Raw genomic sequence first — 57671 nt, 5'->3', positions numbered from 1 at the left:
TGGGTAACTGTAAAATCAATCTCACAAGGAGCGATATCCAGCAGGATTTCTTTAATTCTTTCGTTATTCAATTCAAAAACCTCTCTCCCATTTTAACTGTCTTTTAAAGATTGGGAAAGAGGTTTATTTACTTAGAACTGATATTTAGCTGAAATACAAGCAAAACTGTTCTTTTCCCAAGCCTTGAACTCGCTGTGGTCATCGCCGCAGTTGATAATCATACCGCTTGCAGCAAGGGTAAGATTCTGATCTGCCTTGTAAGAAAGTTTTGGCATTACAACCAAATCCTTATTTTCAATTCCGTACATTACTGTTACTTCTGGAGCAATCTTATCGTTCATGAAAGAAGTTGTAAGATTTGCGGCAATCTTGTTGTTGCTGTAGCCGTTTTCGCCGTAATCAACATCAAGCGCATTCTTGTCACACTCTTCTCCCTTCAAAACATAAGTTCCGATTTCCTGAACGTTCAAGTTTGCATTGGCAAATGGAAGGTCGATATCAAAGCCACCAAGCCAGCCAATTGAGTTGTTGTGTACCCATGGATCTGTTCCATCAATATCATCTGTAAGATTATAGGCAAATTCACCGCGCAGGTTGAAGTGCCAGAGAATTGTAGAAGCCTCAAGGCCGAAGGTCTGTTTCTTGTCATAAGCGAGGAACTTGTCTTCTTCTGTGATTGTCTCACCTGCAAGATATTTATTGATAAACGGAATCATCTTTTCTGCATTTACAGAAGGCTGCTTGTACCATCCGTTGTAGTAGCTGATTCCCATATCAAGCTGACCAAGTGTCCAGGTAGCACGTCCACCAAACTGACCGTACTTAAGTGTCCACATTTCAGGATAGATAACTGTAGGATCTGCAGAAAGTGCATTGGCATTTTCGAGCATGTACATATAGATTGTTCCGGCAGCTTTTACTTCGTCGGCAATGTTGTCAGCAGTAAATCCTGTTTCTGTACAGGCTGCGGAATATTTTCCTGCGGCTACCTGGAGGTTATCAATAAAGTATCCGTATCCGTCAGTTCTCAAACCATCTTCGAGAGTTGTCTTGTGTGCGACAATAAAGTCTTCTTTCTGCTCATCTGTCATACTTCCCCAGGCAGCTCCTGCTGCGCTCTGTGCTGCATTCATCATTGCCTTGTTATAAGCAGTCTGAGCAGCCTGATAATCTGCATTAAGAGCATTCAATGTTCCGGCTGTTGCAGTTGCTGTTGTGTATCTTGTAAAGGCTTGTGCAACATCTTCTTTTGCAACGCCTATGAGTTTTGTTGTCAAACCGGTAACCTGAGCTGGTGTCCAGCGGCCTGTTGTTGCAAAGCGGTCTGTTGGAAGAAGCGGAGTATACACACCTTCAACATTAAAGTTTGCAACCGGCAGACTGATTACTGCGCGGAGCATTGGTGTGCTCACACGACGGTCTATATAATCAGGGATTATAAAGTTTGAATAATCATCTGCATTAAAATTGTCGAGCACGTGAAGCTTATCACCTTTGCCCCAGACAATCTTCATTTTACCAGCTTCTACTGTAAAGTAGTCTCCAAGACGTCCGCGAAGTACAAGCTCATCAATAATATCTTCAGGATTATTTTTGATTTTGTCTTCATCCATACAAAGCGAAAGTGTAAGGTCAGAATTATTTCCATTGTAGCTCAAAGAAAGATTTCCAGCAGGCTTAGCCTCAACCTCAATCTTATCACTGTCATCAACATCTACATAAGCACGGATGTCTGTAGAAACAGTTCCGCTAACTTCTATTGCACTGCCAGAGTTTCCGGAAGCCTCGTCATCGAATCCACCGAAATCTCCAAAATCCTCAGCAAAAGCTGCAGTTCCCATTAAGAGAGCTGATGTCATAAGAATATATTTACTAAGTTTCATAATTACCTCTCAATGACGATTTTTTATTTTCCAGTTGTAAGGAAGTTCTGTGTGAAGTAACGTGCAGGAATCTCCTGATCGAGCGCTACAACCTTAGCAATCTTCAAAGTTGTGCTGTGACCGGTCTGGACATTTGTCAGTTTATTTTCCATTGGCATGTCGTAGCCCTGTACCTTCTGGATGTCGAGAACTTCAAGTACCTTAATCAGCTTGTCATTCTTGTCATACATTTCTGTGTGGATCGGATACATAGTTTCCTTATCAACCCAAACCATGCGGTAGTTGTACTGAGTTCCCTTCTTATCGATAGGAATCTCTTTGATTTTGTAGCAGTCATATTCTTTGCCGCTTTCAACCTTCATTTTTTCTTCACCAATATACTGGTGCTCATCTTCAGAAACATCACGTGTTGTCAAATCATCATAAGTTGCATCAGAACCCATGAAAGCCTTAGAACCTTCACTTGAGTTTACACGACGAACAGACTTGAGGGCTGGAAGGTAAATATGTTTTTCATCAGGACCATTGTCGTCTGTAATCTGAAGGAAGCGGGTTCCCTTGTTAGTACCTGTCTTAAAATCCATTACGATATAAGTCTTGCTGCCGTCTTCCTTTCCGTACTCGCGGAAACCATTCGAATCCTGAGTTCCCTTCTTGTCAGTAAGAATCATGTAAACATCAGTAACCGAGTAAGCAGGCTTTTTGAAGTCTGCAACTTTATTCATAATTTCGTTTCCTTTTTCATCAGCGAAAGCGAAGCCGTTTAATACTGCAAGCACTGCAGCGACCATTGTAATTTTAGTTGTTCTTTTCATAACCTATATCTCCTTATATGGTGGTTTCGATACGGCCTTCGGCCTACTCAACCACCGTTGTAACTTCTCCGGTGGTTGAGCTTGTCGAAACCACATTTTTATTTGTTTTCTTTATTTTTCTTGCTGATAAATTTCGGTGCATACATATTCAAGAAGCCCGGAATAACTGTCATGGCAAGGAAGCTTGAAGTAAACATTACGATAGCAACCAGGATTCCGATGTATCTCAAAACTACGAACTTTGAGAAACACAATACCAGGAAGCCGAAGCCTACTGCGATTGCGTTTGTTACAATTCCGTGACCACTCTTGCGGAAGGTCATACGTGTAACAGTTTCAAGATCGTCAGTTTTTGCACGCTCTTCTTTGTAAGTTGTAAGGAAGTGGATTGTGTAGTCGATTCCTACTCCTACTGCAACCGATGCAATAATACTTGTTACGAGGTCCAGGTTGATTCCTGCAAAGCCCATAACCATGTAGTTCAAAATGATAGCCAGAGCAAGAGGAACAGCACCAAGCAGTCCGGCCCAGCCGCTCTTGAAAGCAAGAGCAATGATGATGAATACACACAAGAGTGAAATCACAAGGCTTGTAAGCTGACTTGATACAATCATCTTTGTCATTGTGTATTCCATTTCTGCAGTACCGGTTGCTTCAAGTGTGTAGCCTTCAGGGAAGTGTGTTTCTGCATACTTCTGGGCTGCAGCAATAATGTCGCCTGTTGTCTGTGTTGAATGGTTTCTAAGCTGAACTGTAATTCTCATAATCTGAGGATTCATGTCATCATCAACGAAGCGGTCCAGCGAACCGGAAAGCAATGTGAGGTATCCCTGAACAACACCAGCCAGTTCCTCGCGGCTTGCAACCGGATACTTTGCTGCATCATAAGGAATCTCATAATAAGCAGTACCGTTGTAGTTCACAGATTTCTGAAGCTCGGTTACGATATCTTCAAGGCTTGCAGTTTTTCCGCCGGCAGCAACATAAGCCTTATTAATCATTCCAATCACATCTTCAACTGTTACCTGCTGTTCAAGGGCAGCAGCATAAGCTGTGTTAGGATCATCCCAGTTTGAAGCATCGAAAGTAGTTGTTTCTGTTTCTGCAAACTCGCTGTCGCCGAAATCTCCAAAGGTGTCACTTCCAAAACTGTCGTCTCCAAATGAATCATCACCAAACTCGTCAAATCCACCGAAGTCTCCAAAATCATCAAAGCCATCAGTATTAGCTGTATTTGCTTCAATCATCGCAGCAGCATCACTGCCACCCTCACCGGCCATAGCACCATCAGTTGCAGGCACATGCCATACCTGATTAATTCTCTTAATGAACTCAGTGAAAGAAACAACCTTACCGATATCAGGATATTCTTCTTCAAGATATTCCTGCATATCATCAACAGCCTTTAAGATTTCTGGATTTGTAAGAGAGCCCTTCTCCGGTCCCTTTACATTCAGATACAAACTGTTGGTTCCAGCAAACTGTTTATCGATGTAGTTGATATCCTGGCGCATATCACAGCTCTCAGGGAAGTAATTTACCAGTGCGGTATCGATATGGAGTAAACGTAAACCAACAACTGACAAACCAACCATCACGATAATTGAAAGATAAAGGCGAGGCTTTGAACCACAGAAGAAGTGATAAATCTGATAGAGTGTATCTCCCTGCGCTTCATCTGCTGACTTACCACCGCGGAGTCTTCTTGCATGCTCAAGCTTTGCGGCAAGCTTTTCGCTGAGGTTATGTTTCTTGTTACGGCTTGCCATAACTTTCTGCGGATTCTTAAGAAGAAGAATTGCAGGAATAAAGGTGATTGCAAGCAGGAGCGAAATTGTTACACCAACAGCTGTGAAAACCGCAAAGCTGTGAAGTGGTGCAATCGGGCTTGAAATCAAAGAAATGAATCCGATTACTGTTGTAATACCTGCGAGCAGTACAGCGCCCATAACTTCATGAAGTCCGTTGAAAACTGCCTCTGTATATTTCTCTTTAGTAAGCTCACCTTCTGTCATATCAAGGGCAACATAATAATGTGTCAGAACGTGAATACCGTAAGCAGAACCAACCGCAATCAGCGCAACCGGAATTACACTTGAAACCAGAGTAAAGGTTACCTTGCACAAAGCCATAAGTCCCATTGTCCAGGTGGTTGCCATAACTACAGTAATCAGAGGAAGCAAGGTTCCGTCCATTGTCTTAAAGCTGAAGTAAAGTGAAAGAAGAACTACGACAATTACCAGAGGAATAAGGCGGGTAAGATCTGCAAGCATGAACACACGAGAGTTCTGCATTACAACAGGGTTACCATAAATCTTTACGTCTACATTGTGGCCGGCAGTTTCTTCGTTTACGATTGCAGTAATTGCATTGAGGACATCCTCCTCCTCTTCTGCTTCTGAACGAATCTTTTTTGTTCCGAGTGCTGCGGCACGCTCAACTTCCGCTTCTCTGCTGTACGGTGCCAAAGTAACCTGAAGCTGAGTTCCAGTCATATCGTCATTTACGATTACGCGGTTATACATTGACTCCCATTCAATAAGGCGTCCTTCAAGCTGATCGATATCTTCTGCAGAGCCTGTGTAAGAATCAGGAATCAACTGGCTTGCAGAAATTGCTCCATCTGATTCGCAGACATAATCAATATGAGTAAGAGAATCAACATCTGATACTCCCTCTGCTTCAAGTGCGCGGTCTGTAATATGGCGCACAACATCAATATATTCTGGAGTAAGAATTGTGCCATTGCGGGCTTCCATACTTACACCAATAACCATCATGCTTCCAAACTGCTCTTCTGTTTCTGAAAGGCGTGTGTAAGAAGCATCTTTTTGAGGAAGGAACTGGCGGATTGAGTTATCAATCTGTAAGTCCTTAATAAAAAATCCAAGAACACCAGTGATGATTACACAAAGCGCAATTATCAGCTGAGGTCTCTTGAAAATAGCTCTTGTAGCTTTCATTACTATTCTCCTTCATTGCTATTTGTTCGTCCGTTTAATTTCTTAAACACTTAAACGCTATAACCAAGAAGATAATAACAAAAAGTTTTAAAGTCAATAAATTTTTGATTAAATGTTTAATTTTTTAATCATTTAATCATATTGACAACGTAAAATTTTAGATTTATGATTTAAATATGATAGACAAGGCCGAAATCAGAAAGACTCTTAAAACCTTCAACTTATGTGTTCCGTTTTTCATTGCGATGAGTGATGAATACCGCCAGCAGTTGATTATGGATATTGCCGAAGCAGGATCAGAAGGAATTAACGTTTCCAACCTCTCAGCAAAATCAAAGCTTTCACGCCCTGCAATCTCACATCATCTTAAAGTACTGAAGGAAGCGGGTCTTATTGTACCGCTTAAGATAGGCACTCAGATTTTCTATCAGTTAAACCTCAAGGAAAACTTCAAGACAATTTCTGAGCTTATTAAATCAATGGAAAAAATTCTTGAGACTATTGATGATAAGAAAAAGGAATCTAAATAATCCCAAGGCCAGATAGTATAATCGCTCCGGCTACAGTAGCTGCTGTCTCTGTACGCATAATACGCTCACCCATACCACAGCGGATATAACCAGTTTCTTCAAGAAGACGGCGCTCTCTTTCTGTCCAGCCACGTTCACTACCAATTGCAGCAATAGCTTTCTTACACTCTTTTTCACTAAGAGCATCAGAAAGTCTCATGGCAGGGTTCACATTATCCAGAGCAAAACGGCAGATACCACCTTTACCCGAAAGTTCTTCTTCAATTGACTTAAGGCATTCATCCAGAGTTTTATAAAGAAAGAGTTCCGGTACATGGGTACTTCCCGCCTGAACAGTTCCGTCTAAAAGCATTTTATATGCCGAGCCCTTTTCTACAAGAGTACTCTGCATATAGGATTTTTCACCAAGATCAGTTCCGGTAAGATAAACCCGCCCTACTCCAAGAGCCGCAATATCGCGCAAAAGACGCTTAAGCTGAATAGGACGAGGAAAACCGATAATCATATCAAGAGGAGCAAGGGGTTTACCGCTGCCGCCCGCGGTGAATTCAAAGGAAATGCCGGAATCGTCAATGGCGGTTATCCGCGCCACTCCACTTTCCCCGCCAATAATGCCGGCAGTAAAAGTGTCGCCGGCTTTTTTGTGAAGAACTTTGATTATGTGCTCTGCCCTTTCATCTTTACGTGGCAGAGGCTTTGAAATTTCGTCGTTTGAAAATAAACAGATATTCATTATTATACTCCGGTGGTTGAGCCTGTCGAAACCACCTTATTAAAGTCATTTCGACAGGCTCAATGACCGGTAGGTATTACGAGAACATATTGATTCTCTTCAGAATCTTAACAAGTTCGTCTTTTTCGATTAAATCTACAGGTCGGCCGTCAATGTATTTGTGTGCACTGTCTGAGAATCCACCAATAGAAACACAAACACCGTTATCACACTTAGTGTCGCGGAGTTTGCTATGAAAGTCGCGCACATTGATATCACCAATTACATTCTGAGTTCTGTAGAAACGGAACATCTGCTTTGCTTCCCATTTTGAAGTTTCAATTTCGCAGATAATTTCTACACTTTCAGAAGCAACCTGAACATCTTCAACCTTAACAAAAGAATCCTTGTAGTAAGTTGAAATAAATTTACGGCACAAAGCAACAAAGTCGCTGGTTCCAGACATAAGATAAGTCTGAAGGTTTTTATTCTGATTCAATTCTGAATAGCGGGCAACAAGTGCATCAACATCTTTATACCCCTGCTTTGCAGCCTGAATCTGACGCAGATAAGTAAGCGCCTTTGAAATATCATTCATTGCAATACAGGTATTTGCAAGACGATATTTTATCTGAAGCATAATCTGATCTGGAACAGAAGGAAGTCTCATTGAGATTTCGTAGTCTTTAATGGCAGCGGCATAATCTTTTACACGTTCATGCATTTTTCCCGCTTCAAGACAAGCCTGTGGTCCAAACTCAGGATCCGGTCTAAGATGCATAAACACCTTAAGAGCCTTATCACCCATACCACATTCAGTCATTGCAACTGCCATATCAAAAAGAACTTCTTTGTTACCAGGATTTTCATCAAGAACCCTTTTAAGGAATGGAAGACAGTCTCTATACTTCTGAGACTTAAACAATGCAGTTCCCAGAAGCATATTAACTTCATTATTTTCCGGCTGAAGAACCTTGGCTTTCTTAAAACAGTAAACAGCCTTATCAAAGGTGTTTGCTTTCATAAGAGCCTTACCAAGGAACAGGTTACAGTCGAAGTTATTAGGATCCTTTTTTATACAAAGCATAAGGGCACTAACTGCATCATCATTCTTATCAAGACTAAATGCGGCCATACCCATTCTAAGAGCACATTTAACAATATCAATCTCTGGATGCGCTGTTGAAATATCATAGAGAGTTTTATAAACGCTCCATACTCTTTCCCAGTTTTTCTCGCTGAAATAAATATCACCAATTGTCTCCAGTGAAGGAACATTGTGCGGATCATGCGCAAGCTTCTTTTCTGCTTCCTTCAGGATTGCAGATTTTCCCTTCTTCTGAATCTTCTGTGATACATCCTTCTTCTCTTCTTTTCGCTTAATGCTTTTAATACCAACAATAATCGACACAAGAAGAAGTGCTACTATTACAGCTATTAAGATTGAAATAATCATTAACTCTTTCCTTTATTCCTTATTATTTGCCGGTGTGTTCCTTTACCAGGCTGGCAAGGCGCTCCATGGCAATTTTTATTTTGTTAATATCTGTAGCATAACAACAGCGGATAAATCCTTCACCGCCATCTCCAAAACAGGTTCCTGGTACAACAGCAACACTGTGCTTTTCAATAGCTTCAGTTGCAAACTCCTCAGAAGTCAAACCTGTAGGACGGATATCCGGGAACATGTAGAAGGCACCTTCCGGTTCTACACAAGGAAGTCCCATATCAATAAATGCCTTATGCATGATATTGCGGCGCTGCTGATAGCTTACGCGCATCTTTTCAACTTCATCCCATCCATGACGCAAACCTTCTGCTGCAGCATACTGGCTGAAGATTGGTGGACAGATTGAAGAGTAAGCATGAAGCTTGCAGCACTGAACCAAAAGATCATGCGGAGCGGCAATATAACCGATACGCCATCCTGTCATAGCGAAAGACTTTGAAAAGCCATTAAAAATTATAGCATAGTCTTTCATTCCAGGAAACTCGCCGATTGAAATATGTTTGCGGCCATCGTAAAGCAGCTCGCAGTAAATCTCATCGCTCAAACACCAGATCTGATGCTTCTTTACAACCTCGGCAATCTTCTTTAACTCGTCTGCCGGAATAATGCGGCCGGTCGGGTTACTTGGTGAACAGAACATAACAGCCTTTGTTTTTTCTGTACATGCAGCTTCAATCTGTTCTGCTGTTGGATAAAAGCCGTTCACACTTGTATCAAGGTGAATTACCTTTGCATCACAAAGGGTTGCCAGCGGCTGGTAAGAAACATAACAAGGCTCGCAGACAATAATCTCATCACCAGGATTCAAAATTGAACGAAGTACGAGATCCAGACCTTCACTCGCACCAATAGTTGGCAAAATCTCAGTTTTTGGATCGTAGTAAAGCTTATAGCGTTCGAGGTATTTTGCAATTTCCTCGCGAAGCTCAATCAAACCCCAGTTAGAAGTATAAGAAGTGTGGCCCTTTTCCAGATGGTAAAAAGCCTCTTCCCTCATAATCCATGGAGTCGGAAAATCTGGTTCGCCGACACCAAGTGAAATTATATCATCATGCCCAATACAAAGTTCAAAAAATTTACGGATTCCAGAAGGTGGGATTTCCATCATCTTGCTGGAAAATTTATCTGTTCGTGTATTCATTAATATTGTCCTCGTTTACGACTGTACGCTCTCTCTTCTATCGCGTTCGTCCTCAACGTAAACAATGTCGTTTTCTTTATATGTCTTCAAAACAAAGTTGGTCTTAGTTGAGCGAACACCTTCGAGTGTCGAAAGCTTTTCACTTACAAACAGAGCAACATCTTTGAGATTGTCGCCCTCAATCAAAACCTTAAGGTCATATCCGCCGCTCATCAAATAAAGCGACTTAACCTGTGGGAAGCGGTAGATTCTGTCTGCAATTGCATCAAAACCATGCTCGCGCTGTGGCTGTACCTGAATCTGAATCTCCGCGACAACTTTGTCCTTCGCGACTTTATCTTTTTCCGGATTCACAATGGCGGCGTACTTGAGAATAACTCCGTCGTCTTCAAGCTTTTTAATAATCTGCTTTACCTCGTCCGTAGTTTTCTTTGTCATAGCGGCAATGTCTTCAACAGAAAGACGTGCGTTCTGACGCAGCAAATCAAGTATCTCATCCATAGTAAGAACCCCCAATGTGTAAAAATGAATATAATATTTTACTACAGAAACCCCTTTAATTCAACAATGAGATTTTTCGTCAAAACGCTGTTTTTTTTCTTGCATTATCCCAATCCTGTGGTAATATAAAGATGTAGTCAGGAACGAGATGAGGACGTACCACCGGCTGCTTGAATGGGAGGCAATATGCAATTTCCGACAAAGAGAGATCACCTGGTCGAGGTTGTATAATACGTAGACATTCTTAAAGCGCCAACGGCTTACTGTTGGGACATTTATAGTGCCAGTCCTTAGGTTGACTGAGAGCACATTACAGGCCGGCTGATACGCCGGCTTTTTTTTTGCCTTTTTTTCTGATAAGATTTTCAATATGAAACGCAATATATTAATTTTTCTAGTTCTTCTATTTACATCAGCATTGTTTTCACAAAACTTCTACAAGGCGCTTGAGCCAGGGAAGGAACAGATGGCCGTATATGTCGGTTCTTATGACTGGGGGCCATGTGTTAATAAAATCGTAATCAATACAAATCAGCTTCAAAAGCCGGAAACTCTCAAGGTTAGTGATTTTGAAATTGAGCGCTCCCTTTATCAGAATGGAGTTATGTCTAAGGGCGAACTCACAATCACAGATGTTTTCTGTTCTGATTCAAAAGGAAATAAAACTGATAAAGAAAGCATCTATATAACTATTCTTACAGACGTATATCCGGAGGCCGAGAACGCTTCTCCATTCCCGGACTTTATTTCCAGCGGAGTTTTTAATAATTACTTCCATTATAAAGTTACAAATGATGAACTTGATATGGAATTCTCAAAGTGCCAGGGCTTTGTAAATGAGGGAGTCTCTAAGTTCACAAAGAGCTCCTACAACTACAAAATCGAAACTGAAATTGCCACTGCTTCGGGAACTCTGTCTTATATGTTCTATCTGCCACCGGAAAAATCTGATAACACAAAGATTCCTCTTATTCTCTGGTTCCACACAATCGGAGAAAGCGGAAATAATCCGTACCTTGTTCTGCTTGGAACAAAGGCAACAAATCTTGCAGATGATACAATCCAGCATTATTTTAAGGACGGAGTTGCGATCCTTGCTCCTCAGTGCCCTACCGGCTGGCTCGAAACTACAGAACAGAGCACTCTCGGCGTTCACTACTGGGCTCCGGTAGATTTTGACGGCCCGGTAAATAAAATCACAAAGCCTTTGAGCAGATTTTTCAACAGCATTACAGGCAGACCAGAAAAAGAGGAAGTAGAAACTACTCCTTTTGCGGCCGTTTCTTATTACACCGCGCCGGTTACTGCCCTTCTTAAAGATTTTCTTGATAAGCACCCGGAAATTGACCGCAACAGAGTTTATGTTGGCGGTGCTTCTGCCGGCGGCTATATGACAATGAATATGATGATTCAGCATCCAGATCTTTTTGCAGCAGCATTCCCAACCTGCGAATATTATCTGGACAGCAAAATCTCTAAATCTCAGATTAAAATGCTTGCAGAAAAGCCAATGTGGTTTACCTATGCAGAAAATGATGAAACTGTAAAACCTTCTAATAACTGTGTTCCTACAATCAAACGTCTTAAGGAAGAAGGTGCAAGAAATCTTAAGGTTTCAAAGTTTTCGGGAGTTTTTGATTTGAGCGGAACGGTTCTAAAAGACCGCAACGCAAAAGAAGGCGACAGACATTACGGCGAGCCTTATGAGTATGAAGGCCACGCAAGCTGGATTTACGTTTTGAACGATCAGTGTAAAGACGAAAACGGGCTTTCACTTTTTGACTGGCTCAGCCGGCAGAGGTTGAAATAAACGCCACTGAGTTGTATTCTTACAGTGCATAATTTTATAGATAAAGAGGATAAATATGAATTTCGTTGAAGACTTGCTTAACAAAGCTAAGGCTGCAAACAAAACAATCGTACTTTGCGAAGGCGAAGATAAACGTGTTGTAGAAGCAGCTTCTAAAATCGTAAAAGATGGAATCGCAAAAATCATTTTGATTGGTAGCGACGAGGATATTAAGGCAAGCGGAAGCAATGCTGACCTTTCAGGAGTTACAATTGTTGACCCTGCTAAAGACGCAAATGCAGACAAGTACGCTGAACTTCTTTTCAAGGCACGCGAAGGAAAAATCAATAAGAAGACTGGAGCTCCAGAATATGCTGATGTAGCTGCTGCAAAAGCTGCAATTCTTAAGGACCACACAATGTACGGTGCCCTTATTCTTAAGGCCGGAGATGCAGACGGTTTCGTTTCTGGTGCATGCCACTCAACAGCTAACACTCTCCGCCCAGGTCTTCAGGTTATCAAGACTGCTCCTGGTTTCAAGACAGTTTCATCATGTTTTATCATGGTTGCTCCAGAGGGTGGAAATCCTTACGTTCCAGAAGGAGTTGCAGTATTCGGTGACTGCGCTATCAACATTGAACCAACAGCAGAAGAACTTGCAGACATTGCAGTTGCTTCAGCAGATACAGCAAAGAAGATTGCAGGAATTGACCCACGCGTAGCAATGCTTTCATTCTCTACAAAGGGTTCTGGAAACGATGCTAAGTTCTATGACACTGTAACAAAGGTACAGAAGGCTACAGAGCTTGCTAAGGCAGCTGCTCCTGATCTCGCTCTTGATGGTGAGTTCCAGTTCGACGCTGCAGTTGCTCCAGAAGTTGGAGAACTCAAGGCTCCAGGAAGCAAGGTTGCAGGACACGCAAACACATTCATCTTCCCTAACATCAACGCTGGTAACATCGGTTACAAGATCTGCCAGAGAATGGGTGGCTGGATGGCAATTGGTCCTATCTGCCAGGGCTTCGCAAAGCCTCTCAACGACTTGAGCCGCGGCTGTAACGTTGATGATATCGTTGCGACTGTTGCTGTAACAGCTCTTCAGGCATAAGTGCGTACTGCGGTGGTTTCGACAAGCTCAACCACCGTATTTCATGCCCGTGTTTTAAGCACGGGCATAATTTTTTAACATATCTTCAATATTACTAAAGTTATTTATTGACACTGTATTATACTTTACATATACTGAAAATAATTAGGTATATTAAAGATGGCGCCTTCAGATGCTATAAAACAGATACTGCCGGCTTTTGAGCAGTATTACACCGTAAAGAAAGAAAACATTACCCCACCCTTCTGCGCTGAAGCAGAATTCCGTTCACATAATGAACAGTATTTTCTTGTTCGTTCTGCACATATTGCAGATATAGACTCTAATGAATTCGTTTACTTTGCTTGCCCTGATGAGTTGAACAGCGAAAAGCTTGAAAAACTCGTAAAAGCAGCATGGGATGCAGGACTTGCAAAAGTCCGCCCATATAACGGGCACCGCAATTCTGATGTTTCTCTTTTGATTTTTACTAAATCGATTAACCCCGAAACAATTAACGCAATCAAAAAAACTAAGCTTTATAAATCCTATAAATTCAGCTTTCATGGCTGGAGTCACTTTAAGCTCGCAGTTTGTAACACATCAGATATGCAAGTGTACACCAACCGTCAGGGAAAGGATTACGCAAAGCTGATTAAAAAGAATATAAAAAGTTCGTCGTAACTCTCTCGACGGAGATTTTATAAAAAAACTTCATACGAATTTACGAGGAGGTAGATTCAAATGACAGCATTACTCATAATTATTGCTGCAATCGTTTTGCTCCTGGCCGGCTATATCTTCTATGGCTCTTGGCTTGCAAAACAGTGGGGAATTGACCCTACAAGAAAGACACCGGCTCACGAAAAGGCTGACGGTGTAGATTACGTTCCGGCAAAGCCTGCCGTTTTGATGGGACATCACTTCTCATCTATCGCAGGTGCAGGTCCAATTAACGGCCCTATTCAGGCTGCTGTATTTGGATGGGTGCCAGTATTCCTTTGGTGTGTTGTCGGAGGTATCTTCTTCGGCGGACTTCAGGATTTTGGATCACTCTTTGCATCCCTCCGCAACGACGGAAAATCAGTTGGTGAAATCATTAAGACTTCTATGGGCTCTAAAGCTAAGAAGCTCTTCATCATCTTTGCACTTCTTGTACTTATCCTTGTAATTGCTTCTTTCGTAAACGTTGTTGCAGGAACTTTCCTTACTGCCGCTGATGCAGCAGGAAAAGTTGCTTTCGGATTTGTAAAGAATCCTACAGGAAACCAGACAACAGCTATGATTTCGCTTCTCTTTATTGTACTTGCTATTGTTTACGGTATCCTTACAAATAAATGTGGTCTTAAGACTCTTCCAGCAACCCTCATTGGTCTTGCAGGTATTGTTCTTATTACAATTCTTGGTTTGAATGTTGGTTTTGCTATGAGCCGCACTGCATGGATTGTTTTCATTGGTATTTATATCGCAGTTGCTTCACTTGTACCAGTTTGGATTTTGCTTCAGCCACGTGACTATCTTTCATCATTCCTTCTTTATGCTATGATTGCTCTAGCTCTTGTTGGAATCGTAAGTTCTCCAATTACAGAAAGCGCTACATTCACAATTCCTGCTTTCACAGGCTGGAAAACTGGTATTGGAACTATGTTCCCTGCCTTGTTCATCACAGTTGCTTGTGGTGCATGTTCAGGTTTCCACTCATTGATTTCTACAGGTACTTCTTCTAAACAGCTGGACAGCGAAAAGAATGCAAAGGCTATTGGTTACGGTTCAATGCTTATTGAATCTGCTCTTGGTATTATTTCCCTTGTTGCTGTTGGTATGGTATTCGACAAGTATAAGAACGGCGGATTTGGATCTCCATCTGCTGCATTTGGTGCTGGTCTTGCAACTTTGTTCGGAAAAGAAGGTTCAAGTGCTTACAATACTATCTACGCTTTGCTTACTCTTGCAGTTTCTGTATTCGCACTTACATCTCTTGATACTGGTACTCGTCTCAGCCGCTTTATGTTCTCTGAACTCTTCCTTAAGGAAGGAGAGGCTACATGGAAAGACGCAAAGGGAATCCGCAAGCTGCTTGCTAACCCATTCTTCGGTACAAGCCTTATGGTATTGATTGGTTGTATTCTTGGTGGTCTCAAGCTTTCTGCAATCTGGGGACTCTTTGGTGCTGCCAACCAGCTTCTTGCAGGTATTGCTTTAATGGCAGTTGCTGCTTGGCTTGGTCAGGCTGGAAAGAACAACAAGATGTTCTTTATCCCAATGATCTTCATGCTTGCCGCTACTTTGACACAGCTTGTTCTTACAATCATTGGAAAACTCAAGCCAATGTTTGCAGGTACTAAGGGAGCCTTCTTCTGGGGCAACTGGTTCCAGTTATGTTTTGCTACTGCTATGGCAGTGCTTGCTGTTATCCTCGTTGTTGAAGGTGTACAGACATTCGCTAAGCAGAAGAAAAACGCTTAAGCGCGCTTAAGAATAATAACTGATATATCATCCTTATGAGGAGAGCCGGCACAGAATGTGTCTACTCTCTTCATAAGAAGTTCCATAATTTCTTTCGAAGATTTATTTCCATTATTACGTAAAGTTTCAATTACTGCCTGCAAACCAAACTGCTGCTGTGCTTCGTTTGCAATTTCTGTAAGGCCGTCTGTATAAAGCAGCACAATATCACCTGAATGCAGTTCTGTTTCAACCTGAGAATAAGTAATATCAAAACCGCGTAAACCAACAGGACCAGAGAAAGGACTTCCTACATCAGGAAGAATTTCTTCTACAGTCTGATTTGCGGCACTATATAACAGTGGATACGGATGTCCCGCATTTGAAAGAGTCATCAGACAGCTTCCATCTTCATTTTCTTTTGTGCTCAAAAGAATACCGGTAAGGTAATTATCAATACCCTCTTTTGCAGTAATGAATCGGCTGTTGATAACACTCAGTGTATCTGCAAGATTTGCTCCAGACTCAAGAGACTCTCTATAAGTCTGCTGAATAATATTTTCCGCAAGCATTGTTACTAGGCTGGCTGCAACACCATGACCCGAAGCATCAAAGAGAGAAATACCGTTGAGTACAGGTCCTTCATGATAGAAATTGAAAAGGTCTCCAGAAACGATTGAACGAGGCTTATAGATAACAGAGAAATCCCAGTTATTAAGCTCATGATCAGGCGCATGAAAGAACTTCTTTTGAACGATAGCCGCCATCTCCATATCCTGCTGGGCAGCCTTCTGATCATTTTCAAGTTTTTTATTTACATCAACAAGTTTTTCAGTCTGAGCCTTAATTTCAAACTCGAGCTTTTTATTAAGATATTCAAGACGTCCTGCAATGCCGTTGTATTTTACACTGAAGTAGATGAACAGAATGATAATAAAGAGCATCCATCCGATTGCAGAGTAATACATGTGCTTAATATCCATTGCAAAAGTCTTAAGCGCAAAATCAATGAAGATTGTTATAAGGAGTGGAAGCAAAGACAAACCAAGGAAGCGTGCTTCTTTCCAAACCGGAGACTTTTTTCTGCAGTGAATTGCAGTAATCACAATTGGAGAAATAAAGTTATAAGCGGCAATTACAAGTACCGGGTAAGTAAGTCTCATAAGTGTATGATAGTCCGGAGCAAGAATTACTACCGCAGAGTTTACAATAAAGGTTGCCGCACGGATAATTGTATCAATAAGATTTGCCTTAACATGCAGATAGTCCAGAACAAACAGCGCAAACTCTGCCTCGAGTGCAAAGAAACAGATACATTTTGCAAACTTAAAGAACAATACGAATGGGAAACCTCCGTGGAAACCAACCCACGGAACATCATTTACAAAGAAGTTTGAGAAGAAGATGATGGAAAGAATATTAAGGATAGCAAAACGCAGATAGCTTCTTTCGCGCTTAAATGCAAAGTAAAGCATGAGGAAGAAGATTCCACAGATGAGCATACCACCTTCAAAGAAGACGTAAACACGGGTACGATAGAAGGTCTGATTATCAGAAGTCTTCCAGCAGTCCTGGCGTTTTCCAACGAACACGCCGTCTGTAATAGAAGCCGCACCGAGTGCAAAAATCTTAATGTGAATTACGTTTACCCCATCCTGATTCAAGAAGGATTCCGGGAAATCAAAAAGATGAGCACCATAACCAGCTTCCTGAATTCCAGGACTGTCCGGACCTTCGCCCATTACACCATAATCATCTATATAATATCCATTAAGATAAAGCTCTTCTGCAAAGTGAAGATATGGAACAACCATTGAAAGGTCATCATTTTTAAGTTCTTCCGGTAAAGTAAACTCAGCCTTTACCCAGACGTAGTCTCCATGAGTACCGGCTACCTGCGAAATATTTTTATAGCCCATACGCTCAAGCTTTTTATAAGGAAGATTCTGCGCGTCTTCTATAGTATCTTCATAATTTCCGGGAGCCCAGCTGAAATAATCATCAATATAAAGTCGGGGTTCATTATCCGGATTATCGTTACAGGATGTCAGAGAAAAACAAATTAAAATAGTTATGGCTGCAGAAACTGCAGCGATGATGCGTCTGAGACTTCTTTTCATGATACTATTTATTGTATCAGATTATAGAGAATAAGCAAGAAAAGACTATTTAAAACCGAAATCTGTCACTCAGGCAAAAGTTGAAGCAACATCCTTCAAAAGATCAATAATCTTGAGCTGCTGTGGACAATGTCCCTGACAGTTTCCGCATTCTACACATTCTGCAGGATTTCCTGTCTTTTTAAGCTCTTCATTGTAGTTCCACTTGTAAGAAGCAACACCGTAGCGCTTACTTTCGTTGTAAAGCTCGAACATACGCGGAATATTAATCTTCATAGGACAACCACCGTTTGTTTCATCAACACAATAGCGGCAGCCTGTACAAGGAATTGCAATTGTAGATTTAATGAGCTCAGTAGCTTTCTTTACGCATTCCTGTTCTTCTGCATTAAATGGAACAAAGTCTTTCATATAAGACATATTGTCTTTAAGCTGTTCCATATTGCTCATACCACTGAGAACAACAAGAATATTATCCATGCTTGCACAATAGCGTACGGCCCAGCTTGCCATACTTGCTTTTGGATCATAGTCCGTAAAGATTTTCTTTGCATCGTCCATGATGTTTGCAAGGCTTCCACCCTTAATTGGTTCCATAATAGAAACCGGGATTCCGTAGCGCTTACAGATTTCATAGCACTTGCGACTCTGAACATTGTCGCTTTCCCAGTCGATATAGTTAATCTGGAGCTGAACAAGTTCTACTTCCGGGTGTTTAGAGAGCATCATTTCAAGAGCTTCTGCACTGTCGTGGAAAGAGAAACCTGGATGCTTAATCTTTCCTTCTGCCTTCATTTTCTGCATCCATTCAAAAGCACCAAGCTTTTCTGCAGTTTCAAAAACGTCACGGTTCAAGGCATGAAGGAAGTAATAATCAAAATATTCAACACCACATTTTTTAAGCTGTTCATCAAAGGTTTTCTGAAGGTCTGCAGGATCTGTTTTACCCCACAAAGGCATTTTAGAAGTAACCTGGAATTTTTCACGAGGATAGCGTTTTGCAACGAGCTCGCCGAAAACTCTTTCTGAGAATCCGCCATGATATACCCAGGCTGTATCAAAATATGAAAAACCTTCTGCCATGTAGGCATCAATCATTTCGCGTGTTTTTTCAAGGTCAATATTTCCCCAGGTTTTATCTTCCGAGTAAGGAAGTCTCATTAATCCAAAGCCGAGTTTTTTCATAGCGGTTTTCTCCTTTCGTAATTTTAATCATTATAACCTAAAAATCTCAATCTATGTTGTAAAAATCGAGGCTTAAATTGTAAAAAAAATCTTCGGTTAAAATAACCATGGTTATTTTTTTTACCCAATTTAGGAATTTGCCCCTATGGTGAATAAAAAAATCCGGGTCTATCATAAAACTCTAATTCATGAATTTTTCACAAATTGTTGTGAGTTATACACAGTGTTTTTTTGTTGTGTTTTTGTAAATTAGAGTTATAATAGAGTTAAAAGTATTTAAGGTTAAAGTTATGAAAGTACAAGATAAGGTTATTAGCGAGAAAGACATCTCAACCATAAAGGAAGCCGTGCAAAAACGGAAGCCTGTAGATTTCTTTTGCTATACACTGACCCCAGAACAGAAAGACAGATTCCTCTCAGTACTCCGTATATTTCTGGATGAATGTAACCAGTCTTATCTTTTTAATTATCTTTCATACTGTCTGTTCGAACTTCTTGATAACGCAAGTAAAGCCAACGCAAAACGCATTTATTTTAGAGAACATCATCTGAATATTAATGATGAAAATGACTATAAAAATGGTATGAAGGATTTTAAGGAAACCCTTAACGAAAACACCCTTCACTATCAGGAAGAGCTTGAAGAAGGACACCTTCAGGTTCACATGCAGCTTTCAACTGATGATGTTATTTCCATCACTGTATCAAACAATACAAAAATTACAGACCACGAATACCTTCGCATTAAAGATAAAATCGAAAAGACAAAGGTTTACAACACCATGGCCGATGCCATTAACGATATTGACCAGACAGAAGGTTCAGGACTTGGAATTATTACTGTATTGATTATGCTTAAGAAACTTGGTCTTGCTTCTGATCATCTGAAATTCAAAACTACAGATACAGAAACCATTGCGTCTATTGAAATTCCTAAAGACACAATGGAAGAAATTTAAGGTCCCTTCGACTCCGCTCAGGGACCGTGTTACGCGCTCAGGAACCGCGTGACGCACTCAGGGAGTGCGATTTTATTTCATCAATTGGGCGAGCGTTACGCTGTCTAAATATCCCTCTACAAGTTCATCGAGTTTTGTCCACATTGGAAGTGTTCTGCATTCTGCTTTGCGAGGACACTCTTCTGCACCCTTTTCAAGACATGCAACTGGAGAAAGGCTTCCTTCTGTAAGACGGAGAATGTCACCAACTCTATATTCTTCCGGCTTTTTATTCAGACGATATCCACCGCCCTTTCCGTGAACGGCATCAACAAATCCATTCTTTGAAAGAAGTGTCATTATTGCTTCGATATATTTCTGGGAAATCTGCTGGCGTTCAGCAATCTCCTTAAGAGGAACTCTGTCGTGTGTATTTTGTTCAGCTAAATCTATCATTACGCGGAGCGCATAGCGTCCCTTTGTAGAAACTATCATTTTATCCTACCATCCTTGTATATAAGTAGATTATAGCACAAAACGATAGAGCATGCTAGGGCGTCCGCCGGTCTCGTAATTGATTTCGCCATTAACTTCGCCCTTTTCCACAAGATAGCTCATGTAATGACGAACTGTAACAGAGGAAAGTCCTACATCTTCGGAAATCTGATCACCAGAAACCCAGCCTTTTTTTTCTTTAAGATAATCTGTAAGCAGGTCCAGAGTTTTTTTCTGAATTCCTTTAGGAAGCTCGTTGTTCTGTAAATGAAGCTGTCCACCATTCGAAATAAGACTGTCTACATAATTCTGATCTATAGTCTGCTGGGCACCCCGGAAAGCCTGGTCATTGGCAATAAATTTTTCCAGCGCAACCTGAAAGCGTTCATAAGCAAAAGGTTTAATCAGAAAATCAATTACTCCAAGGTGCATAGTTTCTTCTAGGGTGGCCGGATCGTTTGCGGCAGTTACCATAATAACTTCGCAGTCCAGTTTTTTTTCGCGGATTTTCTTGAGGGTTTCAACACCGTTCATCAGCGGCATAAAAACGTCCATAATTACAAGATCAATTGAAGAGTCTTTCGAACCTGTGCCGTTTGTCTCTTCAAGATATTCAAGAGCTTCCTGGCCGTTACGGCAGGTTTTCTGTACACAGAAGTCTTTGTTTTTGCATACATACTGCTCGTTGATCATTGCAACCATCGGGTCGTCTTCTACAATCAGAACCTTATACATAACTACCCTTTAATTCTACCATAAAAGATGTTCCAATGTCTTTCTCAGACTCGAAACTGATTGTTCCGCCAAGACTTTCTACCAGCTGCTTTGTGTGGTACATACCTACGCCGCGGCCAGTTCCCTTTGTGGAAAAGCCTTTTTCAAAAATGCGGTCGCGGATTTCTTCTGGAATACCGCAGCCTGTATCGCGTACGGTAATAAGAAGCTCGCCGGGCTTTGTAAAAACTCCGAACTCAAGTTCACGCTGACGACTCATATCAGAAAGTTGCATGTTCATTGCATCCAGAGCGTTGTCTATAAGGTTTCCGGCAATTGTTACAAGAGCTTCGGAAGGTACTGCAACCTCTGAACTCTTAAAGCGGATTCCTTCCTTCAAAACAAAACGTACGTTGCATTCAGAAGCACGGGCAATTTTTCCAATAAGAAGAGCCGCAAAAGAAGAGTTATCAACTGCATTCATTACAGTACTCAAAGTCTGACGCTGGATGATGGAAATATTTTCGATATAAGAAACCGCTTTATCATATTCGCCAATCTGAATCAGACCAAGAATTACATGAAGCTTATTTGTAAAGTCATGGTTGTTTGCACGCATTGAATCAACAAGATACTTTGTTCCCGAAAGTTCTTCCATAAGTTTTGTGTATTCGGTGCGGTCATGAAGAAGCGCTACGGCTCCGCTGATTATTCCGTCTTCTTTTACAGGAACACAGTCAATTAAAAGTGCGGTTCCGTTTTCTGTTTCCTGCTGAATACCAAATTCTGCGTTGCCGGTTTTTAAGACCTCGGAAAGGAACTTTTCTGCAAAAACGTTCTGTTTGATTAAGTTGAGTTTTTCGGGATCAGCTGTTTCCCCGCCTTCCGCTTCACAGGAAGCCTCACCGCAGCCAAGCATTTTATTTGCAGCCTTATTTGCAAACTGAACATTATTCTCACTGTCTACGGCAATAATTCCATCATAAGTTGATTCAAGAATATTTTCACGAATGCGGAACATTGAAGTAAAGGTGTCTGGCTCATAACCAAGAAGGCGGCGCTTAAGCTTACGGGAAAAAGCGCGGCATATTGCGATTTCAATAATGATTGCGGCTACTGTTACGCTCAAAAACAAAAGAACAATTTTATAGGTAATGGAACGCATACTGGCTTTGAGCATAATTGCCATGATAAAGCCAATGTAATTTCCATCATCATCATAAATTGCAGAATAGGTACGGCGCTGCGGACCAGAAGGACCAATATCGCTTTCTGTATAAAAGCCTTTTATGTGAGTTGTAAAATCCGGATGGGTTCCGTCGTACTGGGTTCCAATAAGATTATGATTTGTATGATAGATTCGCTCGTTGTCTGTGTTTACGATAGAAATAACGTCTACGTCTGTAAGATCTGCGGCAATTGCATCCATACAGGTGCATAATTCCTCACGTGAAGACTCTTTCATAAAGCCGTAGATTTTTGTAATAAGCTCCGCCGTATCCTGCAGATTCTGGTCTACAGCATTTTCATTTGCATTTACGTTTATTACCGCTCCACCCACACTCATCAAAATGGTTGTAACAATAATCAAAATCAACTGGATGCGCTGTATCTCATGGCGGATGTCGGTGAGATTATTCTTTCCCATATATAAATAATAGCATAAAAAGTCCCTTTTTAAAACGTTTTGAAAGTAAAAAAAATCTGGAGCTGAAAAAGTATTTTTCTTTCTTTCGAAAAATTGTTTTTTTTCTGAGGAGGATTATGATGAAGTCATAAAAAGTTGAAGGAGAACTTTTATGGAAATTGGACATCTTTTTGAAGCATTGATGCTTGTTTGTTTTGGTTTTTCATGGCCATTGAACGTAATTAAAGCCTATAAGGCAAGAAGTGCAAAAGGTACAAGCCTTGCATTTATCATCCTGATTATTACAGGATATGTAGCTGGAATTATGGCAAAGTTCATTAATCATCAGTTGAACTATGTTCTGGTTGTTTACTTTTTGAACCTTGCAATTGTAATGTCAAACCTTGTTGTTTATTTCAGAAATGTGGCTCTCGATAAGAAACGTGAGAACAACATTAAGAATGTAGAAGTTATTAGAACACCAGTTGGTGCATAAAAACATAAAATAATAAAAGAGGAGATGCAATATGTTTTATTATGATGGTTATAATCTTGCTAAATCAGAAAAGAATGCGGTAATCGTATTCGGTGGAAGTCTGGATAACTCTATCCCTGTAAAAACTCTTGCAGATGCATTTGATTTTAATTTCCAGATTTTGAACAAGAGTATTGCAGATCTTTCTGTAAAAAATGCAAAGGATGTTTTCTGCACTTATGTTCAGCCACTTCATCCGGAAGGAATTATCATTCACCTTGGTGAAAATGATTTGAATATGTTCAAAGCTAACAGTACAGAATTTGATTCTGCTTACCTTAAGCTTATTGAAGCTGTAAAAGCTGCTAACTCAAAGTGCAGAATTGCCCTGATTTCACATTACAACGAAAATGCAGATCAGACTGTTGCAGAAATGAACCGTCATATTAAAGCTATTGCAGATTCTGAAAAATGCGACTTTGTAAACGTTGACAACGCCCGCTTGTGGAACCCAGCCGCTTCTAAAGCAGCTATCCGCTTTGCTCAGAACATGGGCTTGAACGTTCGTAAGCCATTACGCGACGTTGCAGAAATCCTTTACAGCTACGCTTACAAAGTACTCCTTAAGAATAATACAGTAACAGGCCTTGCAGGCTAATTGCTGATTAGTTTTGTTATACCTTGCTGCCGGTCTATGTCATAGGCCGGCAGTTTTTTTTATGTCTTTCTGGGGTTAAAAAAAACAAGGTTCCCAGACAGTAACACTAAAAGGGAACCTTGCCGTCCAGCGTTGCTGGACATCGGAGAGAGTTTATCAGCTTATTTACAAGCTGTTTATAATATAGCAAAAAGTAATTTTCTTGTCAAATTTTTCAAACAAAATTTTGCACAATTTTGTTAAAAATTCATCATTTTTGATGATTTTTTTCACTCTTTTCACTTTGTTTTTCCAGCATCAATTCCACGAAATCTTTTCCCCAATATTCGCAGAGGAGTTCTTTTGCGGCTGGCTGGAGGTCTGGAAGAACAGCTTCCTGTAATTGTTTGATATTATTAGCCAGATATGAACAGCTTTGTTGCTGAAGAGCCTGCTTTTCTTGCTCGGAATAACGATAAGAAGGCAATTCTTTTACTACCTGAAAAAGAATTGTAAACACATTTGCTGTTGAACAAATTTTCTTCCATCGCTCAAGACCTGTGATTCTCTGAAAAGAGGAAATCCCATCATCAACATAATAGCGGTAAAGACTCTGATTTATACCCAGATACTTTTGTGCTTCATAAGAAATAAAGAAATACTGAAGAAAATCTTCTGCAAATACACAATTTGAAAAAGGAATATGAAAAAGAGCCGCCTGATAGGTATCTTTTTTGATTAATTTTGCCCACAGAAAGCCAGTATGATTATTTTGAACTAAAAATCCATCAAATATATCCTGCCCGGTAAGTTGGCCTGCATAGATATTGTTTGCTTTTTTATGCATTTCAGCTACACGCTTTTGAATTATTGAGTCAGACGCATTTTCTCTTGCAAGGACCTCTGCACCTCCCTGCACAATATCAGCACCAGTTTGCACTGCGGCTTCATAAAGTGTTTGCAGTGCCTGTGGCAAAAGCTCATCATCACTGTCTAACATGAAAATATAGTCGGTATTTGACGCTTCTACGGCTGTACGGCGGGCTTCCAGCAGTCCAAGATTTGTTCTGTGTTCTCTGTAAATTACACGCTTTTTTGTTATTTTATGAGATTTTCGAAACTGAGTAAGAATTTTGTGACAGTCCCTGCCTCTTTCATCTTTTCCAGGGCTGCCATCATTCACAACAATTATTTCCCAGGCAGTGAAAGACTGGCAAACAACAGATTCCAGTGCACGCTGCAAGGTTTTCTCTGCGTTGTACACTGGAATGCAGATGGATATTTTTGGTATTTTTTTAGTCACCAATACCAAATTTTGTACCTCTTACTGCAGTTGCATTAAAACATACATTAACATCTACTGCAGAAATTGATTCATCAAGAAGATTAACTGTAACTACGCGATTTTTGTTTTCAACAACTTTTTTAGATTCTGCTGTAATAGGATTTTCTATATCCATATATACACCATCATCTGCAACTACAAGGATATTATCATCTGGTCTTCTTGCAATAAATTTTCTTGCACCATAGAAGTATTTTTTATCCTGTGTTTTTGGTGGTGTCATTGGTGTTTTTTCTGAATTTAATTCATAAACAGGCTCTTCCCAGGTACCCACATTGTAGTAGTAGTTTCCTAAATACAGTCCAAGATATTTTTCCCCATTACTCCAGTCTGATAATTCAAAATCTCCAGTTAAATCAACTTTTGCAATACCACCAGTACTTATAACATTATATCTTACTCCGTTTGCATCCAGATAAGTACTTGGATTGTCTGTAGAATCCTGATAAACGTAACAAGCAATATATAAGGTATTTCCCATCAACTGTATATCAGATGCTTTATAAGTGAAATCCATATTGCACATAACCTTATTATCTTCATCTAATGAAAGTGCTGTATCACTCTCAGTTAATTTTATTTTACAAACATCTCCACTTTGTAACTTAATAAGATATGTTTCATCATTTATTAAAGTTATAAATTGAGTTTTCCAATTATAAAACTCATTAATTTCACAATATATAAGATTATCTGTATTAAGGTTCCATTTTACAAAATAGTGACCATAATCAAATCCTGTACTCTTTGTTATTTGTAGTGGGAAATATAAAGAGTCATTATAATATGTAATTGAAGTTATTAAAATCATTGAATCATCATACTGTGCAAGTTTATTCGAAAATTCCGTTATTGTCTTCAATTTTTCCTTTATACCCAATTCTGTCTTTGTAGATGTTAGATAATTAATTTCATATATTTCTTCACCTGCAACCCAATAAAGATTATTGTCTGCAAAACAAAATACTGGATCAGAATAATCCGAACTTGGTATTGGTAAACTAGCTTCATTAATTGACAAACCTTCTTCTATATGAGAATAAAGCTGTCCACCAAGACTATATGGAATACTATTTGCTGTATCGACAGTAAGAGAATCACTGCCATCATACTTTAAAATATTCTCTGCTTCTCTACCGTTCCACAATAATATAGGATGATTATAATCATCTGTAAAAATTGGATTTACCCAAGTTCCTCCCTCTTCCTCATCCCCCCCAAGATTCATTCTGATAGTTACGGAATTAGAGCCGCTGTGAACTTTGAAGAGGTCGGAGCTGCCTTCGATGGAATAGGTCATGGTATCCATGGCTTCTGCGGCAAGTTCGAGAAGTTCTTTGATTTCTGCTTCGGTATAACCTGACGGGAGTTTTTTGCGGAATTCTTCTTCGTCGATTAATTCGCTGATGGTGAGAACAGCTTTTACTCTGATACGGCTGCCTACAGGAATTTCTTCAAGGGTAATGGTTTTTCCAAAGCACTCAATATAGAACTGCTCCATAGCCTCTTCAAACTCTGCAGCTGAATCAATGTCGGTAACCTTCTGGCTGTAAACAATTTCGGTGCTTGTGGTATAAGAACCAATAGTTGAAAGGCCAACTTTCATTTCCTGTTTAATTGGCGGAATGAAGTCCAAGCCTTCTACAACATTACCATTTTTTTTGTTGTAAACGATTGCGCTGTGATTTGCGTGCTGGCCAAGATATTTTGCAACTCTGCCGGCATCCATTGATATTGAACCAGTGCCCTCTTGTGACAGACCGCCACCACAGGAAATGAAAAGGGCACAAAGAGCCGTTAGTACAATAGAAAGTCTTTTTCTCATAAACAATTCTCCAATAACTTAAAAAGTTCCTTCTATTATACCCCCCCCCGACCCATCACGTCAAATGGGTAAGGACAGGCTGAATTGTTCGAAAAATTGATTTATTTGAGAAAACTATTTATCTGCGTTTTTTGCCCAGGTGATGAACTGAAGTTTTGTTACTGTCTGATCCGGTTCAAAGTGGCGGCCGTCTGGCAGTTCCATAAACTCGTTTTCTACAACGCCTAATACGGCATCAAAATCATCATCATCTACAGAAATATCATCTACAGGACTCTTTGTGCGGCCTGCCTTGCGGTACTTTTCTGAATATCGGGAAAGCTGCTTTAAGTTTCCGCTGCGGCGAACATAGGCATTCCAGATAAAGCGGGCACACATTTTTCTTGTAATTTCAGTGGCACCCAGCATATAGGAAGAGGTTCCGTTAGCATTCTGCGGGTCATAGGAGCTTGAAAAGTATCCACCGCGTTCAAGAGTCTGAATAAAGGCTGCAAGCTTCTGCTTCTGATTTGCAGAGCGGTAGTTTTCAAGAAGATTTGTATTTTCCAGAGTAAGGTTTACAAGGCTTTCCAGAGTGAGAGTTTCCTGTAAATCTGTCATAGCGTGGTCTGAAGCGGAAGAGTCGCTGCCATATACTGTGTTCAGATCCCAGATATAACTTCTGAGCGGGTTATAAACATTGCGGTAATTTGGAAGTCCTTCATTATCAAAAAGAACAAAGGCGTTATCTATTACAGAAATAGCTTGATCATATTTTCCAAGCTGATATAAAAGCTTTCCTTTTTCGAGCATAAGAACAGAGTTCTTTGTATCATATTTAAGGATGCCTTCTATCTGAGTAAGACTTTCCTCTGTATTCTTTGCGAGTCTGCATCCCAAAAGCTGCACGTAACGGTCGCCCTTCTGAAGCCCACGCGCCTCGGTATAAGCTGCCTCGGCATTTCGCTTGCGTCCCGACATCTGCAAAAGCAATCCTTCGAACGCCTTAAGTCTGGCATTAAGGTACGGCTCTGTAACATTCACCGAGTTCTTATAACCTTCAATGTCCGCCAGAAGTCCGCTAATTTCTCCGAGGGGGGCCGTACGCTCCAGCTGAGCCTTAGCGTCAATTTTTATAAACCGTTCCTCGTATATTTCGATGGAACTGAAAATCTGCGAGTTCTCTTCTGTATAAGTGTAAACATCCTGCTGGAGAGTTGCACAGGAAGTAAGCGAAAGAGTTACGGCGAGCAGAGCCGCCAGCACAATAGATGTTTTTTTCATTTTTACCTCGTTTGACCAATTTTAATCTTTTATCTTAAAACATTTGCCGCAGAAATCTTATTATCAAAAGTAATTGCAAGACAGTCGTTTTTGCCGTCGCCGTTGAGATCCTGGAACAAAGGCTTTCCATAACCAGAAACAGGGAACTGAGGAAGCATTTCCATTGCGCTGTTGAAGCCGTAAATGGAGTTGCCATCTCCCGAAACAAAAATCTCCTGACCTGTCTGACCATCATAATCACAAACTGTAATATGACCGGTCTTTGCAGTGAAATAAGGAATCTTTACTCTAAGAGACTTTCCGTCCAGACCAACGCGGAACAGAGCTCCCTCAGAAGAAAGCGCAAACAGATATCCGTCTGCCATTTCAACATTCATAAAGAATACACCTGGCAGAGTTACAGGGAATGGCTGCATCAGGTTACCGGCAAAATCATAAACATAAAGAACGCCGGCCTGAGTAATCATTGCTGTGTACTGCTTACCGCCTGCGGTAAATACGCAAGGTGAACCGTAAGCAATTCCTTCCATCTCAAAAGGACCTTCTGTTGTTACCGGCTCAAGATTTTTATAAATATGAATGCCGCCAAAGAAGCCCTTTTCATAGAAGGCAAGAATGTCTCCATTAACTGTGGGAGTTGATTTAATTTCACTTTCAACATCAGTTTCAAGATTTTTTATCTCTCCATTAGGAGAAACAAAGCACATTACCCCATCGTTACCAATAAGCACTAAAGAATCTTTATAAATAAATGGAGCGCAGGTCATTGAAAGGCCGGAAAGAACAGGATAGCCGTTCAGCACTTCAAGCTTTGAGTTCAAAAGATAAACTACACCGGTTTTTGTTACTGCCCAGATTTCACCACCGTTTGCTTTTATTGTAGCTTCGTCTGCAGCAACAATGTACTGAACTTCCGGAAGCTCAAAGGTCTGCTTTTCAAATTTTCCGCAGTCGAGTGAGTTCACAGAGATTCCGTTTTCTACCCAGTAAATTGTCTTGCTCTTTTTGGCGTTTGATTTTATGAGTTCGCTGTTTGATTTATTTTCAAGCTCAATCGGGAAGCCCGGAATATGCTGTGAAGATTCCAGTTCCAGAGCTGATGCCTGAAGCTGAACGGTGAGCATACTATCTTTTATTCTAAGATCAAAACGTCCTGCATTGTAAAGGGCAAGAATCTTAGACATTGTTGAGTTTCCTTTGATAAAGAAAGGCACACTGCGCTCAAGGTTGTAATAAAGCGAAAGAGTTGAATATGGAGAATGCTTTGAAGAAACCTTCATCCAGTTTTCGCTGCCCGAAAGTTTTTTTGTACTCTTTGCATCTGAATTAATTGCTACAAGATTTTCCGGAGATTCAGAAAGGAAAATAAAATCATCCTTAATCAGATAGTATGGATGCGGAACATTGATATTTAATTCCTGAAGTACAGATAAAACAAAAGACGGCATATTAATACTTGGAAGACGAACACCGTCTACGAGAAGACTGTCATTAGACTGAACTATGTAAGACGCAAACACTCTGTCAAAAATCTGGCGGCGCTTTGCTTCATCAGAAATTGAAAGAGCAAAGACAGGTTCAGATTTTCCTTCAATTCCGAAAATTGCAAACTCGCTTCCAGTCCATGAGAACAAAAGTTCATCCAGACTGGTATTGAAAACAATTTTTGAAACAGTATCAGATTTATTCCAGGTTGCTAAAAACTTTTTAGAATCTGGAAGAATCTTTACAGTTGCATCTCTAAGCTCGCTCAGGGAGCCTGCAGAAATTAATGTGTAATACTGAACATCATCTGCAAACTTTGGAAGAAGTGACGGTACCTGAGATTCTTTTTCTAAAAGATTAAGCACCGGAGACTCATTGTCTACACTCACATAATCTACTGTAATACCCATAGGAACAGAAATTGTAAGATTAAGGTCGCTTTCTGAAATTCCAAAATTAACGCTTGTATATTCTTCTTCTGAAAGATAAGGAACTATCATCTCAAGATAATTCTTGAGCATTGATGGCGTATTATTTTTTTTGTCTTCTTCAGAAACCGGCATCTGCGCTACAAGCTTTAAAACGTTTCGGCCATCTGCAAGAATGCGCAATGGGTCACGCAATTTTTTCTTAAAGACTTCGAGCTCTTCTTTCTGATATAAATCACCATTAGAATAGGTCATTGCCTGTTCAAGAAGATTTCGGCTTGTAGAAAAAATTACAAGATTCTTTTTGATTACAAAACAGCCTGCTTCTCCAAGCTGATAAAAAGTTCCATGGTTATTTACAGAAATCTCAATCTGTTCTGCAGCGGCTTTTACATGTGGAATAATATAAGGCACAAGTCTCACTGCCCCGGAAATTATTCCCGCATCAAGTACACAAAGAGCAGAAAGTTTTCCGTCATCTTCGTAGCCATAAACTGCGGCATCTACACGACGTTTAAGTGCAGTCTTCACAAAAAAATTATTTCTGAGTTTTGATTGTTTTATTTCAAGGAAGGTATCGCGGTAGTCCTTAAACTCAGGACTAGTCATTGCAATCAGAGTTGCATCAAGGTCGAGCAGAGGCTCTACAGTATCCCAGACTGAATCAGTTCGTAAATAAACTGCATAGTCTGGTGGCAGAGCCTCTACCGGCTTTACTCTATCAAAAAAGCAGAAAGCAAACCAAAGAAGTACAACTAATAAAAGAACCAGTACAATATCAAATGGAAGCAGAAGAAGCTTTACCCCAAGAGGCAGCTTCTTCTTAGTTTTTACATTTACAGTTTTATTATCATCCATTCTTCAATTTTACACTAATCATCTATTTTTCTGCAATAATGTTTACATGCAGGTTTTCAAGAAGATTAGCGGCGTCTTTAAGCTTCTGTGCTGTATTATTAACAGTACTTGTAGAAGTTGAGAAGTTTTCAATTCCCGAAGAAATCTGACGAACTGTAGCAACAATCTGGTCGAACGAAGTAGACTGCTGATTAATGATTTCCTTAATCTGGTTTGCAGACTCAACGGTAATTTCTGAAGAAGACTGAATATCGCTGAATTTTTCCTTAAGCTTTTCTGAGAGCTCAAGACCTTCGCGAATCTTTTCTGTTCCAGACTCAGATGTGATGATAAGGTTATCTGATGAGTGCTGGATTTCTGTAATGCGCTCTTTAATCTGGTCTACAGAGTTTGTAATTCCTGCAGCAAGACGGCGAACTTCGTTAGCAACAATATGGAAGTTCTTTCCACTGTCACCGGCACTTGAAGCTTCAAGCTCGGCATTGAAAGCGATGATACGAGTCTGGTCTGCAATATCATTAATGATTTTTACAATTTCCCAGATGCTTCCAATCTTTTCACCAAGCTCACGAATACCTGTGATGGTTGCAACGTTGGCATCTGTAATTTCTGTCATCTTGTCCAGGTTAGACTGAAGAGTTTCGAAACCGGCATCAACATTGTTTTCAGTTCCTTCAGCAACGGTTGTTACATCGGCAATCTTTTCTACAATGTTTCTTGTCTGACGGTCTGTGTCTTCCATTGTGGCAAGAATCTCTTTTACACCGGTAGACTGCTCAAGAGAAGTTGAAGCGGTAGATTGAGAGATTTCTGTAAGTCCTCCAATCGGCTCAACCATTGTGTTTCCAATCTCATTGATATCATTCAAAATAGAACGGAACAAAAGAACGATCTGATTGATAAGATAGAGGTTGTAAGATACTTCATTTTCAAAATCTGTTGGAACAAGGTCTACTGTAAAAATATCATTCTTAATAATATGAAGCATTGAGTTCTGAAGTTTATCAGAAGAAATAAGAATACTTCTTAAGAACGAATAAACCGAAACAATACCAACTACAACGTTGATTGCAAGAACAACTGCAATTCGTGAAAGCTGAACCTTGCGGAGTCCCTGTCCATAAACATCGGCAGGAAGGAAGCCTGCAGCCTCTGAAGGAACATTGTTGTAGTAGTAAACATAGAAGAGCATCATTGCAATTGCAATTCCCCATACAACGGGAACTGTACAGTAAAGTGAAAAGGTTCTCTGATAAGAAACACCAAAGAAACTTTTCTTATTTAAAATCTTTTCATCAATTCCCTCTTCTACAAGGCGGCATTCATACTCGTTACAAATTGAACGTGTATTTGCAAGAGCAAGAAGTCCTGCAACATAAGCACCAAGGAAGCAGCTTACAAGACTTACTAAGTTTATCGCAAGATTAACATGATAAAAATAATCATAAGCAGCTGCGAGAGCAATTGCACAAACAAAGAAGTAAGTAAAGCATTCAATTGATTTTCTCATTGGAAGCTTATGAAGCTCGCGGAAAACCTTTGTGCGCTGTTCTTTTGTAGACTCTTCATTTTCCCACTGCTCAACAAGCTTTGAAGTTTTTCCCATAAAGATATGGTTTGTAAAACTTGAAACTACAAACTGAGCAAACAGGATTCCCAGGAATACTGTAATAATCAAAGGGTAATGTGTTGAGAATTTGAGATTCATAATGAAAACCGTGTACATCAACAGCACAATACCACAGCCAATGTCTGGAATATGGCTGGCGCGTAAGATTCTTCTTTCAAGTGTTAGACTTTTATTCTGTTTCATTATTTCACCTCACTTTCTGAAATAGCAGCGGCTTCAACTACAGGGGCAGCAGGTTCTTCGTCTTGAGGCTGCAGCTGTTTGAGGCTGTCTGAAATTACGCAGAGATCCTGAGCAGAATCGCTGATTTTCTGAGTAGATGTTGAGAAGGTTTCTGCGGCCTGAGAAATCTGTCGCAAAGTAATAACAATCTGAGCAAAAGAAGCTGTCTGCTGCTCAATGATTTTCTTAATATCTTCTGAAGCATAATCCATTGTTTCTGAAGAATGCTTAAGCTCTTCAAAGCGTGCGTTCAATTCATTGATAATCTGAGTACCATCAAGAATCTTGTTACAGCCGTTCTGAGAAGAAACAAGCAGTGCATCAGAAGAATGCTGAATCTCAATGATTCGTTTACGGATTTCATTTGTAGACTGAATTGTGCTGTTTGTAAGGCGGCGGATTTCGTTTGCTACAAGGGCAAAGTTTTCTCCAACATCACCGGCACTTGAAGCTTCAATTTCTGCATTAAAGGCAATGATGTTTGTCTGATCTGCAATACCATTGATGATTCTTGCAATATCAGAAATACCTGTAATTTTTTCTGTAAGGTTTTTAATTCCATCTACAGTGATATCATTTGCAGCCTTAATTTCATCAAGTTTCTGCATATTCTGCTTAAGGATATTAAAGCCATCTACAATATTTTCTGTTGTCTTTTTTGCTACCAGTGAAACTTCACCAATCTTTTCTGCAATGTTCTTCGAAAGGGCATCTGTCTCTTCCATAGCAGAAAGCAGTTCTTTTACACCTGAGTTCTGTTCAAGAGAAGTAACTGCAGTCTCGCGGGAAATTACCGAAAGCTCGTTGCTGGACTCAATAACATCCATACTGATTTCCTGACTCTTTTTCAAAATCTTCTGGAGAATTGAAACAATGGTATTAATAAGATATACATTGTACATAAACTCATTCGAAAGGTCGGTGCGTTCAAATTTTACCTTTCTCAGATTTTCCTTATTAATGCCAGCCATCAGGTCATGCATATTGTTGATAGAGCGCATCATTCGGCGGAAGAGCGAACCAGAATAATAAAGGTATCCTATAAGACTGATTGCTCCTACAAGCAGCAGACGGAAGAATACAATATTTGTTGCTGTATATGACTGGTAAGTTCTCCAGGCAAGAATGAAGAACATAATTCCAATAATCAGAATTGGTGCAAAAATATGCATTGTTGTAATTGAGGCAGAATCAAGACCAAAGTAATGACGTTTTTCTACTTCCTCTTTTGAAACACCTTTTCTTACAATTTCTGCCGCATGCTTAGAACAGATTTTCTGAGTAATACCTGTAATGGCATAAACTGCAGCAAAATAACCACCAAGATAAAGCATACTTGAAACAAGAATTATTGTATTTGAATTAAGATGAGCAACTTTTGCAAACAGTGCAATCCAGATAGCACCATGTGCCATAAACAGAGTGAAGATTGCAGCACCTACTCGAGCAGGCATTCCCATCAGCTGCTTCATCAGTTTGGTACGTTCTTTCTCGTTTGTCTCATAATAATAGAAAGAAGAAAGGTCTTCTGTGATGGACTGTGTTACAAGCATGTTCACCATAATCAAAGTGATTGCGTGGAGAATGATATTCAATCCAACACCAAGACCAATGATTGATGGAAGCTGATGTACACGAATACTTCCCCATGACATTGCAATGCAAGCAGCCATAGTCAGGACTTCAAAGAACATAACGGAACCCATTAACTTTGAAAGCACTTCCTTTCCAAAATTAACGTCGCTTGCTGAGGCCTGTTTCTTTTCTGCTAACTTTTCTTTTAAACTCATATGCACCTCTTTTTTATTTAGACGTAAGCGCAATTGCGCCATCCCAATTATCTGGTTTATTTACTGAGAACTCTTCACAGCGTTCAAGCATAAGCCGCGCCGCCTTATCTTCCGGCAGAATATTAATTGCCTGCTCAAAATAAGGAATTGCAAGGCTGAATGCACCTTCGTTATAAGACTTAAAGCCCTTGTCATAAACCTGCACAAAATCCTTTGGCAGAGGCTTCTCGTCTACGCGATAAATGAATACCGCTTCTTTTTTACCCTTAACTTTTACAGAGTCCAGAAGAAGAAGATTCATTGAATCTCCAAGCTCGTCGCGCACGGCCTGAGAAATAATTACCTTTGCACCGTAGAGTTTTGTAAGACCTTCCAGACGTGAAGCAAGGTTTACTGCATCTCCAATTACGGTGTAGTTTGTTTTATCTGCACTACCAATCTGGCCAACAATTACGTCTCCATAGTGAATACCGATTCCAATATCAAGTTTAATTCCTTCAGGAAATTTAAGCTGACCGTATGGAATTGAATCAAGCTGGGCATACATTTCAATTGCAGCCTGAACAGCACGCTTTGCATTATCGTTGTAAGAAATTGGCGCACCGAACAAAACCATGATTGCATCACCAACAAACTTATCTACAGTACCGCCGTATTTTTTGACAATGTTTACCATAAAGGTAAAGTATGTATTCAAAAAGTTTACGACGTCTTCCGGTTTGTTGATTTCACTGATGGAAGTAAAGTTTCGAATATCACACATGAGAATTACAACGTTGCGTTTCTCATTATTGTTTGTAAGTTCTTTGTCATCTTCACCGGTATTAATAAAGTCGTTGATAACCTGCTCAGGAACAAACTTTGAGAAAGCGTTACGAAGCTTTACTTCGTTTTCTGCAATCTCGGCACGCTGAACAGATTCCTGCAAAATACTTGCAAGAGCCGGAGTTACAAATTCAATTGATGACTGAACCTTGTAAGTAAAAGTTTTTTTCTTTATTGAAGCCAGATGAAGCGTTCCTATAAAATCTTTTCTGGTGCTGATTGTGTAAGCACGGTAAGATTCAAGCTTTGCATGCTCCGGTCGTTCAAGAATAATATTTTCGTAGCGGTTTTCTTCGTAGGTGATTGTATGATTTTTCTTTGCCTGCTGTTCGTAATCAACCTTACAGATATTCCAGAATTCTTCTGCCTCTTTTACTTCAAAAAATTCTGCACCTGTTACAAAGACTTTTGTCGGCTGACTGTCCAGCACAAGGGCTGCAACATCATAAGCACAAACACCGTAGAGCATTCTAAAAATCTGTTCTACGAGGAAGTTTATATCACTTACATTTGAATAAAGTTCAATTACACTCTTTGACATATTGTAAAAGAACTCACTCTTGCTCATTGCATTTACAATCCACGAAGCAAGCACTTCTTCATCTGATTTTTTACTAAGCGCGGCAAGTGAAGTTTCTTCTTCCTCAGAAGATTTTTCTTTTTCATCTTTGCTGTAAAAATCATTTGCTTCTATAAAATTAAAATCCAGAAGCTCTTTTACATTATCAATCAGATAATCAATATTATCATTTTTGATTAACACAACACGGTTTGCTTCAATTGCACTGTTCCAGAAATCATAAACTGTGTCGTCTACTGAAAGCAGAATGAAGGGAATGGAATCTTTTGTTGAACCGCTTTTCATAATACGGCACAACTCAGTTCCGCTGATCAAAGGAAGGTCTTTATCTGCAATTATAAGATCCGGAGACTCTGTAACAATCTTTTTGAGAACTGAATAACCATCTTTAAAAGTCTCTGTAGTCCAGCCCTGCTTTTCAAGTTCCGCACAAATCATTTTGGCGAGTATCTTTGAAGATTCTGCAACAAAAATTTTTTTAGTCATGCAGCAGCTCCTTTACCTTGGCGGTAAGGTTTTCGCGTTCAAAGTCTGACTTAACAATATAGCCCTGTGCCCCAAGATTTTTTGCCTTATCAAGGGTATCACTTTCAAACACAGAAGAAACCATAATAACAGGAATATTTTTAAGTTCCTCTTTGTGGCGCATATTATGAAGCAGAACAAAGCCGTCCATTCGAGGCATCTTAACATCAGTAACTACAAGGTCAAATCTGTGCTGCTTCATTTTTTCAAGAGCATCAATTCCATCCACAGCGGTTGAAACATTATAATTTTCTGCTTCAAGAATAATCTGCTCAATGTGTCGTGTTGTATGAGAATCGTCTACTACGAGAACGGAATGGATTTTTGGCATTTTGTGAACTTCAAGATTCTTAACGTCGTAAACATTTACAACCCTAAAGCGGCGCATTGTATCGGGAATATTGAGTACAGGAATGATTCTGTAGTTTTCATCGAATACAACGCCCTGAAGTGCATTGAAATCTTTCAACAGTGGAGGAACCGGCTTAATTACAACGGTTCCGTAATGCAGAATCTTATCTACCATTACACCAATCTTGCGGTTCAGGTATTCAAGAATTACAACTGAAACTTCTGTTTTTGTATTTGTTCTCTTTGCTGAATTTGCATTAATGATGTCAAAGTCAAAAATCGGAACAAGCTCATTATGAACATTGATTACAGGTCCGTGCTGAAGCTCGAGGAAGTCTGATTTATTTACTGTAAGAATTTCTCTGATGTAATGGGAGAGAATTAAATATGAGCTGTCGGAAACAGAAACGAAAAGTCCGTCCTGAGTTGCAAGAGAAGCCGGAAGTGAGAGTTCGAAATTTGTTCCCTTGTTCAGTTCGCTGTAAACTGTGATTTTTCCCTTGAGCTTATCCATCTCGGTGCGTACAACGTCCAGACCGATGCCGCGGCCGGAGAGCTCGGTCTGCTCGTCTTTTGTGGAAAATCCTGAGGCGAAGATGAACTGAAGGAGGTCGGTTGAGTCGGCCGCAAGAATTTCAGACTCGCGTTCAGGGAAGAGGCGGAGTGCCTTTGTACGGATTTTTTCATAATCGATTCCGTGTCCGTCATCTTTTACATTTACGAAGATTCTGTTTGAAACCTGGCTTACCGAAATAGAAATTGTTCCGGTCTCCGGCTTGCCAAGTGCCTTTCTTTCTTCCGGACTTTCAATTCCGTGGTCGATTGAGTTTCGAACAAGGTGAATTAAAACTGCAGGAAGTTTTTCAAGAATGAATTTATCAATTGTAATTTCTGACTGTGGAATATCAAACTCAATGTTCTTTCCAGCCTTCAAAGATTCTGCAACAATAGAGCGTTTGATTGGACGCAAAATCATATCGAACGGAAGCATTCGAAGCGAAATAATATTTTTCTGAATATCTACACTCTGATTTTCGAGAACAGAAATATTTTCTGAAAGCTCCTGGAAGGCCTGGAACTCTGAAGCATCGCTCTTGCCTTTTAAAACTTCAATTTCATTTTTGAGTTTTATCTGGCGCATAATGAGTTTATCAAGCGACTGCAAAATAGAATCTATCTGAGTAATCTGAACTTTAATTGTCTGAGAGTCGTGGAAGAACTCTGCGTTCTCTTCACTTATCTGGCTACCCGCAGAATCCTCCGAGTTCTCCTCCGCTGCACCGTTCTCACTATTAACCGCGCCCTGTTTTACAGAGAAGTCTGTATTATAATCATCGCTTTCCATAGAAAGGTCAATGTTCTGCAGAACTTCTTCGTACTGATCAAAAGAACCGTCGGCGCCGTCTTCAATATCATCAATTACCTTATGAAGCACGTTGTTCACGCCCATCAAAAGCTGAATGATTTTATTTGAGATTTCAGTTTTATTGCTCTGAATATTTTTGAAAACTGTTTCCAGATGATTTACAACTTTTTCAATCTGCACATATTCCATCATGCGGGAAGAACCCTTTAAGGTATGCAGAAGGCGGAGAATCTCTTTTAAGTAATCGGCGTTACGTTTTTCCTTACTTGCAACAATTGCAATGTCATCAAGAGAGTCCAGAATTTCGCGGGCTTCGGAAATATAGTCTGTCTTAAACAGGTTTTTATCAAGATTCATTTACTGCCCTCCTCCCATAGAAAAAGTTTCGCAAAGCGAAGAAATATATGACGGACTAAAAGAGTCCAGTGCAAAATCATAAGGAAGCTCATTCCCAAAATCAGAAATAAGTGCCTTACATTTTGAAAAGCAGCCAAGAGCGTTTTGAGTTCGCCCAAGGTCGCGTAATACAATTCCGTGATAAAAGAAAGCTGGCCAGAAATCCGGCGAAATGCTTTCTGCAGAGGCAAACAAAGTTTCTGCCTGTGCTCTGTTATCTGCATGGTATTCAACATAGCCCTGCATAAAATAAGAATACTTTTTAGTGTCGGTACCGTTGATTGCTTTTACAATTTCCCGCGCCCGTTCAAAATCGCCGCGGTTTATTTCCATACAGATATCTTCATAAATCTTTTTAGCGTCAAAAGAATTTGCTTTTACTGTTGCATCAAGAGTGGCCTTTGCTTCTCGCAGGCTGTCGTTGTAATCTGCAAATTTCTGAATCTTTACTTTCTGCACTTCCTTGCGCAGCTTTTCTTTTTTGCGCTCGTGCTCTTTTTCCTTTAAGCGACGGTTTGCTTCGGCCGCAATCTGAATGCAGGCCTGTGCAGAATTTGTTTTCACAAAGAAATAAACGGTTTCCCAGTTTGTCTTAAACAAATCCTTTGGAATTACTGAATCGTCCATTGAACCAATTTCGTTCATTGAGAAGAACAAAAGTCCGTCGCTTCTAAGGCGCTCGGTTACCTTTTTAGTTACAGCGTTTCTTGTCGGTTTATCAAAATAGATGAAAACGTTGCGCATAAAAAGAATATCTACATTCTCAAAGAACGGAAGCTTATCGAGTCCGTCTTCTACCAGATTGTACTTAAAGGTATGAATGCGGTTTATAAAATCGCGGCGGAAAGTAATTTCATTTTCCGTTTTGATTGAATATGGCTGTAAAAGGTGATGATACTTTTTACCATCTGCACGCAGCGAGAATGAAGAATAATGACCTTTCTTTAAAATTGCAATGGCTGAATCATCAATATCTGAAGCATAAATTGTAAGGTTTACATTCATCGATAGAGCCAGTGCCAAAAGTGAAATCGGCTCTTCTCCGGTTGAACAGCAGCAGGTCCAGATTGTAAGATTCTTTCCCATGTATTTCGGGAATACTTCTTTTTTCAGATAATCAAACTGCTTTTCCTCACGGAAGAAGTATGTCTCATTTACGGTAACAAGATTTATAACTTCATCAAAATCCGGAGTATGAGGCATAAGGCTTCTGCAGTATTCCATTGGACTTTCACCGCACAAAGCTGCCTTCTTTTCCAGATGTGCAACAAGACTCTGCACCTGTGATTTAGCAACGTAGATGCCAGAATATGCGAGGATTTTGGAATTTATAAGTTCTACTAACTCGTTCATTTACTCTCTCTTCTCTCCCGCTAAGCCCTTTCTCTGCCGGCCAGGCTCCATAGCCTTTCCGGAATCTGTTTCAGCGGTAATACCTCGCAGGAACCGCCCATTTCATAAGCGGCTTTCGGCATTCCATAAATTACGGACGAAGCCTTATCCTGTGTAATTGTGTACGCTCCTAACTGCTTAAGATGCACACACTCCTTTGCACCGTCTGCTCCCATTCCTGTAAGAACTACTGCAATGCAGTTTTCTCCAAAAACACGGGCAGCACTTTCAAACATCTTATCAACTGAAGGCCGCAGGAAATTAATTGGCGCATCATGATTTAGCACAATGCGGTAATCATCATCTGTAACCGGCACGAATGTAACATGCACATCTGAAGGAGCAAAATAAATATGACCTGGAAGAGGTCTCATATTATTTTCTGCCAGGTGAATTGGCAGCGCTGCTTCTGAAGCAAGCCAGGTGATAAGGTTTTTATCAAAAAATGAATCAATATGCTGGGTGATAATAATTGGAATTGGAAAGTCTTTTCCTATACCCTTAAGGAATTCCAGAAGGGCTCCCGGCCCGCCGGTTGAAACACCAACAAGCACGGCCTTAAATCTTCTTTCCTTAAAAACTTTTGGAAGAGCCTGCATAACTACAGGTGCAGAGGCTCCATTATCAGACAAAGATGAAACTACTGAAGCAGGATGATTTTCGAAAAGTACGTTGCACTTTAAGTCCATAATGTACTGTTCAAGCTCAACCGAATACTCTTCTACCTTGTTTGAAGAAAAGCTGATAAAACCCGGCATTTCCAGAAACTTAATATTCTTTGCAGAATAATAAGGCTTGTCTCCAGGCTGATGATATATGATTGTAGGGATTACAGTTGTATAACAGAAGTCTGACAGAGTACTGCTGCGTACTGCGTCAAAAAGGCTTTTGTCTGAAATAACTGCATCCGGGTTCAGGTGAATTATTTCTGCCTTCAATTCTGCATAAGAGGCAGCTTCACCTGCCCACTGAAGTTTTTTTGTTTTGAGAATTATATCTTTTAACACTGAGCGTATGACAGCTGAAGAAGCAGCAACAAGAACGTGTATCATAATTCCTCCAGAACACTGTCATTCAAACAGCTTAGTATTTTATTCACATCTATTAATAATTTGATTCTGTTTTCTTCAAAGCAGCAGGCAAAAATTCCTAAGTGCTTAAACTGCTCTTCATAAAAATCTGAAAAGAGGGAAAGATTTGAAAGCGGTATTGTGCATACCTTGCATTCCTGAGTTGTAACAATTGAAATGCGGTTATCAGAGCCATCACTAGCTTTTAAAACTATCATTGTTTTAATTTCTGATTCGCGTGGAAACTGCATAAAGGCTGAGGCAATTTCATCAAAATCATAGATACCAGTTGCTCCGCCCTGAAGCTGAGCCATATCAAGGTCTTTTACCCCAACTGAGGAAATTACTGAGTCGTTAGGAATTAAAAAATCTATCTGCTGGTAGGCTATGCTAATGAACTTCTCAGGCTGCCGCAATTTCTTTTCCTACTTTTTCTATGATTGCCTGAACATTTAGAACAAAAACTTCCTGTCCATTTATGTTGAGTGTTCCATCATAATAATCTGAAAGTTCTGCTTCTGAAAAATGTACTACATCCTTTTCGGTTGCTGTAAAAAAGTCTTTTACATCTGTAATACGCAGGCAGGTATGACTTTCATCATTCATTACAATAAAAAGAAACGACTTCTGTGCTTCTTTTCCTTCAAGCACGGCAGAATCTATTACTACATAAGGATCGCCGTAACGGTTTAACACACCATTAACATAAGGGGGAACAAAAGGAAGCGGAAAGACTGTTGCGTCACGTAGGATTTCCTTAACTTTTTCAGCTGGTATTGCATACTGATTGTTGCCATCTGCTGCATTACCGATTGTAAAAATGAGCCATGTGGCTTTTTTTTCAACTTTTTGTGCTGTAGTTTTTTCCTGTGCACCACTTTTTATTAATGATAAAATCTCTTCTGACATATTACTATATTATATACCTATTTAATGGTTTTTTCAAAAAAATTTGCATTTATAATGTTTTGGGCAGATAATATTCTTATGAAAAAGTTTATCTTTTCCATATTAGGATTAACACTATCCTTCCTGTGTTTTCCTCAAAACAGTTTCTTTGATAATTATGTTTATCAGTCCTGGAGTGAGTTTGGAGGTCTTTCCGGAACAACTGCAAACGACATTTATCAAACTAAAGACGGTTATATACAAATTGGAACATATGAAGGTCTTGTTAAATTCGATGGAGTTGAGTTCAAAACAATAAACCGCATTTCCGACAAAGAATACGGATTTGCTTCCGCAAGAACAATCATTCAGGATTCGCGTGGAAACATCTGGGTTGGTTCAAACGATGAAGGGCTTCACAAGATTTCTGAAGACGGTAATAAAATTTACACGATGGAAAACGGATTGCCGAACAATTCTGTGCGTGCACTCTGTGAAGACACTAAAGGCAACATCTGGGTTGGAACTGCTGCCGGTGTAATCTATCTTACTCCCGACGAAAAACTTATTAACCCTCAGTTTGGAGCAGGAACCACTGCTAACGGTGTAATTGCTTCAAACCTTTACTGCGATGCCAGCGGACGTATCTGGCTTACAACCTCTAACGAAAACGGACTTTTTCTCTGCGTAGACGGAGTTTTTAAACCTTTGGATTCCTTTGAAAAATTCTCAACCTACTTTGCCACTGCAATTTTCCAGGATCACAAAGGTCAGTTCTGGATTGGTCTTGGAGACCGCGGAATTGCCACTATGCGCAACAACAAGGTTACTCTCCTTCAAACCGGAACTCTTCTTGATAAAACACCAACCTGCACAATTCTTGAAGATGATGATGACGTTATCTGGTTTGGAACTGAGCATGGTCTTGTAGTTTACGCAAATAATACTTTTGAAGAATACAAGGGCGCTCCTGAACTTGTTGGTTCAAACATAAACCGAATTATTCAGGACCGCGAAAATCATATCTGGTTTGCTACTGACCGAAACGGCATTGGTAAGATGACTCACGGCAAGTTTACAATGCACCGCCTTGGTCTTACTGTAAACAGCCTTGCTGAAGCTAAAGACGGAAAAATCTGGGCCGCTACCGATAAAGGAGTTCTCTGTTACGAAAACGACACACGCGTAGAAAACGCGCTTACCCGCTACACAAAAGATTTACGAATCCGTCATGTAGAAGCAACTTCAGACGGAAGACTTCTTGTAAGTTGTTACTCAAAACCAGGTGAGCTTATTTATGATGGAAAAACTATTAAGAGCTGGGATTCAGACCACGGACTTGCAGGAAATAAGGTTCGAGTTGCAATTGAATCTGCTCCAGACGAATATTATGTTGGTACAACAACCGGTTTAAGCATTATCCATAAAGACGGAACTATTACTTCGTTCAAACAGAACACCGGCGACCTTGACACAGAATACATTATGGCTATTTACAAAGACAGTCATGGAGTTATCTGGCTTGGTACTGATGGTGGCGGCATATTCCTTATGAAGGATGAAAAGATTTTCTCGCACATCACTTCTGCAGATGGAATTGCCGGCAACGTAATTTTCAAAATCAATCAGGATGCAAACGGAAACTTCTGGATCTGTACCGGAAGTGGAATTACCCGCATTAAAGATTACGATTCAACCAGGACACAAAGACTTCACTGTAACACTATAAACTCTGAAAACGGAATCGGAACAAATTCTGTTTTCCAGATTATGTTTGATGAAGCAAACAACGCATGGATTACAAATAACCACGGCCTTGCTTCCCTTTCAATGGCAGAAATTGAAGAGCTCTTCAGCGGTGAACGTCAGACTCTTACAACAAAATACTACAACAGAAACGACGGCCTTGATTCCGACGGTGTAACTTCAACTGCCCGTGCAATCATTGATTCACAAGGCCGTCTGTGGATTCCTCTTGTAGACGGAATTGCCGTTTACGATCCTCAGAAAGTTCACAAGAGCGACATTCTTCCACTTGTCCAGATTGAAACAATTACAATTGACTCTGTTGTTCATAAGAACTCTGGAGAAATGATTGTGCTTAAGCCTGGCACAAAGCGAATTGATATTAAATATACCGGCATCAGTTTTGATGCTCCTGAACGGCTGAGCTTCTCTCACATGCTCACTGGCTTTGACTCAGACTACACAATTCCTGTTTCAGACCGCGTAGTTTCTTACACTAACCTTTCTCCGGGAAAACATTCGTTCATTGTTTATGCAATAAACGGAAACGGTCTTCAGTCTAATAATGATGAGATGATGTTCTTCTATCAGAAGCCATATCTGTGGCAGCGCCCGGATTTCTGGATTGTAACAGTTTCACTTCTTGTAGGTGCTTCAATCGCCTTCTTCCTGATTCGCGAACACCGCATCAAGCTTGAAAACATCCGTCTTGAAGCTCTGGTTCAGGCACGTACTGCCGACCTTGAAATTGAGAAAGACAAGTCAGACAGACTTTTGCGTTCAATTCTTCCAGACAAGATTGCAGATAAGCTTAAGGAAATATCGGGCGACAAGGCATTCGGAGAAGACTTTGAAAATGTTACCCTTCTCTTCTCTGACATCGTTGGCTTTACAAAGGTTTCGAGCGGTCACAACGCTAAAGAAATTGTAAAAGCACTCAACGCTCTTTTCAGCCGTTTTGATGAACGCGCAAAGGAAATGGGCGTAGAAAAAATCAAAACTATTGGAGATGCCTACATGGCTGCCTGTGGTGTTCCGGAAGCAAACGAAAACCACGCACGCATCATGGTAGATTTTGCAAAGGGCATGCTCAAGGATCTTGCAGACTACAACAAAACTGCAGACATTAAATTTGAGATTCGTATTGGTCTTAACTGCGGTCCTGTAACTGCTGGTGTAATTGGAACTCATAAATTTATTTATGATGTCTGGGGCAATACAGTAAACGTAGCAAGCCGAATGGAAACTGCAGCTGACCCGGGTGGAATAAGAATTACAGAAGATCTTAAAGAGAATCTTGCTGGACAGAAAGGTCTTAAGTTCAGCGACCCGATTGAATGTCAGGTTAAGGGAAAAGGCAAGATGAAAACTTACAACGTTTTATAGGATTTACAGGAGAGATATGAAGAAATATGTAGTTCAGGCAGCACTTGTTACTGCTGCAATTTTCAGCGTACTCACTCTCACTTCCTGCAAAAAGCAGAGCAAGAAGGTTGTAAAAGTTGGCCTTCTCCACTCGCTTACAGGAACAATGTCTATAAGTGAAATTGGCGTTCGCGACGCAGAGCTGCTTGCCATTCAGGAATTAAATGATGCAGGCGGAGTTTTAGGTTGCCAGATAAAAGTAATAGAAGAAGACGGAAAAAGTAATCCGCGTATGTTTGCCGAAAAAGCACGTAAGCTTCTGGAAGAAGATAAGGTTGCAACAATTTTCGGCTGCTGGACTTCTGACTCACGCAAGGCTGTAAAACCTGTTGTCGAAGAAGATTTCGGTCTTTTGTGGTACCCGGTACAGTACGAAGGTTTTGAAGCAAGCCCTAACATTATGTACATGGGAGCCGCTCCAAATCAGCAGGTTGTTCCTGCCATTGATTACTGTTTTAAAAATTTCGGGAAGCGTTTCTATCTTCTTGGAAGTGACTATATTTTCCCTCGCACTGCAAACTCAATTATCAAGGCTCAGCTCAAATACCTTGGCGGTCAGTGCGTTGCAGAAACTTATGTTCCAATGCATGAATCAGATTTCAGCCAGGTTGTAAAAGAGATTCAAAAATTAAAGCCGGATGTTATTATCAACACGCTGAACGGAAGCTCTAACCAGTCATTCTTCTCTCAACTCAAATATTCTGATATTGAGCCGGAAGAAATTCCTGTTATGAGTTTTTCCGTTTCCGACAGTGAAATCAAAACTATTGGTATTGATAAGCTCAAGGGACACTACGTTTGCTGGAACTATTTTGAATCTACTGCCTCTGCAAAAAACACAAGATTTGTTTCTGCATACAAAAAGGCTTTCGGCACAAATAAAGCTGTAGGAGACCCTGAAGAAGCCGCATACATTGCCGTAAACCTCTGGGCCGCAGCCTGTTCACGAGCCGGAACCTTTGATGTTGAGCCTGTTAGAATTGCCGCAAAAGGTTTAAGCTGCATTGCGCCGGAAGGCATTGTCTCAATTGAAGGTTCTAATCAGCATCTGAATAAAGTAATTCGAATTGGTAAGATTAATGAGAAGGGCCAGATTGATGAGTTGTATGCTTCTGAAGGTACTGTTCGCCCAGACCCGTATTTAAGCACTTATGTCTGGGCTCGCGGGCTTTAATCAATAATACTAAAATCTATAATTATACATTTCCAGAAAGGGAGGTTGCTTTTTCAACATCTTCTTTTCTGGCATAACGATGTGGCTGCGAAGTAATTACTGTAGTACCAACACCAAGTTCACTCTTAATATCAATTGTTCCGCCCATCACATAAAGCAGATTCTTTGCAATACTAAGTCCTAAACCTGCACTCGGAATTTCAGAATTAACTTCATTATCTTCGCGCGCAAAACTCTTACAGATATAAGGTACAAACTCTGGAGAAATTCCGATACCAGTATCTTCACAGATAAAGCTAATGATACATTCATCCGGATTATCGCTTGGAGTCTGTTTAAGCCCAAACTTAATTTTTCCACCATTAGGAGTGTACTTTACAGCATTCGACAATACCTGCATTACAGAGTTTGTTGTATGCATAATATCCTGATAGATATACGGATTAGAAATTTCTGACCAGTACTCTACCGTAATATTCTTTGCCTTTGTTTCCTGCTCAATAAGCTCATAGGTCTTTTCCATGGCGTGTGTTATATCGATAGGAGCCTCATTAACCTGAACATCACCAATTTCCATCTGAGAGAGTTCATAAACACTATTGATAAAGTTAAGCATGTGTTCCTGAGACTTTTCAAGTTTTTGCAGAGAAGAATGAATTATCAAATTATCGTGAGACTTACTCTTAATATCATTGGTAAGGCCGATAATTGTTTTCATATCTCCACGAATATTCTGTGCCACATTGTACATAAAAATATTCTTTGCCCGGTTAGCATTAGAAGCAATATCTGCAGTTCTCTGCAATTCAATTTTACGCACCAGTTCTGCTTCAGCTTCTGCCTTTGCTCTTTCTTCAAGCGTAATATCGTTTAAGAATACATAGAAGATATCACCGTAATTTTTAGTTTTAACAAAACGGCCGTAGTCTTTTACATATTTTACAGTTCCATCTTTTGCCTTGATGCGGTATTCAACGTAATCAATATTGTTGTCCTCATTAATCTGCTTATCAATACTTCGCTGCACACGCATAAAATCGTCAGGGTGAACAATACCGCAGAAAGAGTTACCAACATACTCACGGAATTCTTCTGCCGTCGTACAAGCGTACATATGGATAAGCTCACTGTTGAAGGAAATAAGTTCAAGTCCTCCGTCTGCGTGATAAGAGAAAAATCCTCCAGGAATTCCTTCTGCAACTTCATTTGCCGCAATCAGCATGTCTTCTGTTACAGGATCAGAACCATCATAAGCTTTTCTAAGATGAATTGAACCACAAGTGAAGATTGAAGCTTTTTTAAGATAAGATTCAAAGTCTCTGATTGGAAGCGGCTTAGAAAAATAGAAGCCCTGAATATAATCACAACCAAGAGTTTTCAAAATCTTATACTGCTCTACAGTTTCTGCTCCTTCTGCAATTGCGAGAAGACCCATTCTGTGAGCCATCTTAATAATATTTTCGATTACAATTTCGTTTGCACGAATATTTCTTACAAAACTGATATCTAGCTTTAAAACATTTAACGGGAAGGTTGAAAGCATACCCAGAGAAGAATAGCCTGAACCAAAGTCATCCATCTCAATCATAAAGCCCAGATTCTGAATTTCTTTTACCTTGGAAATAATTAAATCTGTATTATCTGAATAAAGAGATTCCGTCACTTCCATGTGAATAAGACTGTGATCAATTCCGTATTTTTCGATTGTCTGAAGCTGACGGTCAATACAGCCGCTTTCCATAAAGTCTCGGCGGGAAACATTTATTGAAATTGGAACGAGCGGAAGTCCGTCCTGCTTCCAGCGTACAAGGTCATTACAAACCTGCTCTATTACAAAACAATCAAGCTTTGTAATAAAACCATTTCTTTCAAAAAGTGGAATGAACTGCCCCGGTGCCATAAAACCATACTCAGGATGATTCCAGCGCACAAGTGCTTCGGCACCAGCAATATAACCGGTAACAGTTTCGTGTTTAGGCTGATAAAAAACCTGGAACTGCTTTTCTTCAAGCGCCCGTTCCATTGTTTCTATAATTCTCTGTTCGTTTAAAAGCTGATTCTGAAGAGTCTCTTCAAAGAAAGCAAGATTCTTTCCGTACTTTCCTTTAATTCCGCTAAGTGCAAGAAAGGCTCTGTCGCAGCAGATTACAAGAGGAAGCTCACAGTCTACTGGAGAATATACTCCCATCTTTACAATCTGATGAGGAATAGGAGCGTTATCCAGAATAAGTTTTGTAACACGGTTAAGACGATCTATATCAACCTTTTCAATATACTCATAAAAAAGAATGTACTGATCTCCACCGTAGCGGCCAGAAATTCCCTGAGGCATTGCCTTCATAAGTTCCCGTGCGGTATAGGCAAGGAACTCATTACATTTTTCTACGCCATAAAGGCTGTTAGAAGATTTGAAGTTATCAAAATCAAAAGCGATTATACAAAAGTTTTTATCGCGATTATTTGCAATAAACTGTTCTGCTTTAATTAAGAATGCCTTGCGGGTAAGAAGGCCGGTAAGCTCATCGCGCTCAAGTTCATCAATTGCTTTATTTGCTTCTGCAAGTTTTATGGCTGTCTTTAAGCGGTTAAGAACGCGACGTTTGTCATAAGGCTTTTTCAAAAAGTCTATAACTTCAAGATCCAGCAATTCATTTTCGAGGTCAGAGTTATCAATATCTGTACAGATTAAAACCGGAAACTTTGCTGTTGGAATAGAACCACGAAGCTCTTTGATAATTGGAGCGGCCAGCTTAATATACAAAATGGCTGTAGTAATTCCATTTTCTTTATCAGAAATCAGAGAAGCTGCATTTTCTGGCGTAGCTTCAACTACTTCATAATGATTAGAAATTATATTCTTTAGCTCAGCAGAGTTTTCTGCATCACTCTCTACAATGAGAACCTTTGGCTTGTCAATGTTGTTAAGTGTATTCATGTATGGTCTTTACGTATTCCTTAATTATACCATACTTTTTTAACAATACAAAAGATTTTAAATTTTTAAAGATTTTATTATTCAGTCAACTTTTCAAGGAATGCTGTGCAGCCTTCCATAATATCATCATAAGTCTGATCAAAATTGCCGGTATACCATGGATCTGCTATGTCGCGGGCTTTTCCTGCAAAGGATAACAGACGCACAATTTTATGCTCGTCGTCTGGTGCCCACCATCTGTTCATATAATATTCATTTTCGTCGTCCATAGCAACAAGATAATCGTATTTATCGTAGTCGGCATTTGTGATCTGACGGGCAGCGCGGCGGCTGAACGGAATGTTCTGCTCGCGAAGTTTTGCGCGTGTGCCGTAATGTATGTCATTACCAATTTCTTCACGGCTTGTTGCGGCAGACTCAATTAAAAACTCATTTTCACGGCCGGCTCTTCGGACAAGTTCTTTCATTACAAACTCGGCCATGGGAGAACGACAGATATTTCCGTGGCATACAAAAAGTATTTTTATCATTTTGATTTTTACCCTCAGACTTCAGACTAAAGCAGCATGCGTGTTTCTTTTTTATATTCCTCAAAACCAGGCTTACGAGACTGTCTCTTGTCTGCCATTGGAATGCTTACAAAAAGGAACATAAGGGTATTGATAAGGGCTCCGCTAAGCAGCCAGATTTTTCCGCCGAGTGCTACAACACTGGCAAGACCAATTCCCCACCACATGAGAATTTCACAAGCGTAGTTTGGATGTCTTGAATGCTTCCAGAGTCCTGTACGGATAAAACCGCCAACACCTGAGTTTCTGAAGCGGTGCATCTGAATATCTGCAATCCCCTGGAAAACTGCTGCAAGAACACTGAGCATAACAAATACAAAACACAATGGTTTGAAAGCAGCACCCTCTACAATAGCAGTTACTGCAGGAAGCACACAAAGATAAACTACGCAGGTTGGGAACATGTGAATTCCAATAAAGTTGATAAGAGGATATGCAATTCCAGATTTCTCCTTTAACATTACATAACGCCAGTCCTGATATTCAAAGCTTTCAAAGTTATAAGACCAGTTAGCAGTGAGTCTTATTGCCCAGAAGAACACTGCAGTCAAAAGCATACATGCAAGAAAACTCCAGCTTGCTACTGCTTCAACATCTGAAACTGAAATTGCAGCATTACCTGTTTTTACAGAAGCTATTGTCTTTATAAAAGTTACCAGAAGAATTACCGGCGGCTGCACACTCCAGTAAGGATCATAAACCGAAGCGTTTCCAAAAATAAGGCTGAAAATAAATACAATTACGGTTGCGGCAACATCTGCAAAAAAGATTGCAGCAGGGTAAGAAAGAGCAAGCCCCTCTGGTGAAGAAAAATAATCATAAGCATATACTCCGCCAAAACCTGCAAGAATATAAATCAGAATAATAACAAAAAGCGCTGCAGCCCGGTTCTTAATCATAATCATAGTGGTAACTCCAAAAAGATGTTGTCTATTATATTATAAAAGATGATTTTTAATCCACTCGGCAAGGCCATCTGCCTCGTTTGAAGCACAAACTTCATCTGCAATCTGCTTTACTTCAGGAATGGCATTTTCCATTGCAAGGCCTTTGCCGCAAAGCTTTAGCATTCCAATATCGCTAAAGTCATCTCCAAAGGCTGCAATTTGTGATGGTATGATTTTGAGATGCTCGCAAAGAACTTCAATTGCCTTTTCTTTTGTGGCACCTTTTTTGCTGAGCTTATACCATGGAATATCAGAAAAAGGAAGATAATCTATTTTGTCGATTCCAATGCTCGAAGCCACCTTTTCAATTTTTTCACGATCGAGAGTTTCAATGCACATTTTCATTGCGGTTTCATTGAAATCAGCAAAATCTGTATGGGTCCAGTATTTATCGCCGAGTTCTTCTTTTGTATTACAGTAAAGTCCGTGATCGTTATCAACAGAAAGAACAGCGTCCGGTCCGCACACTTCGAAGGTTGTTTTAATGAGGGTACGAATTTCTTCTACCGTGAACTCACAGGAATAGATTACTCCATTGTCGTCATACCGACCATCATCACCGTCATGCCGAACTTGTTTCGGCATCTCAACCGTCACGAGCCCGCCGCCGTTTGTAATAAGAATGTCAGGCTGAATGCCATCCAGAAACTTAACGGCATTTACCTTTGCGCGAGAAGTACACACTCCAAACAGAATGCCCCGCTTCTGCGCCTCGGCAATTATCTGCTTAGAATAAGCTGAAATTGATTTATCATCATGAAAAAGAGTTCCGTCCAGATCAGACAGAATTATAGAAATGTTTCTGTTATCCATATTTAATTATGTTAAAAAAAGATTCCCCGGTCAAGCCGGGGAATGTCACTAGAGAGTAGCGATTGCTTTTTCAATTCTTGCGAGAGACTTCTCTTCGCCAAGAACTAAGATAGAACCGATGAGCGGTGGAGAAACACGGCTGCCTGTTACTGCCATACGGATTGGCATCATAAAGTCGCCGAGTTTAATTCCAAGCCCTTCTGCCTTTGCCTTAGCAAGGTTTTCTGCTCCCTCGTGGTCGAGGCTGAAGCACTGGTGAACAAAGTCTTTTGCTGCTTCAAGAACTTCCTTAGTTTTTGCTGCATCAATCTTCTTTGGAACAAGCTGCTCTACTGGAGGAACTGCAGGCTCTGTAAACATAAAGTGAACCATTTCAGCTGCTTCTGTAAGGAACTTAAGACGTTCCTGGATAAGAGGCATAAGTCCCATAAGAGTTTTTTCAACATCTTCTGAGCTCATGTTCATGCTCTTGTCTACGCAGTAAGGCTTTCCGTCCTCACCGAGAGCAACACCGGAGAACTCAGGTCCAACATTTGGTTTTGGCTGTGGGTTCTCAGGATTGATTTCGAGAGTAGCATCACCAGTACCTGTAATAAATGGAAGAGTCCACTTATACAATTCCTCAGTGCTAAGCTGGCGGATATAGTTTGCATTAAAATATTCAAGCTTCTTGTAGTCAAATACAGCAGGAGCCTTGTTCAAATGCTCAAGCTTAAAGGCCTTTGCAAGTTCTTCGAGAGTATAGAATTCTTTTCCTTCTTCGTAAGAACAGCCAAGCATTGCAACGTAGTTTACGATTGCCTGTGGAAGGTAACCGCGGGCACGGAACTCGTTCAAAGATGTAGAACCGTGGCGCTTAGAAAGCTTCTTTCCATCTGAACCGTTTACCATTGGAAGGTGACAGAACTCAGGATGCTCCCAGCCGAAAGCACGGTACATCTGAACGTGGAGTGGAGTTGAAGGAATCCATTCCTGAGCACGCATTACGTGGCTGATCTTCATAAAGTGGTCATCAACAATGTTTGCAAGGTGATATGTTGGGAAGCCGTCTGATTTAAGCAAAACAGGGTCCGGAGAAATATCTTCATTCTTCCAAACGATATCGCCAAGCAGGTGGTCAGAGAACTTTGTTTCTCCTTCCATAGGAACCTTAAGACGGATTACGTATGGCTTACCTGCGTCGAGATTAGCCTTTACTTCTTCCGGAGTAAGGTGACGGCAGTTGCGGTCGTAACCTGGAGCCATCTTGTTTTCTGTCTGAATCTTGCGGATGCGGTCGAGGCGTTCTGCATCACAGAAGCAGTAGTAAGCCTCTCCCTTTTCTACGAGTTCATAAGCGTATTTCTTGTAAAGCTCAAAGCGTTCACTCTGAACATAAGGACCATATTCACCGCCCTTTGAACCGCCTTCATCCCAGTCGATTCCAAGCCATGCCATTGTATCATAAAGATTCTGAACATATTTTTCGTCATAACGGGTACGGTCTGTATCTTCGAGACGAAGAATGAATTTTCCGTTTTGAGAGCGTGCAAAAAGATAATTAAAAAGTGCAGTGCGAACACCGCCAATGTGCTGCATTCCTGTTGGGGAAGGAGCGTAACGAACTCTAACTTCACTCATAAAAAACCTCATTTAATATAGAAAGTAATGATTGATTATAATGATTTTGAAGTTATATCGCAATATACGGTGGTTGAGCTTGTGTACGGTAGTTAAGCTTGTGTACGGTGGTTGAGCTTGTCGAAACTACCGTACTCCCCTGTACACGTTTATCAATGTCTTCGGTCGTGTTTTTTATAGTACGCAGTTTTATCGGCATACATTGCTTCGTCTGCGCGATGGAAAACAACCTGTACAGAAGAATCTTTTCCCTGCACGTAAGTAGAAACACCTTTAGAAATTGCAAGTGGTGCTTTAGTTTTAAAGTCTTCTACATTTTCATTTGCTTCGGCAACAGAAGAATCAATTGCCGCAAAAATCTCATCTAGTTTTTCTTGTTTAGATACTTCAAGAATTGCAACAAATTCATCTCCACCAATTCTAAAAAGATTTTCAGAACCTACAAAATCTTTCAGAATATCAGAAGCAGTAATAATCAGAAGGTCTCCATACTCATGACCATAAGTATCATTGGCATTTTTAAGACCATTAATGTCGAACACCGCAATAGAAAACTCTGGCTCAGATTCCCGAATCTCATCATCATAGAGTTTTACATTTTCAATATAGGCATTTCTGTTTGCCGCCCCGGTAAGAGCATCTGTATAGGCAAGTTCATGCGCATCATCAATATACTGTTGAAGTTCACTACGCACATATTTCAGGCGCTCGCAAAGCTCTTCAAATTCATCATTAATTCCTGACTGCGAATCTTCCTCATCATAAGCACTGTAAGATTCATCATATTCAAAAGTATCTGAACGGCGACCAGAAGCAATCTTTAATGCCTGAGCAAGTTCTTCAACCTCGTCTGTAAGCTGTCCCATTTCTAAATTAATGTAAGACAAGCGCTTTTGAATTCTTTCAAAAATCAAAAATACAATAATACCACCAGCAATAAGAGAAATAATGCAGATTATAAGGGTTGTAAAAATATGCTTACGAAGTCTCTGTTCATACCAGGTTGCATCAACATCAACCGCAATAATTCCGCCGACCTTTCCTTTTGAATTAAAAACCGGAACGTACGCGCTGTAAAAACGGCCCCACTTATCTTCATAAGGAATATCATCAACAGCAGCAACTCCACGGCTTGCAGAATAAAGGGCATCTGTGTAAACAATAGGCTCACCGAATTCTCCAGGATTCTCAACAGCAGGATCAATTGTAAAAGTGAACCGCTTGTCACCCATATCACGGATACCATAAATATAAGCAAGCTTAAAATTATCCTGGAAAGCGCGCAGAATATTTAAAGAATACTGATATTCAGGGGTATCAACATCTTCTTTTTGAAGTCTTTCCAGAACATCTCCATCCAAAAGATAGGCGGCACTATTCAAAATATCGAGCATACGCCCGCGCATTTCTTTTCTTAAGTCATTTCGCGACTGAATAATCAAAACAGTGCCTAACACGCCAGTAACAACGAGCATAAAAATAGAGATGATTATAATTGTTACGCGTGAGAAAGATTTCTTAAACTTCATATTAAACAAATTGGTCCAAATTTCGGTATTTGAGATGATTTTAACACGCCCAAAATTAGTCTGCAAGGAAAAAGATTTATCCTGTCTGTTCTCTATCCGCTGAAATCCCTATCTATAAGAAAAAAACTTAACTTATTTTAAAATCTGCCGTATAATTATATGTTATAGAGAATTGTATTCTTTATCTAAAAACAAATTCGCAGGAGATTTTATGAGCTCGAACAAAACCTACGCAAACGGCATCTACGTTCCATGGTATGGATTTTTAATGATTTTCCTTCTTTATGCCACACCCTTTATTGTAATGTCACCAGTTGCGCTAATTACAGGATTATTTTCTGTAGAAGATTTTAAAAATATTTTTAGTTCTCCTTTAATAAATATATTCATTTTAGTAGTAATGATTGCAGGCATTATCTCGAGTTTCGTCTTACGACGTATAATTATGAATGCAGAACTTACCCCTGATGGTATTAAAAAGTTCAATAAGAAACTCAAGCTCATTGATCTTCTGAATATTGTTATTCCAGTTGGTTCTATGATTTGGATTGGACAGGCTATTAATATTTTCATCAGAAGCCATGGTGTAAGAATTTCTTCTTTCAATGGTACAGCTCCAGGAATGTTTATTCCAATGCTGCTGCTTGGGGCCCTTTTTGAAGTGAGCCTTTTCTTCTATATTCTTCACATCAGAATTATTGAACCAAGACTTTACTGCATTCCTTTTAAGACAAAAGACATTCCTCTCAATATCATTCAGAGAAACGTACTTACACTTACATTTGCCCTTCTTGGCTGTATCTTCCTCATCATATGTGTTCTTACTCCAAAAAATGTTGCAGGCGGTCCTTCTGAACTTTACAGACGCTTAGTTCCAATTATTTTGTACAGTACTATTTACTTTGCAATTTCAACCTTCCTTCTGGTTCAGGATATTATCAAATGTCTTAAACAGATTGCCACAATTACAACTGCCCTTTCTCAGAAAGATTACACTGTAGATGATGGTAGACCAGAACACCGTAGTGAACTTGGTATTATTATTCAGCAGATGAATGAATTTAAAAATCAGGCTAGAGACATTCTTAAAGAAATTGATGTTTCAACAACAAAAACTTCTTCACAGTCTGATGACCTTGTTCACAACATGGACGTTACAAAAGATAACGTTTCAAACATTGTTGAATCTCTTTCAACTATGAAAGATGAGATTGAAAACCAGTCTGCCGGTGTAGAAGAATCTAACTCTTCTATTGAACAGATTATGGGTAACATTCGTGCCCTCAACAATTCTATTGAAGCTCAGGCTGCCGGTGTTACACAGTCTTCTGCTGCTGTAGAAGAAATGGTAGCAAACATTGCAAGCGTTTCTCAGATTCTTGATAAGAATAATCAGGTAGTAAATGCACTTACAGATGCCGCTGATAAAGGTCAGCAGCAGGTTAAGACAGCCGTTAAGACTTCAGATGCTGTACTCCAGCAGTCAGCAGGTATCTTGCAGGCTTCAAGTATCATTCAGAGTATTGCAAGCCGTACAAACCTTCTTGCTATGAACGCCGCTATTGAGTCTGCTCACGCTGGTGAAGCAGGTAAGGGATTTGCGGTAGTAGCTGAAGAAATCCGTAAGCTTGCTGAACAGTCTGGTGAACAGAGTAAGTCTATTGATGAAAACCTCCGCTCACTTTCAGAAGCTATTGCAGGTATTACAACAGATATCAATCACGTATCTTCTGCCTTCGAAAATATTTATGAACTTTCTCAGAAGGTTCGTGAACAGGAAACAATCATTGCCAACGCAATGGATGAACAGACATCTGGTAACCAGCAGGTTCTTGAAGCTATGCACGCCATCAGTGATTCTACTGCAGAAGTAAAGAACGGTTCTCAGGAAATGCTTGTTGGTGGTGAACAGATTCTTAAGGAAATGAGAAACCTTTCTGAAGTTACAAGAGTTATTTCTGATAACATGAACCAGATTAATGACTTCTCTCAGCAGATTTCTGATGCCGTTGCTGTCACAACAGCTTCAACAAACAGCACTCAGGAACAGCTCCAGGGACTTATGAAGGAATTGAACTCTTTCAAACTTGAAAAATAAATCTTAATAAAACGTCATCCCGAATACTTCGACAAGCTCAGTACATCGCTTGTTTCGGGAGCTTCTAAACGGTGGTTTCGATACGGTCTTTGACCTACTCAACCACCGTTTTTTATGCTATATTATAAATATGGCTGACTATCACGAATTTCCTGCGGCACCGGAAGGAACGCCGGTTGCAAACTTCGTACATCTTCACGTACACTCCGATTACTCACTTCTAGACTCCTGCGCTACTTTGGATAAGCTTGTTGCAAAGGCTAAAGCACTTAATATGCCTGCCCTTGCCCTCACCGACCACGGAAACATGTTTGGTGCGCTCAACTTTGAAAAACTCTGCCATGTAAACGGAATTAACCCGATTGTAGGTGAAGAGTTCTATGTTGCCTACGGAAGTCACACAGAAAAAAACGATGTTCCTTACAGCCATAAAGGAGAAGAGGGAGACCGTCACGCACACTACTTCCACCTTATTCTTCTCTGCGAAAATCAGAAGGGTTATGAAAATATGTGCTGGCTTTCAAGCCGCGCCTTCTGTGATGAAAATGCACTTTATTATGGTAAGCCTCGTATAGATTTTGAGCTTCTTGAACAGTATCACGAAGGAATTATCTGCTGCTCGGCATGTATTCAGGGAGAACTTCCTCAGATGCTGCTTGCAGGAATGGACGCAGAAGCAGAAGAGCTTGCCCTCAAGTATAAAAATCTTTTTGGTCCTGACCATTATTATATTGAACTTCAGGACCACGGAATTCCTGAGCAGAAGATAGTTGCAGAAAAACTGATTGCACTAGCTCACAAACTGGACATTCCGCTTGTTGTAACAAACGATATTCACTATGTAGAAAAAGAAGACGCCATTGCCCAGGACGCTTTGCGCTGTATCGGCTTTAAAAATCAGCTTCATGAAAAGCATGCCAAAATGGGCGGCGACATGGATCTTGATAACTGGTACTTTAAGACTGAAGCCGAAATGCGTGCTTTGTTCCCTCAGTGTCCGGAAGCATAC

At 40.2% G+C, this 57671-nt stretch carries 43 protein-coding genes (2 of these 43 cut by a window edge); 12 read left to right on the top strand and 31 right to left on the bottom strand.

The genetic code is table 11. The features are described from left to right. The 4 genes from BM161_RS09060 to BM161_RS09045 form a co-directional block, all read right to left on the bottom strand. Nucleotides 1-71: the 5' portion of a hypothetical protein gene (locus BM161_RS09060; RefSeq protein WP_074931956.1), read on the bottom strand. 742 nt of this gene lie to the left of the window's left edge; only the first 71 of its 813 coding nucleotides appear in the window; its start codon is at nucleotides 69-71; its stop codon lies off the left edge, out of view. 60 nt (nucleotides 72-131) lie between these two features. Further along, on the bottom strand, nucleotides 132-1883 hold the full coding sequence (locus tag BM161_RS09055; protein WP_074931953.1) for a hypothetical protein: 1752 nt from the start codon (nucleotides 1881-1883) through the stop codon (nucleotides 132-134). A gap of 23 nt (nucleotides 1884-1906) precedes the next feature. After that, complete coding sequence (locus BM161_RS09050; protein ID WP_074931951.1) at nucleotides 1907-2698, bottom strand: outer membrane lipoprotein-sorting protein; 792 nt, start codon at nucleotides 2696-2698, stop codon at nucleotides 1907-1909. A 98-nt stretch (nucleotides 2699-2796) separates the two neighbouring features. Next, a complete protein-coding gene (locus BM161_RS09045; RefSeq protein WP_074931949.1) occupies nucleotides 2797-5661 on the bottom strand; it encodes an efflux RND transporter permease subunit in 2865 nt (954 codons plus the stop codon). 176 nt (nucleotides 5662-5837) lie between these two features. On the opposite strand from BM161_RS09045, the gene BM161_RS09040 reads away from it, so the two are divergent. Further along, on the top strand, nucleotides 5838-6191 hold the full coding sequence (locus BM161_RS09040) for an ArsR/SmtB family transcription factor (protein ID WP_074931945.1): 354 nt from the start codon (nucleotides 5838-5840) through the stop codon (nucleotides 6189-6191). Here the strand turns inward: BM161_RS09040 and BM161_RS09035 are convergent. The 4 genes from BM161_RS09035 to BM161_RS09020 form a co-directional block, all read right to left on the bottom strand. Beyond that, nucleotides 6184-6924 carry a 16S rRNA (uracil(1498)-N(3))-methyltransferase gene (locus BM161_RS09035; protein WP_074931944.1) on the bottom strand — a complete coding sequence of 247 codons (741 nt, stop codon included), beginning with the start codon at nucleotides 6922-6924 and terminating at the stop codon, nucleotides 6184-6186. The two genes, BM161_RS09040 and BM161_RS09035, sit on opposite strands and share 8 nt — an antisense overlap. 76 nt (nucleotides 6925-7000) lie before the next feature. Further along, nucleotides 7001-8359: a tetratricopeptide repeat protein gene (locus BM161_RS09030; protein ID WP_083425745.1), complete on the bottom strand. Its 1359-nt coding sequence runs from the start codon at nucleotides 8357-8359 to the stop codon at nucleotides 7001-7003. A 22-nt stretch (nucleotides 8360-8381) separates the two neighbouring features. Further along, nucleotides 8382-9554 carry a pyridoxal phosphate-dependent aminotransferase gene (locus tag BM161_RS09025; RefSeq protein WP_074931941.1) on the bottom strand — a complete coding sequence of 391 codons (1173 nt, stop codon included), beginning with the start codon at nucleotides 9552-9554 and terminating at the stop codon, nucleotides 8382-8384. 15 nt (nucleotides 9555-9569) lie between these two features. Further along, nucleotides 9570-10055, bottom strand: a complete 486-nt coding sequence (locus BM161_RS09020) for an Lrp/AsnC family transcriptional regulator (protein WP_074931937.1) — start codon at nucleotides 10053-10055, stop codon at nucleotides 9570-9572. A 370-nt stretch (nucleotides 10056-10425) separates the two neighbouring features. Here BM161_RS09020 and BM161_RS09015 point away from each other — a divergent pair, with 370 nt between their 5' ends. From BM161_RS09015 to BM161_RS09000, 4 genes are all read left to right on the top strand, one after another. Beyond that, nucleotides 10426-11865, top strand: a complete 1440-nt coding sequence (locus BM161_RS09015; RefSeq protein WP_083425744.1) for a prolyl oligopeptidase family serine peptidase — start codon at nucleotides 10426-10428, stop codon at nucleotides 11863-11865. 55 nt (nucleotides 11866-11920) lie between these two features. Next, entirely contained in the window at nucleotides 11921-12952 is a 1032-nt protein-coding gene (gene pta / locus BM161_RS09010; protein ID WP_074931932.1) for a phosphate acetyltransferase, read from the top strand. A gap of 159 nt (nucleotides 12953-13111) precedes the next feature. Beyond that, on the top strand, nucleotides 13112-13615 hold the full coding sequence (locus tag BM161_RS09005; RefSeq protein WP_074931929.1) for a DUF8052 family protein: 504 nt from the start codon (nucleotides 13112-13114) through the stop codon (nucleotides 13613-13615). 60 nt (nucleotides 13616-13675) lie between these two features. Then, on the top strand, nucleotides 13676-15397 hold the full coding sequence (locus BM161_RS09000; RefSeq protein WP_074931925.1) for a carbon starvation CstA family protein: 1722 nt from the start codon (nucleotides 13676-13678) through the stop codon (nucleotides 15395-15397). On the opposite strand, the gene BM161_RS08995 is transcribed toward BM161_RS09000, so the two are convergent. Both BM161_RS08995 and BM161_RS08990 read right to left on the bottom strand, forming a co-directional pair. Beyond that, nucleotides 15394-17496 (bottom strand): PP2C family protein-serine/threonine phosphatase, encoded by a 2103-nt coding sequence (locus BM161_RS08995; RefSeq protein ID WP_074931922.1) that lies wholly within the window; start codon nucleotides 17494-17496, stop codon nucleotides 15394-15396. The genes BM161_RS09000 and BM161_RS08995 overlap by 4 nt on opposite strands. Nucleotides 17497-17565: 69 nt before the next feature. Then, nucleotides 17566-18681 (bottom strand): aldo/keto reductase, encoded by a 1116-nt coding sequence (locus BM161_RS08990; protein WP_074931919.1) that lies wholly within the window; start codon nucleotides 18679-18681, stop codon nucleotides 17566-17568. A 290-nt stretch (nucleotides 18682-18971) separates the two neighbouring features. Between BM161_RS08990 and BM161_RS08985 the strand changes: the two genes are divergently transcribed. Further along, a complete protein-coding gene (locus BM161_RS08985; protein WP_074931916.1) occupies nucleotides 18972-19640 on the top strand; it encodes a hypothetical protein in 669 nt (222 codons plus the stop codon). A 72-nt stretch (nucleotides 19641-19712) separates the two neighbouring features. Here BM161_RS08985 and BM161_RS08980 read toward each other — a convergent pair whose 3' ends face one another. Genes BM161_RS08980 through BM161_RS08970 form a run of 3 tightly spaced genes read right to left on the bottom strand, consistent with a single transcriptional unit; the run spans nucleotide 19713 to nucleotide 22476 of the window. Continuing rightward, nucleotides 19713-20114 (bottom strand): RrF2 family transcriptional regulator, encoded by a 402-nt coding sequence (locus tag BM161_RS08980; RefSeq protein ID WP_074931913.1) that lies wholly within the window; start codon nucleotides 20112-20114, stop codon nucleotides 19713-19715. Nucleotides 20115-20144: 30 nt separating this feature from the next. Then, on the bottom strand, nucleotides 20145-20849 hold the full coding sequence (locus BM161_RS08975) for a response regulator (protein ID WP_074931911.1): 705 nt from the start codon (nucleotides 20847-20849) through the stop codon (nucleotides 20145-20147). Continuing rightward, nucleotides 20842-22476, bottom strand: a complete 1635-nt coding sequence (locus tag BM161_RS08970; protein ID WP_074931909.1) for an ATP-binding protein — start codon at nucleotides 22474-22476, stop codon at nucleotides 20842-20844. Before BM161_RS08970 ends, BM161_RS08975 begins: the two co-directional genes overlap by 8 nt. 151 nt (nucleotides 22477-22627) lie before the next feature. Between BM161_RS08970 and BM161_RS08965 the strand changes: the two genes are divergently transcribed. After that, the gene (locus BM161_RS08965; protein WP_074931906.1) at nucleotides 22628-22951 is read left to right on the top strand and encodes a PQ-loop domain-containing transporter; all 324 of its coding nucleotides are present in this window, start codon (nucleotides 22628-22630) and stop codon (nucleotides 22949-22951) included. 31 nt (nucleotides 22952-22982) lie between these two features. Beyond that, on the top strand, nucleotides 22983-23588 hold the full coding sequence (locus BM161_RS08960; RefSeq protein WP_074931904.1) for an SGNH/GDSL hydrolase family protein: 606 nt from the start codon (nucleotides 22983-22985) through the stop codon (nucleotides 23586-23588). A 250-nt stretch (nucleotides 23589-23838) separates the two neighbouring features. On the opposite strand, the gene BM161_RS08955 is transcribed toward BM161_RS08960, so the two are convergent. From BM161_RS08955 to BM161_RS08900, 12 genes are all read right to left on the bottom strand, one after another. Beyond that, a complete protein-coding gene (locus BM161_RS08955; RefSeq protein ID WP_074931902.1) occupies nucleotides 23839-24870 on the bottom strand; it encodes a glycosyltransferase family 2 protein in 1032 nt (343 codons plus the stop codon). After that, entirely contained in the window at nucleotides 24863-26737 is a 1875-nt protein-coding gene (locus BM161_RS08950) for a hypothetical protein (protein ID WP_074931900.1), read from the bottom strand. The genes BM161_RS08955 and BM161_RS08950 overlap by 8 nt, the downstream gene beginning before the upstream one ends. Before the next feature lie 114 nt (nucleotides 26738-26851). Next, nucleotides 26852-28000, bottom strand: a complete 1149-nt coding sequence (locus BM161_RS08945) for a tetratricopeptide repeat protein (protein WP_074931897.1) — start codon at nucleotides 27998-28000, stop codon at nucleotides 26852-26854. A gap of 29 nt (nucleotides 28001-28029) precedes the next feature. Next, nucleotides 28030-30771 (bottom strand): hypothetical protein, encoded by a 2742-nt coding sequence (locus tag BM161_RS08940; protein WP_074931896.1) that lies wholly within the window; start codon nucleotides 30769-30771, stop codon nucleotides 28030-28032. Between the two features lie 22 nt (nucleotides 30772-30793). Then, a complete protein-coding gene (locus BM161_RS08935) occupies nucleotides 30794-32584 on the bottom strand; it encodes a methyl-accepting chemotaxis protein (protein ID WP_074931893.1) in 1791 nt (596 codons plus the stop codon). After that, nucleotides 32584-34413 carry a methyl-accepting chemotaxis protein gene (locus tag BM161_RS08930; protein WP_074931892.1) on the bottom strand — a complete coding sequence of 610 codons (1830 nt, stop codon included), beginning with the start codon at nucleotides 34411-34413 and terminating at the stop codon, nucleotides 32584-32586. Before BM161_RS08930 ends, BM161_RS08935 begins: the two co-directional genes overlap by 1 nt. Before the next feature lie 13 nt (nucleotides 34414-34426). Beyond that, nucleotides 34427-36304: an adenylate/guanylate cyclase domain-containing protein gene (locus tag BM161_RS08925; RefSeq protein WP_074931889.1), complete on the bottom strand. Its 1878-nt coding sequence runs from the start codon at nucleotides 36302-36304 to the stop codon at nucleotides 34427-34429. Next, the gene (locus tag BM161_RS08920) at nucleotides 36297-38417 is read right to left on the bottom strand and encodes a hybrid sensor histidine kinase/response regulator (protein ID WP_074931886.1); all 2121 of its coding nucleotides are present in this window, start codon (nucleotides 38415-38417) and stop codon (nucleotides 36297-36299) included. The genes BM161_RS08925 and BM161_RS08920 overlap by 8 nt, the downstream gene beginning before the upstream one ends. Beyond that, on the bottom strand, nucleotides 38418-39809 hold the full coding sequence (locus BM161_RS08915; RefSeq protein ID WP_074931883.1) for a CheR family methyltransferase: 1392 nt from the start codon (nucleotides 39807-39809) through the stop codon (nucleotides 38418-38420). 20 nt (nucleotides 39810-39829) lie between these two features. Further along, entirely contained in the window at nucleotides 39830-40900 is a 1071-nt protein-coding gene (locus BM161_RS08910) for a chemotaxis protein CheB (RefSeq protein ID WP_074931880.1), read from the bottom strand. Then, entirely contained in the window at nucleotides 40897-41334 is a 438-nt protein-coding gene (locus BM161_RS08905; protein WP_074931877.1) for a hypothetical protein, read from the bottom strand. Before BM161_RS08905 ends, BM161_RS08910 begins: the two co-directional genes overlap by 4 nt. After that, nucleotides 41321-41827, bottom strand: a complete 507-nt coding sequence (locus tag BM161_RS08900; protein ID WP_074931874.1) for a chemotaxis protein CheW — start codon at nucleotides 41825-41827, stop codon at nucleotides 41321-41323. The genes BM161_RS08905 and BM161_RS08900 overlap by 14 nt, the downstream gene beginning before the upstream one ends. A 78-nt stretch (nucleotides 41828-41905) precedes the next feature. Between BM161_RS08900 and BM161_RS08895 the strand changes: the two genes are divergently transcribed. Both BM161_RS08895 and BM161_RS08890 read left to right on the top strand, forming a co-directional pair. After that, the gene (locus BM161_RS08895; RefSeq protein WP_177206224.1) at nucleotides 41906-44938 is read left to right on the top strand and encodes an adenylate/guanylate cyclase domain-containing protein; all 3033 of its coding nucleotides are present in this window, start codon (nucleotides 41906-41908) and stop codon (nucleotides 44936-44938) included. 16 nt (nucleotides 44939-44954) lie between these two features. After that, complete coding sequence (locus tag BM161_RS08890; RefSeq protein WP_074931869.1) at nucleotides 44955-46151, top strand: urea ABC transporter substrate-binding protein; 1197 nt, start codon at nucleotides 44955-44957, stop codon at nucleotides 46149-46151. A gap of 22 nt (nucleotides 46152-46173) precedes the next feature. Here BM161_RS08890 and BM161_RS08885 read toward each other — a convergent pair whose 3' ends face one another. The 6 genes from BM161_RS08885 to BM161_RS08860 all read right to left on the bottom strand — a co-directional run bounded on the left by BM161_RS08885 (nucleotide 46174) and on the right by BM161_RS08860 (nucleotide 54564). Then, nucleotides 46174-49086, bottom strand: coding sequence for an EAL domain-containing protein (locus BM161_RS08885; protein ID WP_074931866.1), 2913 nt, complete (start codon nucleotides 49084-49086; stop codon nucleotides 46174-46176). Nucleotides 49087-49163: 77 nt separating this feature from the next. Then, nucleotides 49164-49616 (bottom strand): low molecular weight protein-tyrosine-phosphatase, encoded by a 453-nt coding sequence (locus BM161_RS08880; protein WP_074931864.1) that lies wholly within the window; start codon nucleotides 49614-49616, stop codon nucleotides 49164-49166. A gap of 26 nt (nucleotides 49617-49642) precedes the next feature. Then, entirely contained in the window at nucleotides 49643-50560 is a 918-nt protein-coding gene (locus tag BM161_RS08875) for a DUF1295 domain-containing protein (RefSeq protein ID WP_074931862.1), read from the bottom strand. Between the two features lie 33 nt (nucleotides 50561-50593). Continuing rightward, entirely contained in the window at nucleotides 50594-51415 is an 822-nt protein-coding gene (locus BM161_RS08870; protein WP_074931859.1) for an HAD-IIB family hydrolase, read from the bottom strand. A gap of 48 nt (nucleotides 51416-51463) precedes the next feature. Beyond that, a complete protein-coding gene (gene gltX, locus BM161_RS08865; protein ID WP_074931857.1) occupies nucleotides 51464-53035 on the bottom strand; it encodes a glutamate--tRNA ligase in 1572 nt (523 codons plus the stop codon). A 152-nt stretch (nucleotides 53036-53187) separates the two neighbouring features. After that, nucleotides 53188-54564 (bottom strand): sensor domain-containing diguanylate cyclase, encoded by a 1377-nt coding sequence (locus BM161_RS08860; RefSeq protein WP_143090527.1) that lies wholly within the window; start codon nucleotides 54562-54564, stop codon nucleotides 53188-53190. 211 nt (nucleotides 54565-54775) lie between these two features. On the opposite strand from BM161_RS08860, the gene BM161_RS08855 reads away from it, so the two are divergent. Together BM161_RS08855 and dnaE are read left to right on the top strand one after the other, a co-directional pair. Beyond that, complete coding sequence (locus BM161_RS08855) at nucleotides 54776-56662, top strand: methyl-accepting chemotaxis protein (protein ID WP_074931854.1); 1887 nt, start codon at nucleotides 54776-54778, stop codon at nucleotides 56660-56662. A 130-nt stretch (nucleotides 56663-56792) separates the two neighbouring features. After that, nucleotides 56793-57671, top strand: the beginning of a protein-coding gene (gene dnaE, locus BM161_RS08850) for a DNA polymerase III subunit alpha (protein WP_074931851.1). It continues 2850 nt past the right edge of the window; the window shows 879 of its 3729 coding nt (coding positions 1-879); it begins with the start codon at nucleotides 56793-56795; the stop codon falls past the right edge of the window.

Source organism: Treponema bryantii, from assembly GCF_900113965.1.
Classification (GTDB): domain Bacteria; phylum Spirochaetota; class Spirochaetia; order Treponematales; family Treponemataceae; genus Treponema_D; species Treponema_D bryantii_A.
This window is presented reverse-complemented; position numbering and strand designations above follow the sequence as displayed.

Excerpts from the sequence above, each read along its gene's own strand:
- BM161_RS08970 (WP_074931909.1), bottom strand. The coding sequence starts at position 22,476 with ATGGGAAAGAATAATCTCACCGACATCCGCCATGAGATACAGCGCATC.
- BM161_RS08940 (WP_074931896.1), bottom strand. The coding sequence starts at position 30,771 with ATGGATGATAATAAAACTGTAAATGTAAAAACTAAGAAGAAGCTGCCT.
- BM161_RS08985 (WP_074931916.1), top strand. The coding sequence starts at position 18,972 with ATGAAAGTACAAGATAAGGTTATTAGCGAGAAAGACATCTCAACCATA.
- BM161_RS09030 (WP_083425745.1), bottom strand. The coding sequence starts at position 8,359 with ATGATTATTTCAATCTTAATAGCTGTAATAGTAGCACTTCTTCTTGTG.
- BM161_RS08895 (WP_177206224.1), top strand. The coding sequence starts at position 41,906 with ATGAAAAAGTTTATCTTTTCCATATTAGGATTAACACTATCCTTCCTG.
- BM161_RS09005 (WP_074931929.1), top strand. The coding sequence starts at position 13,112 with ATGGCGCCTTCAGATGCTATAAAACAGATACTGCCGGCTTTTGAGCAG.
- BM161_RS08990 (WP_074931919.1), bottom strand. The coding sequence starts at position 18,681 with ATGAAAAAACTCGGCTTTGGATTAATGAGACTTCCTTACTCGGAAGAT.
- BM161_RS08915 (WP_074931883.1), bottom strand. The coding sequence starts at position 39,809 with ATGAACGAGTTAGTAGAACTTATAAATTCCAAAATCCTCGCATATTCT.
- BM161_RS08935 (WP_074931893.1), bottom strand. The coding sequence starts at position 32,584 with ATGAAACAGAATAAAAGTCTAACACTTGAAAGAAGAATCTTACGCGCC.
- BM161_RS08885 (WP_074931866.1), bottom strand. The coding sequence starts at position 49,086 with ATGAATACACTTAACAACATTGACAAGCCAAAGGTTCTCATTGTAGAG.
- BM161_RS09000 (WP_074931925.1), top strand. The coding sequence starts at position 13,676 with ATGACAGCATTACTCATAATTATTGCTGCAATCGTTTTGCTCCTGGCC.
- BM161_RS08900 (WP_074931874.1), bottom strand. The coding sequence starts at position 41,827 with ATGTCAGAAGAGATTTTATCATTAATAAAAAGTGGTGCACAGGAAAAA.
- BM161_RS09015 (WP_083425744.1), top strand. The coding sequence starts at position 10,426 with ATGAAACGCAATATATTAATTTTTCTAGTTCTTCTATTTACATCAGCA.
- BM161_RS08930 (WP_074931892.1), bottom strand. The coding sequence starts at position 34,413 with ATGAGTTTAAAAGAAAAGTTAGCAGAAAAGAAACAGGCCTCAGCAAGC.
- pta (WP_074931932.1), top strand. The coding sequence starts at position 11,921 with ATGAATTTCGTTGAAGACTTGCTTAACAAAGCTAAGGCTGCAAACAAA.
- BM161_RS09025 (WP_074931941.1), bottom strand. The coding sequence starts at position 9,554 with ATGAATACACGAACAGATAAATTTTCCAGCAAGATGATGGAAATCCCA.
- BM161_RS09050 (WP_074931951.1), bottom strand. The coding sequence starts at position 2,698 with ATGAAAAGAACAACTAAAATTACAATGGTCGCTGCAGTGCTTGCAGTA.
- BM161_RS08965 (WP_074931906.1), top strand. The coding sequence starts at position 22,628 with ATGGAAATTGGACATCTTTTTGAAGCATTGATGCTTGTTTGTTTTGGT.
- BM161_RS08880 (WP_074931864.1), bottom strand. The coding sequence starts at position 49,616 with ATGATAAAAATACTTTTTGTATGCCACGGAAATATCTGTCGTTCTCCC.
- BM161_RS09035 (WP_074931944.1), bottom strand. The coding sequence starts at position 6,924 with ATGAATATCTGTTTATTTTCAAACGACGAAATTTCAAAGCCTCTGCCA.
- BM161_RS08855 (WP_074931854.1), top strand. The coding sequence starts at position 54,776 with ATGAGCTCGAACAAAACCTACGCAAACGGCATCTACGTTCCATGGTAT.
- BM161_RS08995 (WP_074931922.1), bottom strand. The coding sequence starts at position 17,496 with ATGAAAAGAAGTCTCAGACGCATCATCGCTGCAGTTTCTGCAGCCATA.
- BM161_RS08875 (WP_074931862.1), bottom strand. The coding sequence starts at position 50,560 with ATGATTATGATTAAGAACCGGGCTGCAGCGCTTTTTGTTATTATTCTG.
- gltX (WP_074931857.1), bottom strand. The coding sequence starts at position 53,035 with ATGAGTGAAGTTAGAGTTCGTTACGCTCCTTCCCCAACAGGAATGCAG.
- BM161_RS08925 (WP_074931889.1), bottom strand. The coding sequence starts at position 36,304 with ATGACTAAAAAAATTTTTGTTGCAGAATCTTCAAAGATACTCGCCAAA.
- BM161_RS08945 (WP_074931897.1), bottom strand. The coding sequence starts at position 28,000 with ATGAAAAAAACATCTATTGTGCTGGCGGCTCTGCTCGCCGTAACTCTT.
- BM161_RS08890 (WP_074931869.1), top strand. The coding sequence starts at position 44,955 with ATGAAGAAATATGTAGTTCAGGCAGCACTTGTTACTGCTGCAATTTTC.
- BM161_RS08920 (WP_074931886.1), bottom strand. The coding sequence starts at position 38,417 with ATGAATCTTGATAAAAACCTGTTTAAGACAGACTATATTTCCGAAGCC.
- BM161_RS08860 (WP_143090527.1), bottom strand. The coding sequence starts at position 54,564 with ATGAAGTTTAAGAAATCTTTCTCACGCGTAACAATTATAATCATCTCT.
- BM161_RS09040 (WP_074931945.1), top strand. The coding sequence starts at position 5,838 with ATGATAGACAAGGCCGAAATCAGAAAGACTCTTAAAACCTTCAACTTA.
- BM161_RS09055 (WP_074931953.1), bottom strand. The coding sequence starts at position 1,883 with ATGAAACTTAGTAAATATATTCTTATGACATCAGCTCTCTTAATGGGA.
- BM161_RS09020 (WP_074931937.1), bottom strand. The coding sequence starts at position 10,055 with ATGGATGAGATACTTGATTTGCTGCGTCAGAACGCACGTCTTTCTGTT.
- BM161_RS08950 (WP_074931900.1), bottom strand. The coding sequence starts at position 26,737 with ATGAGAAAAAGACTTTCTATTGTACTAACGGCTCTTTGTGCCCTTTTC.
- BM161_RS08910 (WP_074931880.1), bottom strand. The coding sequence starts at position 40,900 with ATGATACACGTTCTTGTTGCTGCTTCTTCAGCTGTCATACGCTCAGTG.
- BM161_RS08980 (WP_074931913.1), bottom strand. The coding sequence starts at position 20,114 with ATGATAGTTTCTACAAAGGGACGCTATGCGCTCCGCGTAATGATAGAT.
- BM161_RS09045 (WP_074931949.1), bottom strand. The coding sequence starts at position 5,661 with ATGAAAGCTACAAGAGCTATTTTCAAGAGACCTCAGCTGATAATTGCG.
- BM161_RS08960 (WP_074931904.1), top strand. The coding sequence starts at position 22,983 with ATGTTTTATTATGATGGTTATAATCTTGCTAAATCAGAAAAGAATGCG.
- BM161_RS08975 (WP_074931911.1), bottom strand. The coding sequence starts at position 20,849 with ATGTATAAGGTTCTGATTGTAGAAGACGACCCGATGGTTGCAATGATC.
- BM161_RS08870 (WP_074931859.1), bottom strand. The coding sequence starts at position 51,415 with ATGGATAACAGAAACATTTCTATAATTCTGTCTGATCTGGACGGAACT.